This window comes from Geodermatophilus obscurus, assembly GCF_900115395.1.
Classification (GTDB): Bacteria; Actinomycetota; Actinomycetes; order Mycobacteriales; family Geodermatophilaceae; genus Geodermatophilus; species Geodermatophilus obscurus_B.
Genome location: NZ_FOWE01000011.1, coordinates 1 through 57,045, shown reverse-complemented (window position 1 = coordinate 57,045; position 57,045 = coordinate 1). Strand labels below are relative to the sequence as shown.

The window sequence follows — 57,045 nt, the reverse complement described above, 5'->3', positions numbered from 1 at the left end:
TCCATCGTCCCAGCCGGTCGCCCGCGGCCGGACCGCCGTCAGGGCAGGTGGGCGAGCACGGCGGCGTACTGCGGCGGGGTCAGGGAGGAGGGGTTGCTGCCGGCGGGCATCCGCAGCACCTCCGCGTCGCGGACGGCGGGGTCGGCCAGCAGGTCGGCCCGCGGCACGTGCGCGGGCAGCAGCGTGAACCGGACGACGACCACCGGCCCGTCCCCGTCGGAGCCGACCTCACCGGCCAGGACCCCGGTGGCGTGCACGCCCGGGCGGTCGCGCCCGCTGAGCCACAGCAGCACCGGCTGACCGGGGCGCATGAGCCCCAGCCGGTAGGAGGGCCGCAGGCAGCGGGCCACCTCGCGCTCCTCGCCGGGGCGCCAGCCCGGGACGACGGCGTCCGGCGGCCGGGCGGTCTTCACCACCCAGCAGCCGACGTCGGCGGCGTGGAGTCGCGGCACGGAGCCATCCCAGCAGTTCCCCCGGAGGGGTGTCCGGAGGGGTCCGCGAGCACCAGCGTCCGCGGGGTCGTCGGCGGCCCGGAGGTCCCCGTGCGCGTGTTCGTCACCGGTGCCACCGGCTTCGTCGGGTCCGTGGTCGTCCGCGCGCTGCTGGCGGCCGGTCACGACGTCACCGGACTGGTGCGGGACCCCGGCAGGGCGGCGGGCTCGCCGCGCTCGGGGCGGACCTGCGCCGCGGCGACGTGCTCGACCCCGGCTCCTACCGGACGGCCCCGCGGAGGCGGTCGGCCGAGCGCGGACGCTCCCGGGACGCCGTCGGGGCGGTGGTGGCCGCCACCCCCTGACCCGCCCGGCGCGGACGGTCGGGGGCGGCGGCCCCGTGCTCAGTCGGTGGCGGCGTGGAACTCCGCGCCGGCGGGGTCGGCGTCGTCGGAGCCGACGGCCTGCCGCTCCTGCTCGGTGCGGTGCTGCAGGACGTCGTCGTCGGGCCGGGGGTCGGCCTTGCCGTGGGCCTGCCGGTCCCTGGGTGCCGACTCCTCGGTGTCCATGACGTCGTCGAGGGTCGGGCGGTCGGGTGGAGTGGTCATCGCGGTGCCTCCGCTGCGTCGTCGTCGATCGGTGCTCGCTCGGTCCCCGGGGCCATAGCCCTCTCGCCCGCCCGGAAACCCCTAGCGCTGCTCCAGCGAACCGGCCGGGAACCACGCCTCGACGAGCACGGGCCCGTGCGGCCCGGGGACGGCGTAGGCCACCCGTCCCTGCCAGCCCTCGGGTCGCTGGCGCCACTCCACGAGCAGGCCCGGGACGGTGCCGGCGGTGCCGGGCGGCGCGTGCACCCAGCAGTGCCGCCCGGCGGACTCCTGCCGCGGCGGTGGGGGAGCGGGCTCCGGGAGCGGGCCGGCCGGGCGGACGCCGGAGTCGGCGGCCCGCTCCCCGAGCGACGGCCGTGAGGACCCCCGGTGCATCCCGCCTGCCACCTGCGCAGTCTGGCACGCGCGTCGAACAGGCGTTCGGACAGCGGCGCCCCCGGGGTTGCGAGAACGACTCCTCCGTCACACCCTGTTGGCCTGACAGTCACTCGCCGTCGTTTGCGTGGCGGGCGTCCCCCCTCCCTCGAAGGGCTCCCCGTGCACTCAGCTCCCCGCTCCCGGCGCCTCCTCGCGCGCCGGGCGGCACTCGGCACCGCCGCCGCGTCGCTCGCCGTCGTCGGCTTGCCCGCGGTGGCCTCGGCCGCCCCGCCCACCACGCCGTTCATCTCCGAGATCCACTACGACGACGCCGGTGCCGATGCCGGTGAGTTCGTCGAGGTCCAGCTGCCGCCGGGCACGTCCTCCGCGGGTCTGCAGGTCGTCCTCTACAACGGCAGCGGCGGCGGGACGTACGGCACGCTGACCCTGCCGGCGGTCACGGCGCCCGCGGACGCCCCCGCCGTCGTCTCGGTGGACGCCTCCGGCCTGCAGAACGGCTCGCCCGACGGCCTGGCGCTCGTGGGCCCCGACGGGGTCCTCGAGTTCCTCTCCTACGAGGGGGTCCTCGCCGCGACGAGCGGCCCCGCGAGCGGGAACAGCACCGACATCGGTGTCGCGGAGGAGAGCGTGCCGGAGGGGCAGTCGCTGTCCCGGCGCTACGATCCCGCCACCGGTGCCCTCGTGTGGCAAGGCCCCGCCCCCGCCACCCGTGGCGTGGCCAACGAGCCGCTCACGACGACGCCGACGCCGCCAGCCGCCACCTGCGACACGGCGCCGACCCACGAGATCGGTGCGGTCCAGGGCACCGGGGCCACCACGCCCCTGGCCGGCCGGCAGGTCACCGTGCGCGGCACCGTGGTCGGTGACGTCCCGGGCCTGTCCGGCTTCTACCTGCAGGACCCCGACGGTGACGGCGACGCCGCCACCTCCGACGGGGTCTTCGTCTTCAGCACGGTGGCGGTGGACCTCGGCGACACCGTCGTCGTCCGCGGAGCGGTCAGCGAGTTCGGTGGACAGACGCAGATCAGCGCGCAGACCGACGTCCTCGAGTGCGGCACCGCTGCCCTGCCGGCGCCGGCACCGCTCGACCTGCCGGCGACCGACGCCGAGCGGGAGCGGCTCGAGGGCATGCTGGTCGCCCCTGACGCCGGGCTGGTCGTCAGCGACGTCTTCCAGCTCGTGGGCGGCGCCCAGGGCGGCTTCGGCGAGCTCACGCTGGCGGCCGACCGCGTGCTCGTGCAGCCCACCGAGCTGGCCCGGCCCGGCACCCCGGACGCCGCGGCCGTCGCCGCGGACAACGCCCGCCGCCGGATCGTGCTCGACGACGCCTCCACCGGGCGCACCGGCGTGACCAACCACCCCTACCTGACGGCGGAGGACCCGATCCGGGTCGGCGAGACCGTCGTGTTCACCGCCCCGACCGTGCTGGGCTACGGGTTCGGCAACTGGCGGCTACAGCCCGCCGACGGCACCCCCGCGGGCACGATCGGCACGATCGGGGAGCGTCCGGAGGCGCCGGAGGAGGTGGGCGGTGACGTCCAGGTGGGCGCGTTCAACGTGCTCAACTACTTCACCACCCTGACCGGCCCGGACGCCCGCGGTGCCACCACCCAGCCGGAGTTCGAGGAGCAGGCGGCGAAGATCGTCAGCGCCGTCGAGGCCCTCGGCGCCGACGTCGTCACCCTCATGGAGATCGAGGACACCGACTCCACCGGCGCCAGCCCGGGGAACGCCGACGGTGCCCTCGCCGACCTCGTCGGGCGGCTGAACGCCGCGGCGGGGTACGACAAGTGGGCCTACGTGCCGCTGCCCGAGGAGCTCTACGCCGTCGACCGCGACGTGATCCGCAGCGCGATCATCTACCAGGACGACGTCGTGCAGCCGGTGGGCGACCCGGTGGGCCTGGTCGACGAGGAGGTCTGGGACAACGCCCGCGAGCCGATCGCCCAGACGTTCGTGAAGGACGGCGACGCGTTCACGGTCGTGTCCAACCACTTCAAGTCGAAGGGCGCCGGCGGCGCGACCGGTGACAACGTCGACGCCGGCGACGGCCAGGGCGCGTACAACGGCGACCGCACGCGACAGGCCGAGTCGCTGGTCGGGTTCGCGGACGACCTGCGCGCCGCCACCGGCGACGAGGACGTCGTGCTGCTGGGCGACTTCAACGCCTACACCCAGGAGGACCCGATCGTCGCACTGCGCGAGGGCGGCTACGCCGACCTGGGCGAGAAGCTCGACCCGGGCCGCTACAGCTACGTGTTCGACGGGCTGTCCGGCTCCCTCGACCACGCGCTGGCCACCGCGGCGCTGGCGGAGAAGGTCACCGGGCTGGCGCACTGGAACATCAACGCCGTCGAGTCCTCGGCCTACCAGTACGACGGCGACCCGGCGCTCTACCGGGCCGACCCCTACCGGTCCAGCGACCACGACCCGCTGGTCCTCGGGATCGACCTGGAGGAGCGCTGCCAGGGCCTGCTCCCGACCATCCGTGGCACCGACGGGGACGACACGCTGCGCGGCACCAACGGCGTCGACGTGGTCATGGGCCTGGGCGGCGACGACACGATCACCGGCGGCAACGGCGACGACGTCGTCTGCGGCGGTGCCGGGGACGACGTGCTGTCCGGGGAGAACGGGGCCGACGTGCTGCTCGGCGGCTTCGGCGACGACGACCTCGGCGGCGGCAACGGCGACGACACGCTCGTCGGCGGGCCCGGGACCGACGTCCTGACCCCGGGCCGCGGCGCCGGCAGCCAGGAGCAGGGCGGCGCCGAGTCCTAGCGGGACGGCCCCTCGCGAGGGGGCCGTCCCAGCCCATGACCGGTCCGGCGCGGCACCCCACCCGGGGTACCGCGCCGGACGCGTCTCAGGAACCGGTGCGGGCCTCCCCGCCGGCCTGCTCGCCGATCGCGTCCTCCTCGGGGCCGGTGGTCGCGGCCACGCCGTCGGCGAGGACGCGCGCGACCTTCCCGAGCAGCTCGTGCCCGGCCAACTCCTCCACCGGCACCGGCAGCGGCAGCGACCAGTTGGGCCTGTCGGTGGTGCCGGGCACGTTGGGCCGCCGCTCGACGGCGAGCGCGTCGTCGAGGGTGGCCGACAGCAGCAGCGACGGCGCCTGCGCCAGCAGCTCGTGGGCCCGCTTCACGGCCTTGTCCGGCTTCGCCTTCTTCTTCAGCCCGGGCAGACGCCCGAGCAGCGTCTCCCGTCCGCGCTCGAGCTCCTCGTCGGTCCCGGTGCCGTACTGGCGCTGCTCCTCGAGGTCGGCGCCCGTCCACAGCCCCGCCACGGTGGGCAGGTCGTGCGTGGTGACGGCGGCCATGGCCGCCTCCGGCCACTCGGCGGGGTCGTCGTCCTCGAACCACAGCAGCCGGTAACTCAGGATGCCGTGCTCGGCCAGCGCCTCGCGGACGCCCTCCTCGACGGTGCCGAGGTCCTCGCCGACGACGACGGCCTGCGCGCGGTGGCTCTCCAGCGCGACGATGTCGAGCAGGTCCTCGGCCGGGTAGCGGACGTAGGCCCCGTCGACCGCGCCGCCGCCGGCGGGCACCCACCACAGCCGGAACAGGCCCATGACGTGGTCGATGCGCAGCCCGCCGGCGCCGGCCATCGTGGCCCGGATCGACTCGACGAACGGCTCGTAGTCGGCCGCCCGCAGCCGCCAGGGGACCAGCGGCGGGGAGCCCCAGTCCTGGCCGGAGGAGTTGAACTCGTCCGGCGGTGCGCCCACGGTGGGGCCCTGCGCGAGCACCCCCTGCCAGGTCCAGGCGTCGGCGCCGCCGCCGGCCACGCCGATCGGCAGGTCCTGGATGACGGTCATGCCCTCGGTCGCGCGCTCCAGCTGGAGCGACAGGCACCACTGCAGCCACGCGTGGAAGGCGACGTCGCGCTCGTGCTCGGCGACGAAGCGGCCCACCGCCTCGCCGCGCGGGTCGCGCAGCTCGTCGGGCCAGGTGTGCCAGTCGGGCCCGTGCACGTCGGCCAAGGCGCACCAGGTGGCCCAGTCCTGCAGCTTCTGCCCCTGGTGCCACCACCAGTCGGGGAAGGCGGGCTCGTCGCGGCCGGTGGCGTCGAACACCCGGCGCAGCGCCTCGCGCTTGCGCGCCCAGACCGCGTCGCGGTCGATCAGGTCGCCGTCGGACAGGTCGGTCCCGGAGCCGACGTCGACGCGGTCGGCGCCGGGGACCTCCTCGACGCGCAGGTAGACCGGGTTGCGGAAGCGCCGGGTCGCCGGCAGGTAGGGGCTGGCCTCCTGCTGCGGGGTGGGTGCGACGGCGTGCAGCGGGTTGACGAGCACGAACCCGGCGCCCTGGCCGGCGGCCAGCTCGCGGACGGCCCGCAGGTCGGCGAGGTCGCCGATGCCCCAGCTGGCCCGGCTGCGGGTGGCGTAGAGCTGCACCGCCCAGCCCCAGGCCCGGTCCGCGGGCAGCCAGCAGCGGCCGGGTGAGACGACGAGCCGGCGGCGCGGGCCGCCGGGCGCCTGCAGCCAGTGGTAGCCGAGCGGGAAGTCCTCGGGCAGCTCGCCGTCGACGTGCCGGGTGGAGCCGTCCTCGAGGGTCACCTCCGCCTCGTCGACCTCGAGGACGTCGCCGGGCCGGGCCACGATGGGCGCGCGGTCCTCGAGGTCCTCCGGCGGCTCGCCGATCACCTCCCGCAGGCGGTCGATCGTGGCCTGGGCGACCTCGTGTTCCTCGTCGAGGGCGTCGAGCCAGGTGGCGTCGATGCCCCACCGGTCGGTGCTGGGGGTGCGTGTCACCCCTCGATCCTCCGGGGGCGCGGGGGTGATCGCAGCGCAGGAGCGGAGTGGTGCCGGTCTCTCCGTCTCGACCCTCCAGCGACTGGAGGGTGCAGGGTGCCGGTCGTGGAGGACGCCGCGCAGGTCAGGCTCACGATCGGCGAGGTGGCCGCGCGGCTCGGCGTCCCCGTCCGCACCGTGCGGTTCTGGACCGACGAGGGGCTGGTCGACCCGCCCGCCCGCTCCGCCGGCGGCTACCGGCTCTACGACGCGCCCGCCGTGGCCCGGCTGGACCTGGTCCGCACGCTGCGCGGCCTGGGGCTCGGGCTGCCCGCCGTCCGGGAGCTGCTCGCCGCCCGCCGCACGGTCGCCGACGTGGCCGCCGAGCACGTGCGGGCGATCGACGCCGAGATCCGCCTGCTGCGCCTGCGCCGGACCCTGCTGCAGGCCGTCTGCCGCGCCGGCACCACCACCGAGGAGATGAGCATCGTGTCCGATCTGGCCGCCCTGTCCGCCCGCGAACGGCAGCAGGTGATCGACGAGTTCGTCGACCGCGCCTTCGCCGGCCTGCCCGACGACGCCCCCGGCGCCGGGTTGGCCGCCCCGATGCGGGCGCTGCCCGCGGAGCTGCCCGAGGACCCCTCGCCCGAGCAGGTCGCCGCCTGGCTGGAGCTGGCCCGCCTGGTGGCCGACGACGGCTTCGCCGTCCGCGTGCGCGAGATGGCGGTGGCCGGCGCCGGTGCCACGCCGGAGGACCCCGACCCGGGGCTGGACGCCGGGCGGATGCAGGCCCTCGGCAGGCAGGCACTGGCCGACGGCGTCGTGCCCGGCAGCGCGGCCGCGGAGGCGCTGGTGGCCGAGCTGCTCGACGACGGCCGGGAGACCACGCCCGGCCGTCGCGCCGCGCTGGCGGACCGGCTGGCCACCTTCACCGACGCCCGCGTGGAGCGGTACTGGCAGCTGCTCGGCGTCCTCAACGGCTGGCCGCCCTCCGAGCCGGCCGTGCCGGCCGTCGACTGGTGGATCGTGGCGCTGCGCGCGGCATCCTGAGGCCGTGACCTGGCTCCTGGTGCACCCGCCGCTGCTCGGACCCGCCGTGCTCGGCCCGCTGGCCGCCGGGCTGCGCGCCGGCGGGGCGCGCGTGGCGGTGCCCGACCTGCGCGGGGAGGTCCAGGACCCCACGGGCACCGGCCCGTCCGCGGCCGGCTGGGACCGGCGGTGGGCGGCGGCGGTGGGCCCGGCCGACGTCGTCGTCGGCTTCTCCGGGGCCGGCATCGTGCTGCCCGCCGTCGCCGCGGCGTGCGGTGCCCGCCGGGTGGTGTGGCTCGACGCCGTCCTGCCGCCGGAGGAGGGGACGGCGCGGTGGCCGGCCGACGTCCGGGCGCGGGTGGCGCCCCTGACCGGCGACGACGGCCGGGTGGCCGACTGGACGACGTGGTGGGGCCCCGACGCGATGGCGGAGCTGCTGCCGGACCCGGACGTGCGGGCCGCCGTCCTCGCCGAGGGGCACCGCCTGCCCGCGGACCTGTGGTCGGCCGGCGTCGCGGTACCGCCGCTGACCGCCGAACCCCGGTACGTGCACCTGTCGGCGGCCTACGACGCCGACGCCGCGGCCGCACGCGCGCGCGGCTGGCCGGTCGCCGGGGACGGTCGTGGGGCGCACCTCGACGTCGCCACCGACCCCGCCCGGGTGGCCGCGCTGCTCGGCTGAGGCGGTTGCGGCACCTGCCGGTCCGCCCGGCGCCCCGGCTGCCGCTGCGGTAGGCACGACCGGTGACCGTGATCGGCTTCCACAACTCCCACGAGCAGGTGCACCCCGCCGAGCTGCTGACCGCCGTCCAGCACGCGGAGGAGGTCGGCTTCACCGCGGCCATGTGCTCCGACCACTTCGCGCCCTGGAACTCCAACCAGGGGCACTCGGGGTTCGCCTGGTCGTGGCTCGGGGCCGCGCTGGCCACCACCGGCCTGCCCTGCGGGGTGGTCAACGCCCCCGGACAGCGCTACCACCCGGCGGTCATCGCCCAGGGCGCCGCGACCCTGGCGGCGATGTTCCCCGGGCGCTTCTGGATGGCGCTGGGCAGCGGGCAGGTGATGAACGAGCGCATCACCGGCACGCCGTGGCCACCCAAGCGCGTCCGGGACGCCCGGCTGCGGGAGTGCGTCGACGTCATCCGCGCCCTGCTGGCCGGTGAGGAGGTCACCCACCGCGGGCTCGTCGACGTCGAGCGGGCCAAGATCTGGTCGCTGCCGGAGCAGCAGCCGGCGCTGATCGGGCCGGTGATGAGCGTGCCGACGGCGCGGCGGCACGCCGACTGGGCCGACGGCTTCATCACGATCAACCAGCCGCACGAGACGCTGCGCGAGCTGGTGGGCGCCTACCGGGACGCCGGCGGGCAGGGCCGGCTCGTGCTGCAGGTGCACCTGTGCTGGGACCCCGACCCCGAGCGGGCGAAGCAGGTCGCCTACGAGCAGTGGTACACCAACACCTTCCCGCCGCCGCTGTGCTGGGACCTCGACGGGCCCGAGGCGTTCGAGCTGGCCAGCGCCTACACGCCGCAGGAGGCGGTCGAGGGTGCGGTGCTGGTGAGCTCCGACCTCGGGCAGCACGCCGCCTGGCTCGCCGAGTACGCCGAGCTCGGCTTCGACGAGATCTACCTGCACCACGTGGGCAAGGAGCAGAAGCCGTTCCTCGACGCGTTCGGTGAGCACGTGCTGCCCCAGCTCGGGGTCACGCGGCCCGAGCCCGCCGTCGCCCTCGACGGGCCGGACGGGCCGCGCCGGCCGCGGCAGGAGACCGAGCCGGTGCAGCCCAGCGTGCTGCCCGAGGGTCGACCGACCCCGCCGTGACCACCGTCCGCGTGCCGAGTGGGCACCTGACGCCGTCCCCGCCAGCGTGTCCGCGCGTGTCGGAGGCAGCAACTGCCCACTCGACGTCCCGCCCATCCCGAGCCGAGGGGACCCCACCGTGAAGATCACCGACACGGCCGACGTCTGGTGGAAGACTGCGGTCGTCTACTGCCTCGACGTCGAGACCTACCTCGACTGGAACGGCGACGGGTGCGGTGACCTCGAGGGCCTGTCCCAGCGCATCGAGCACCTGGCCGACCTCGGCGTCACGTGCCTGTGGCTGATGCCCTTCTACCCGACCGCCGAGCGCGACGACGGCTACGACATCACCGACTTCTACGGCGTCGACCCGCGGCTGGGCTCGCTGGGCGACCTGGTCGAGGCGATCCGCACCGCCAACGACCGGGGCATGCGGGTGATCGCCGACCTCGTCGTCAACCACACCTCGGTCGAGCACCCGTGGTTCCAGCAGGGCCGGCGCAGCAAGGACGACCCGTTCCACGACTTCTACGTCTGGCGCGACGACGAGCCGCCGGACACCTCCGACCAGGTCGTCTTCCCCGACCAGGAGAGCTCCACCTGGACGTTCAACGAGCCGACGGGGGAGTGGTACCTGCACCGCTTCTACAAGGAGCAGCCCGACCTCGACGTCACGAACCCGCGCGTGCGCGACGAGGTCGCCAAGATCATGGGGTTCTGGCTGCAGCTGGGCCTGTCGGGCTTCCGCGTCGACGCCGTCCCGTTCTTCCTCGAGACGCAGGGCACCGACGCCGCCCTCCCCGACCCGCACGAGTACCTGCGGGCGCTGCGGTCCTTCCTCGGCCGCCGCACCGGCAGCGGCATCCTGCTCGGCGAGGTGAACCTGCCGCACGACCAGCAGCGCGACTTCTTCGGCGGCGACGACGGCGACGAGCTGACCATGCTCTTCGACTTCATCGGGATGCAGGCGATGTACCTGTCGCTGGCCCGCGCCGACGCCGGCCCGCTCGTCACCGCGCTCACCGAGCGGCCCTACGTCGACCCGGACAGCCAGTGGGCGACCTTCGTCCGCAACCACGACGAGCTCACCCTCGACAAGCTCACCGAGGACGAGCGCAAGGAGGTCTTCGCCGCCTTCGGCCCCGAGGAGCGCATGCAGGTCTACGGCCGCGGCCTGCGCCGCCGCCTGCCACCCATGCTCGACGGCGACCCGCGCCGGGTCCGCATGGTCTACAGCCTGCTGTTCTCGCTGCCCGGCACGCCGGTCCTGTTCTACGGCGAGGAGATCGGCATGGGCGAGGACCTCTCCGCCGAGGGCCGGCTCGCCGTCCGCACGCCGATGCAGTGGACCTCCGGGCCCAACGGCGGCTTCTCCACCGCCGACCCCGACCGGCTGCCCGGGCCGGTGGTCAGCGGCGGGTTCGCCCCGGAGTTCGTCAACGTCGCCGACCAGCGCCGCGACCCCGACTCGCTGCTGTCCTTCGTCAAGCTCCTCGTCCGCCGCTACCGCGAGTCCCCGGAGCTCGGCTGGGGGTCGTTCCGGGTGCTCGAGCAGCCGCACGCCGCGGTGCTCGCGCACGTCTGCGAGTGGGACGACGCCACGATGCTCGCCGTGCACAACCTCGGCCCCGAGCCGCGCACCGTGCCGCTCAGGCTCGACGGCTGCGGCGCGTCCCACCGGCTGGAGGACCTGCTGGAGACCGGGACGACGCCGCTCGGCGACGACGGCGCGGTCGAGCTCACCCTCGACGGCTACGGGTACCGCTGGCTGCGCGTGGTCGCCGAGGACAGCCGCCGCCTGCTCTGACGACGGGCGGTCATGCCGATGGCACGGGCGGTGGCCGCGCGCCGGGTCCCGCGCTCGGTGCCCGCGGCGGTGACCCGGCACGCCCGGCCACCTGTCCGGGGCCGTCGGTGGCCCCGCCTAGCGTGATCACCGATGACCGATCCCGCCGCCCCCCCGCAGTCCGCCGTCCCGTCGACCCTCCCGCCGACCGCTGCGCCCGCCACCGCCCCGCTGGGCACGCCGGGTGCGGCCGGGGCGACCGCCGCCGGGGACGCTCCCGCCGCCGCGCCCGCGGCCCGGCCGGAGGGGGCGTCACCGGCCGGCCACCTCGCCACCGGCCCGCTGCCGGGCCGCCCGCCGGCTCCTCCCGCCGCGCCCCAGGCCCCGCGGCGGCGCACCGGCCCGATGACCCGGATGGGGCCGTGGGCGCCCGTGGCGGGCGCCACGCTCGGCCTGCTGGCGGGCCTGGCGGCGGCCCTGCTGCTGGTCGGCCGCGCCGAGTCCTTCGCCGAGAGCCTGTCCCTGGTGCTGCTCGTCGTCGGGCTCACCCTGCTCGGCGCGGCGGGGGTGCTGCTGGCCGACGAGGTGCGGCTGGTCCGCCGTGGCACGCGCGAGGCCGCCGTCCGCCCGGCCTGGGTGGAGGCGACCGCCGGCCTGGTCAACGGGCTCACCCCCGCGCGGCTGCTGCTCGGCACGGCGGCCTTCGTGCTCTTCCTCGCCGCCTACACGGGCCGCTGAGCACGGCGCCCGGTGGTGACGGTCGGCACCGTGGCGGCGACGACCGATGACTGCGCTCGCGGCGAGGGGTCTGCCCTGCACGGACGTCCGGACCACCACGGAGGAGCAGCGCATGGTCGTCGTCGCGGGACACGTCGTCGTCGACCCCGGACTGCGCGAGGCCTACCTCGCCGGCTGCGTGGCCGTCGTGGAGCAGGCCCGCCGGGCACCGGGCTGCCTGGACTTCGCCCTCGCCGCCGACCTGGTGGACCCCGGCCGCATCGTCGTCCTGGAGCGCTGGGAGACGCGGTCGGCCGTCGAGGCGTTCCGCGGCAGCGGTCCCAGCGGTGAGCAGAGCGCGGCGATCCTCTCGGCCTCGGTGGCCGAGTACGACGTGGCGGACGCGCGGCCCCTGACCTGACCGGCACGCCGGCCGGGCCGGCGCGGACGTCAGCCCGACGACTCCGCGCCGGGATCGGTGTCCGGCCCGGAGGAGGACCGGGGGTCGGGGTCGCGCAGGCTGGCGGGGTCCAGCCGCCCCTCGACGATGTCGTCGGCCACGTCGTCGACCACCCGGCCGGTGGCGAAGGCGTGCGCGCGCAGCACGGTGAGCGTGTCGACGACGTCGAGGCCCAGCGCCACGGTGGCCACGCCGGTGGCCTGCCAGACCCGGCTGCGGCGGCGGGCGTCGGGGGAGTCCCACCAGCGGGCGCCCTCGTCGACCGGCTCGGAGGCCGAGGAGCGCACCAGCTCCTCGGTCAGCACGAGCAGCGCCGCCTCGACGTCGTCCCGCGGCACGGAGCTGAGGGTGTCGAGTTCGCGGGCGTACAGGTCGACGATGACCGTCGGCCCCAGCGGCGGGGCCAGCGGCAACGAGAAGACGGCCCGGTAGGGCGTCTCACCGAGCAGGGCCGAGTGCAGCTCGGGCCAGTTGCGGGCGATGTCCTCGAGGTCGAAGACGATCGCCCGGCCGGTGTCGTGGGCGCGGAGGCACGGCCCGTCGCCGGCCGTGAACTGCAGCTGCTCGGCGTGCGAGGTGGTGCGGTCGCTGGCCCCGATCGGGGTCCGCAGGCCCGCACCCTCGTGGATGCTCAGCGCGGCGCCGTCCACGCCGACCGCCTGGGCGAAGGCCCGCGCCAGCCGCGAGGGCGCCATCTCCGGACCTCCCTCGCCGTCGGACGCCGGGTCCTGCAACGCATCGAGGAACCGTCCTGCCGCGTCGTTCGTGTCCACCCTCTGCCGTCCTCTCGTCCTCCGCTGCAGGGACACCTTCGTCCCCTGGTCCCGCGCGCACCACACCGGGGTCGCTCAGCCGTAGGCGTCCACCGCCAGGACCACCGCGAGGGCCAGGCCGGCCAGCGCGATCAGGCGGCGCAGCAGCACCTGCGGGACCCGCCGGACCACCCGCGGCCCGAGCCGGCCGCCGGCCAGGCAGCCCAGGGCCAGCGGCAGCGCGGCACTCCACGCCACGGGAGCGAGCACCACGAAGCCGACGGCGGCCACCGCGTTGGCCGCGCCCAGGACGACGTTCTTCAGGGCGTTGCTGCGCGGCAGGCCCTCGCCGGTGCCGAGCAGGAACAGCGCCAGCAGCAGCACCCCGGCCGCGGCGCCGAAGTAGCCGCCGTAGACGGCCACCAGTGCCGTGCCGGCGACCAGCCACCACGGGTCCCGGCCGCGCCGGGTGCGGCGGCCCTCGGCGGCGAGCTCGCGCGGGGGGCGCTGCAGCAGGATCGCCAGCGCCGCCCCGCCGATGAGCACCGGCACCAGTCGCTCGAACGCCTCGGCGGGGGTGATCAGCAGCAGCCCCGCGCCCGCCGAGCCGCCGAGCACCCCGGCGGCCACCATCGGCAGCAGCCGGCGGCCCTGACCGGTCAGCTCCGGCCGGGAGGCGCTCACCGACCCCACGCTGGTGAGCACGAGCGCGACGGTGTTGGTGACGTTCGCCGTCACCGGCGGCAGCCCGGTCGCCAGGAGTGCGGGGTAGCTCACCAGCGAGGCGAGCCCGGCGATGCTCCCCGTGAGTCCCGCGCCCAGGCCGGCTACCACCAGCAGGGACCACTCGAGCACGCTCACCGGGCCACCAGCACCACGACGGCGACGACCCCCAGCACGACGATCGCCGCCCGCAGCACCGCGGACGACAGCCGCCGGCCGTACCGCGCGCCGAGCAGCCCGCCGGCGAGCGAGCCGGCGGCGACCAGCGCCGCCGCCGTCCAGGCGACCCGGTCGGGAGCGACGAGCACGTAGACCAGGGCCGCGACGGCGTTGACCGCCGAGGACAGCACGTTCTTCAGCGCGTTGAGGCGCTGCAGCGGCTCGGTGAGCAGCAGGCCGAACAGGCCCACCTGGAGCACGCCCTGGCTGGCGGCGAAGTAGCCGCCGTAGCTGCCGGTGCCGTACGCGGCGGCCACCAGCCCGGCCAGCCGCCACCCCCGCGGGGTCCCGTGCGGGCCGGTCCGGGGGCCGGCCAGCCGACGGGTCAGCAGCGGCTGGACCGCGACCAGCACCACGGCCAGGCCGACCAGCACCGGCACGACCGCCTCGAACGCCGCGGCGGGCAGGTGCAGCAGCAGGAAGGCGCCGGTCACCGCCCCGAGCGCCGACGCCGGCAGCAGCCGCAGCAGCAGGCCGCGCTGCCCGGTGAGCTCCCGCCGGTAGCCCACCGCGCCGCCGAGGCTGCCCGGGACCAGGCCCAGGCTGTTGGACACGCTCGCCGTCACCGGCGGCAGGCCGGTGGCGAGCAGCACCGGGAAGGTCACCAGCGTCCCCGAGCCGACGACGGCGTTGATCGCTCCCGCGGCCAGCCCGGCCACCGCGACCGCGAGCACCTCCACCGGGGTCACGCCGCCACCGCCGGCCGTCGCCTCACGCGAGCGCGGTGACCGCGGCGAGCAGGTCGTCGTCGAGCGGCCGGCCGGCCGGCACCAGCCGGACGGCGGCCGGGTCGGGGTTGCCGGCGTCCGGGCCGCGCCGGACGAGGGTCGGTCCCGCCCGCTCGGCCCGCCGGCGCGAGGCGGTGTCGTGCTCCAGCAGGCAGGCGACCGCCGGCCGCTCCGGGGCGACGGCGCGGGCGGCGTCGAGGGCGGCGGTCACGAGCTCGCCGGCCAGCCCGTGGCCCCACGCCGGCGGGGTGAACCGGTAGGAGAGGTTCCACCACCGCGTGCCCTGGCGGCGGGCACAGCCGCCGGTGCCGACGAACCGCCCGGCGGGCAGGTCCCCGACGTCCCCGCGCAGCCGCGCCGACCAGGAGCCCAGCCCGTCGGCCGTCCAGTGGCGCACCGGTGCGCCGATCCCGGCAGCCGTCCGCTCGCGCGAGGTGTGCCGGCCGGAGGGCAGGTGCTCCCACGCGCCGGGGTCGGACAGCAGCGCGTGGTGCTCGTCGAGGTCGGCGGGGACGACGGCGTCGAGCCGCAGCCGCGCGGTCGTGGCGTGCCTCAGGTCCACGCGTCGTCCCGGCGGCCGGCGCCCACGACCCGCAGCACGAGCTCGCCGGCCTCGTCGGAGGCCGCGAGGTCCACCTCGGCGTCGATGCCCCAGTCGTGGTCCCCGGCCGGGTCGTCGACGATCTGCCGCACCCGCCACACCCCGGGCGTGCCGCGGTCCCAGACCAGCAGGGCCGCCCCGCGGGCGTCGGCGCCGGTGCGCACCTCGGCGTGCTCGGCGAAGTAGGCGCGCACCACCTCGCCCCACCGCTCGGCGTCCCAGCCGGAGCCGGCGTCGAGCTCGCCGAGGTCGTACCAGCGCCGCCGGCCCCACAGCTGCACGCGGGAGAACAGGGCGTTGCGGACCATCGCGGTGAAGGCCCGCTCGTTGCCGGTCAGCGGCCGGGCCCGCGCCGGGACGGCGACCGGCGCGTCGAGCGGTGAGTCCGGGCTGGTGAGCTGCTCCCACTCGTCGAGCAGGCTCGAGTCCACCTGCCGCACGAGCTCGCCGAGCCACTCGACGAGGTCGGTGACCTCCTCCGTCCGCGCCGCGGCCGGGACGCCGGACCGCAGCGCCTTGACCGCGTCGGACAGGTAGCGCAGCACCGCGCCCTCCGACCGGGTCAGGCCGTAGGTGGAGACGAACTCCTTGAACGTCATCGCCCGCTCCCACATCTCGCGGACGACGGCCTTCGGGGAGGGGTGCGCGTCGCGGGCCCACGGGTTGCTGCGGACGTAGACCTCGAAGGCGTGCTCGAGGAGCTCCTCCAGCGGCTTCGGGTACGTGACGTCCTCGAGGAGCTCGATGCGCTCCTCGTACTCGATGCCCTCGGCCTTCATCTGCGCGACCGCCTCGCCGCGCGCCTTGTTGGCCTGCGCGGCCAGCACCTGCCGGGGGTCGTCGAGGGTGGCCTCCAGCACGCTGACGACGTCGAGGGCGTGGGTGTCGGAGTCGGGGTCGAGGAGCTCGACGGCGGCCAGCGCGAACGTCGACAGCGGGGAGTTGAGCGCGAAGTCCGGCGGCAGGTCGACCGTCAGCCGGTGGCGGCGGCCGTCGGGCTCGGGCTCGGGCAGCCGCTCGAGCACGCCGGCCTGCAGCAGCGAGCGGGCGATGCCGATGGCCTCGCGGATGTGCCGCAGCTGCCGCTTGCGGGGCTCGTGGTTGTCGGTGAGCAGCCGGCGCATCGCGGCGACCGGGTCGCCGGGCCGGTCGACGACGTCGAGCAGCATCGCCGTCGTCACGCGGAAGGAGCTGCTCAGCGGCTCGGGCTCGGCGTCGACGAGGCGCTCCATGGTCGCCTTGGACCACGGCACCATCCCGTCGGGGACCTTCTTGCGGACCAGCTTGCGGCGCTTCTTCGGGTCGTCGGCGACCTTGGCGAACTGCCGCAGGTTCTCCACCTCGTGCTCGGGCGCCTGCACGACGACGGTGCCCGCGGTGTCGTAGCCGGCGCGGCCGGCCCGCCCGGCGATCTGGTGGAACTCCCGGGCGTTGAGCAGCCGCGTGCGGGTGCCGTCGTACTTGCTCAGCGCGGAGAACAGGACGGTGCGGATCGGCACGTTGATGCCGACGCCGAGGGTGTCGGTGCCGCAGATGACCTTGAGCAGGCCGGCCTGGGCGAGGGTCTCCACCAGCCGCCGGTACTTCGGCAGCATCCCGGCGTGGTGGACGCCGATGCCGTGGCGCACCAGCCGCGACAGCGTCTGCCCGAACGCGCTCGTGAACCGGAAGCCGCCGATGGCCGCGGCGATCGCCGCCTTCTCCTCCTTCGTCGACACGTTGACGCTCATCAGCGCCTGCGCCCGCTCCAGCGCCGCGGCCTGGGTGAAGTGGACGACGTAGACCGGCGCCTGCCGGGTGTCGAGCAGCTCCTGGATCGTCTCGTGCGCCGGGGTGGTCGCGTACCAGTGGTGCAGCGGCACCGGGCGCTCGGCGGAGGCGACCAGCGCGGTGGGCCGGCCGGTGCGGCGGGTGAGGTCCTCGCGCAGCCGGGTGGTGTCGCCGAGGGTCGCGCTCATCAGCAGGAACTGGGCGCGCGGGAGCTCCAGCAGGGGCACCTGCCAGGCCCAGCCGCGGTCGGGGTCGCCGTAGAAGTGGAACTCGTCCATGACGACGAGCCCGATGTCGGCCGTGCTCGTCTCCGGTGGCCCACCCTCGCGCAGCGCCACGTTGGCCAGGATCTCCGCGGTGCAGGCGATGACCGGCGCGCCGGCGTTGACGCTCGCGTCCCCGGTGAGCATGCCGACGTTGGCCGCCCCGAACACCCCGCACAGCGCGAAGAACTTCTCGCTGACCAGCGCCTTGATCGGGGCCGTGTAGTAGCTGCGCCGTCCCGCGGCCAGCGCGGCGTACTGGGCGCCGGTGGCCACCAGCGACTTGCCCGAGCCGGTCGGCGTCGCCAGGACGACGTTGGCGCCGCTGACCAGCTCGATGAGCGCCTCCTCCTGGTGCGCGTACAGCGGCGTGCCGCCGTCCTCGGCCCAGGCGGCGAAGGAGGTGAACAGCTCGTCGGCGTCGTCGCCCCGGGCGCGCAAGGCGGTGAGGTCGCCGGGGTCGTCGAGCAGGGGGAGGGGTGCGGTGGCGGTCATCGTGGCCACCAGCGTGCCCGATGCCCCCGGCCGCCCGGCGGGTCGCCCGGAGGTCACGAAACGGCAACGACCCGTCCAGGAGCGCGTACATGGCGCCGAAGGGGTAGAAAGGTGAACAGGAAGTGAACGAGAGATGGCGGGGCAGATGCGCATCGAGGAACGACCGTTGGTCCACTGGGTGCCCGTGACCGGCCGCGACGGCCGGCGGCACATGGAGATGCGCTGGGAGATGCCGGCGCCGACGCCGGTCCGGACGACCCGCGCCGCCTGACGCCGGACGGCCGCCGGGCGGTTCCCGGCGGCAGGGTGCGGGGTAGCGGGACGGCGACGCGGTGCGGGGGAGACCACCCCGACACCGCGCGCCGCCCGACCGTGCACCGAGGAGAAACCCGTGTCGTCACCGCGCCCCGAGTCCCAGCCCGAGCAGCAGCAGTCCCCGCCCGGGACGCTCGGTGAGATGGACCCCAAGCCCGACCACGGCGAGGAGTCCTACCGCGGCTCCGGGAAGCTGACCGGCAAGCGCGCCGTCATCACCGGCGGCGACAGCGGCATCGGCCGTGCGGTCGCGATCGCCTTCGCCCGCGAGGGCGCCGACGTCCTCATCTCCTACCTGTCCGAGCACGAGGACGCCCAGGAGACGGCCCGCTACGTCGAGGAGGCCGGCCGCAGGTGCGTGCTCGTGCCCGGTGACCTGTCCGACCGGGCGCACGCCAAGACGATCATCCCCAGGGCGGTCGAGGAGCTCGGCGGCATCGACGTCCTGGTCAACAACGCCGCGTTCCAGATGTCCCACCAGACGCTCGACGAGATCAGCGACGAGGAGTGGGACCACACGGTGGCCCTCAACCTCACCGCCATGTTCGTCCTGTGCAAGGACGCCATCCCGCACATGCAGCCGGGGGCGTCGATCATCAACTCGTCGTCGGTCAACTCCGACATGCCGCGGCCCAACCTGGCGCCGTACGCGATGACCAAGGCCGGGATCGCCAACTTCACGGCGAGCCTCGCCCAGATGTACGGGGACAAGGGGATCCGGGCCAACAGCGTCGCGCCCGGGCCGGTGTGGACGCCGCTGATCCCCGCGACGATGGACGCGGAGAAGGTCGCGAGCTTCGGCTCGGAGGTCCCGCTCGGCCGCGCCGCGCAGCCCGCCGAGCTGGCACCGGTGTACGTGCTGCTGGCCAGTGACGAGGCGTCCTACGTCTCGGGTGCGCGGGTCGCCGTCACCGGGGGCAACCCGATCCTCTGAGCGCAGTCCCGCGATGATCAGGTGACCTGATCGTCGGGCGTCCTCCCTCACGTCCCACCGTGAGGGAGGACGCCGCACGATCAGGGACCCTGATCGTGGCGCAGCGTGCGGGCGATCGCGGCGATGCCGGCCGGGCCGACGCGGCAGCAGCCGCCGACCAGCCGCGCACCGGCCCGGACCCACCCGGGGACGGCGGCGGTGTCGACGTCGCCGGTGCCCCTCCACCGCCTGGCCGCGGCGTCCCAGACCTCCCCGCTGTTGGGGCAGGCCAGCAGGGGGAGCCCGGCCGCCGCGGCGGCGTCCAGGGCCGGCCCGACGGCGGCCGGGTCGGTGCAGTTGACCCCGACGGCGACCACCTCGGGCACGCCGCGGGCCATCGCGAACACGTCGGCAGCGCGTTCCCCGCGGCGGGTCCGGGCGACCCCGTCGGCGTCGACGACCGTCGTCAGCGACAGCCACACCGGCACGCCGAGCGACGTCGCCTCGGCCAGCACCGCCTCGACCTCGGCGGCGGCGGGGAGGGTCTCGCAGGCCAGGACGTCGGCACCGGCCTCGGCGAGCGCGGCCATCCGCGGCCGGTGGAACGCGCGCAGCCGGTCGACGCCGACCTCGGCCACGTAGCCGCCGGTGTACTCCGACCCGTCGGCCAGCGCGGCGCCGTAGGGCCCGACCGAGCCCGCGACCCACGACCCCGGGGCGCTGCGGCGGGCGAGCTCCACCGAGCGGGCGACCAGTGCCAGTGCCCCGGCGCGGTCGAGGCCGGCGGCGGCGAACCCCTCGACGGTCGCCTGGTAGCTCGCCGTCGTCGCCACCTGCGCGCCGGCCGCGGCGAAGGCGGCGTGGACCGCGACGACGGCGTCCGGGTCGTCGCGCAGCAGCCGCGCCGACCACAGCGAGGAGGACACGTCGTGCCCCCGCGCCTCGAGCTCGGTCGACAGCCCGCCGTCGACGACGACCGGTCCGGCGGCGAGCGCCGCGGGCAGAGAGGTGGTCACCGCACCATCGTCCGCCGGGGCGGGGGTCAGTCCAGGCAGTAGGTGGTCACCAGGGCCGTCCCGAGGGGTTCCCGCTCGTAGACGTCGACGAACTGCTGCGCCTGCTCGACGGTGGCGAAGTAGACGGCGACCCGGTGGTCGTCCGGGGCGACGCCCAGCTGCTCGGCGGCGCCCTGGTCGCAGGAGACCGAGCCGATGCCCGACCCGGCGAACCCCTGGCCGATCAGGAAGGACTCCGCCTCGCCGACCGCATGGGACTCCCCGGCATCGCCCGGGGAGCCCGCGGCCAGGTAGACGCCCCACAGCCGTGCGCCGTGGGTCGAGACGACCTCGGTGGGGTAGCCGGCGGGCCGGCCGGTGCCGGGCGGCACGTCCTGGGGCGCGTGCTCGCCGGGCGGCTCCGGCGCCGCCGTGTCCGGTGCCGCCGTGCCCGGTAGCGACGTGCCCGGTGCCGTCGCGCCCGGTGTCGTCGGCTCGGGGGTCCGCCCGGCCGGGGGCCCGTCGCCGGACGCCTGCTCGACCGCCCCCTCGGCGGGCTCGGTCGGCTCGGCCGTCGGGGTGGTCGGCTCTGCCGTCGAGGGCGCCGAGGAGCCGGTACCGGTGTCGGATGCGGTGCGGGTGACGTCGTCGCCGTCACAGGCCGTGAGCAGCAGCGCGGCCGTCAGCAGCGAGGGGACGAGGACGGAGCTGTACATCAGGGACCTCCTGGGTGGTGGGGCCCGTCAGGATCCGCAGCCCGCACCTGGCTCACCAGGCATCCCGCGCCGACGATCCGCCGAACCGTGACCGTCCCGTGGGCAACTCCTGCCACGTCGGCCGGTGTGTCGGGAGGAGCCGTTGGCAGGCCTGTCCTCACCGTGGGTGACCGATCGCGGACCGTCACCGCGACCCGACCGGCTCAGCGCGCCCGGCGGTAGTGGCTGAGCACGACACCGGTGGTGGTCGGCACCGACTCGACGAGGTCCCAGCGCAGGTGCGCGCCGGTGGGGAAGAGGGTCCGGCCGCTGCCGAGGACGACCGGTGCGACGGCGAGCCAGGCGTCGTCGACCAGGCCGGCCGGGAGCAGGGTGGCCAGCAGGTCGGGGCTGCCCAGGACGGTGAGGTCGAGGTCGGTGGCGGCCTTCAGGGCGGCCACGGTCTCGGCCGCGTCACCGGCCAGCAGTGTCGAGTTGGCCCAGGTGGGCGCGTAGCCGGCGTCGCGGGACACGACGTACTTCTGCTTCGCGTCGAGCACCGGGCCGAACGGGTTGTCCGTCGTGCCGGCCCAGGCTGCCTGCATGCTCTCGAAGGTCCGCCGGCCGAAGAGCATCGCGCCCTCCCCGGCCATGCCCCGCCCCATGACCTCGCCGAGGACGGCGTCGGGGTACGGGCCGAACCAGCCGCCGTGCGCGAACCCGCCGCGGGTGTCCTCGTCCGGCGAGCCCGGTGCCTGCGCGACGCCGTCCAGGCTGACGTTCTCCACGATCGAGATGCTGCCCATCGCTCCTCCTCGGTCGACTACCACTACAGAAGTAGTAGTAGTCGCTACCGGAGACGTAGCGCAAGGGTACGGTGGACGCCGTGCCGGACCGGCGGAGCTACGACGACCCCTGCGGCATCGCGCGCGCCCTCGACGTGGTGGGGGAGCGGTGGGCCCTGCTCGTCGTCCGGGAGCTGCTCCTGGGGCCCAAGCGCTACACCGACCTCGCCCGTGGCCTGCCCGGCAGCAGCCCGACGGTGCTGAGCCAGCGGCTGCGCGACCTGGAGGCGGCCGGCCTGGTGACCCGCTCGGCCGCCGGTCCACCGGTCGGCGGGCACGTCTACGCCCTGACCCCCCGCGGCCGCGACCTCGAGGACGTCCTGCTCGCCCTGGGCCGGTGGGGATCGCGGACGGAGCAGACCTCGGCCGGCGCGCTCGGTACCGACGCCCTCGTCCTCGCGCTGCGCACCACGGCCGACCCCGCACGGCTGGCCGGGTGGTCGGCGCGGGTGGAGCTGCGGGTGGAGGACGGCGCCGGCCCCGACCGGATCGTCCTCACCGTCGACGGCGGCCGGCTGGCCGCCGTGCGGGGAGCGGCCGACCGGCCCGACGCCGTCCTGGCGGGCCGGGCGTCGGCGCTGCGTCCCGTGGTGTTCGGCCGCCGGGCCCTCGACGACGCGCTCGCCGCCGGGGACCTGCGCGTCGAGGGGGAGGAGTCGGTGGTGCGCAGGCTGCTCGCTGCGGTCGTCCCGCCCGTGCCCGCGTGACCGGGTCCGGGAGACTGGACGGCGTGCCCGCCACCGACGACCACGCCTCCGGTGACCTGCCCGTCACCGGCTCGTTCGTGGTCCCCGCGGGGGCGCTGGCGTGGCGGTTCTCCCGCTCCTCGGGTCCCGGCGGCCAGGGGGTGAACACCGCCGACTCCCGGGTGGAGCTGTCGGTGGCGCCGCTCGAGCTGCCCGGGCTGACCGACGCCCAGCGGGCGCGGCTGCAGCAGCGCCTGGCAGGCCGGCTGACCGACGGCGGCGTGCTCACCGTCGCGGCGAGCGAGCACCGCCAGCAGCTCCGGAACCGGCAGGCCGCGCGGGAGCGGCTGGCCGCGGTCCTGCGCGCGGCCCTCGCCGCGCCGCCGCCGGCCCGGCGCCGCACCAAGCCCACCCGCGGCTCGCAGGAGCGGCGGATCGCCGAGAAGAAGCGCCGCGGCGAGCTCAAGCGCCGCCGCGGTGGCTGGGACTGACCGCTCTACAGCTCCGGCATCGGGACGCCGGGCGGCCGCACGGTCACCCACAGCGGCAGCCGGCCGTCGGCCGAGCGGGTGGCCAGCACCACCTCGAAGCCGAGGCCGCGGGCGAAGCGCACCACCGCCCACGCCGGCGCCACCAGTGCCGCCGGGACGCCGTCGCGATCGCAGCGGGCGAGCGCCGGCGCGAGCACCGCGCCGCCGAGGCCACGCCGGCGGGAGCGGGGCCGGGTGGCCAGGGCCCGCAGCCGCCAGTGCGGGCCGGCGGGCAGCGCCGCGGCGAGCTCGGCGTCGGTGGCGGCGACGTCGGCGGCGCGGTCGGCGTGCAGCCGCGGCACCTCCCGCTCGAGGGCGGCGCGGACGTCGGCCGGCACCGGGGCCGCCGCGCCGTGGGGGGCCGCCCACGAGGCGACGGCGTCGACGTCCTCGCTCACCCAGGTCGTGCCGGTGGTGACGCCGCGGTGCGCGTCGAGCTCGGCCAGCCGGGTCAGCCGCTGCGTGCGCCCGTCGACCGGCAGGGCCCAGCGCACCCAGCGCGACTCCGCGAAGGAGACGGTGAGGGTGGCCGCGACCCGGGGCACGTCGCGCGGCTCTGCGGGCCGGATGACGGGGACGCCGATGTGGACCGTCGGCCCGGGCTCGGTCATGCCGCCATGACACCACGCCGGGTCCGCCAGGGTCCGGACACGGCGAGGGCCCGGACACGGCGAGGGTCCGGACACGGCGAGGGCCCGGACACGGCGACGGGGCCGGCCCTCGATGGGCCGGCCCCGTCGTGACGAGGTGGTGCGCCCGGTCGCCCGGGCCGTGGTGCCGCTGGGGGACTAGCGGCCGATCTTGCCGTCGTTGTCGCGGTCGAGTGCGTCCTTGGCCTTGTCGGCCAGGCTGCGCTTGCCACCGGTGGTGCCGGTCGTGGTGCCGGTGACGCCGTCGGTGTCGACCTCGATCTCCTCCTTGCGCACCTGCTCGGAGACCTGCTGCTGCTCGGTCACCGTCTGGGTGTCCAGGCGCACGCGCTCGACCGGGACGGCCTCCTTGGAGACCACGGGGCGCTCGGCGTGCAGCACGACCTCGTGCTCCTCCTCCGAGATCGCCGGGCCGTCGTAGGCATTGCCCACGTTGGCGTCGGTGATCGGCTCGCGCTCGACCCGGACCTCCTCGTGCGAGACCGGCACGGTCTGCGTCACGTTCTCGGTCACCACGTACTTGCGCAGCCGCGCCCGGCCGGCCTCGACCTGCTGGGTGCCGACCTGCAGGTGCTCCTCCGAGCGGGTCATCGCGTTGTCCGTCGTCGGACCGGAGGTGTCGTGACCCACGGTCCGGCCCTGGACGTCGTCGTAGACGCCGTCGCCGTCGCGGTCGGCCCGGCCGGTGCCCATGCCGGCGGTGCCGGTCGTCGTCCCGGTGGTGGTCGTCTGCGTCATGCCCTGCTGGGCCATGCCCTGCGTCTGCGTGCCGGTGCCGGAGCCCAGGCCGTAGTAGCGGTAGAGCTCCTGCTCCTCCTGGGGGGACAGGTGGCCGCCGGCGACGTCGACGTGCGGGGCGTTCTTGACCTTGGCCTTGTCGTAGGGCACGTGCAGCTCGCTGCCCTGCACGGAGGCGTCGGCCAGGGGCACGAAGGCCTCCTTGGTGCCGAACAGCCCGGTGCGGACGGTGGCCCACTCGGGGCGGCCGGACTCGTCGTCGAGGTAGACCTCACCGACGGTGCCGTGCTTGCCGTCGGGGCCGACAGCGGTGCTGCCGATGACGCTGCTGATCTGCTGGTCCGTGATCATGTGTGCTCCTCGCTGAGGGGATGTCGTGGACGGCCCGCTGCCGCTCGCGGCCGGGGTGCCGGGGGTGGCGGGCCGCTGTCTGGCATGCCCAGCGGTTTACGACGTAAACCCGATCCCCCGGTCGGATGTGCCGTCGCCGGGGACGCGCCCCTCCGCCCGTGCCGTCTCCAGCCGGCCGAGGAGGTTCTCCAGGGCCTCCTCGAACTCGGCTGCCGTCTCGTCGCGGGACAGCAGCTCCTCGAGCTCGACCACCAGCGGGTACTCCGAGAGGTCGGTGCCGGGGTCCGGCGCCGTGTCCGGCGTGTCCTCCGCGTTGATCTGCACGCCCTTCTGGGACACCTCGAGCAGCAGGTGGCCGAGCAGGAAGCTGGAGTACGCCCGGTAGGCGCCGACCGCGGCTTCGGCGGAGAAGCCACTGTCGATCATGGCCTGCAGGAAGGACTCCACCCAGCGGAGGCTGCGCAGCGGCGGGCGCACCCAGGGCGCGGCCGGCGGCCGGGTGGCCACCAGCGGGAAGACCTCGGGGTGGGCCAGGGCGATCCGCCGGACCCCGTGCGCCAGCCGCTGCAGGAAGTCCTGCCAGCCGTGCGCGGCCCGCAGGTGGACGTCGGGGTCGCCGTACAGCTCGTCGATCACGGTCTCGACGACGCCGTCGAGCAGCTGCTCGCGGCCGGGGACGTAGCGGTAGAGGGCCATGGCCTCCACCCCCAGGTGGGCGCCCAGCCGGCGCATCGTCAGCGCCGCCAGGCCGTGCCGGTCGATGTACTCGACGGCGGCGCCGAGGATGCGCCGGCGGTCGAGACCGGCCCGTCCCGTGTGCGGGGGCCCCGCGGGGACGACGGGCGCCGCGCCTCCGCGCGCCTCCGGTGAGTCGGGGTCGGGACGCCGCATGGGGATCGTGTCGTCGCCGTCCACGTGCGCCTCCCGTCCCTGCCGTACCGGTACCGTCCGGTTCCATCGTCTTCTCGCCGTCCGCACCACGACCGGTGCCCACCGGTGAGGGATCCGGAACGCGGCATCGACCTCGTCGTGCCCGGAGGCGAGGCGTACGAGAAGGACGTCGGCGTGGTGGCGGTCGGTCGTGGTCGACGACGCCGATGGCATCTGCGCCCGTCTCGACGCGGCGCTGCAGCGCTCGAGCGACGCCCACCCCGATCCGTGGGGCCAGGACGGGAGGGCGCCGGCCACGCCGGGCCGGTTCGCCCCGTGCCTGCCGCTGGTCCCGCTACAGCAGGCGCCGGTGCGATGAGCGTCTCGACGTCTGACCCCCGTGTGCACTTCCGCGGAAGTGCACGCTCAGGGGTGCATCCGCGCGCCCTTGGTGACCTTGTCGACGGCGGTGCGCGGGCCGTGCACGGCGATCCCCACCAGAGCGAGGTCGGCGCCCCGCACCGCCCGCACGGCGGCCCGGTTGTCGGCGTCGCCGCCGGTGGCGAACAGGTCGGCGGTGAACAGCGACGTCGGCAGTCCGCGCTCCAGCGCCCGCGTCCGGGCCCGGGCCAGCACCTCGGCGGAGCCGGTGAGCACCAGCACCGGCTGCCGGAACATCGCCAGGTACCGGGTGCCGTCGGCGTCCTCGTAGGGCCGGCCGACGAGCTCCGGGACGGCCGCCGCGACCGCGCTCGCGAGGAAGGCGGTCACGTTGAGCTCCTGCCAGGGCAGCAGGCCGTCCCGGAGCACGACGGCGATCTTCGTCGTCCACGGCGGGCCGGCGGCGGTGGTGTCCTCGGCGGGGAGCGTCTCCATGCACCGCACTGTCGGGCCGGGCGGGCCGCCGGCTCTTGTACGTTCCTGGCGTGGCAGCCGAGGTGGTCGCCTGGCGGCCCCCGGTCCCGGGCCTGACCGAGGCGCTCCACGCCCGGTTCACCGACCACGTCTACCCGCCGCACACCCACGACGCCTGGACGCTGCTGCTCGTCGACGACGGCGCCGTCCGCTACGACCTCGACCGGCACGCCCACGGCGCCTCGCCGTCCGCGGTCACCCTGCTGCCCCCGGGTGTGCCGCACGACGGGCGGTCGCAGTTCCCCGGCGGCTTCCGCAAGCGGGTGCTGTACCTGGAGCCGTCGACGGTGGGGGAGCAGCGGATCGGTCCCGCCGTCGACCGGCCGGACGTCGCCGACCCCGTGCTGCGGGACCGGGTCTCGCGGCTGCACGCCGCTCTCGCGCCCCACGTGGAGGGGCTGGAGGCCGAGAGCCGGCTCGCGTTCGTGCTGGAGCGGCTCCGCCGGAACCTCGACCGGACGGTCGCCGGCGTCCCCGCCGTGCGGGACGACCCGCTCGCCGACCGGCTGCGCGACCTGCTCGACGCCCGGCTGACCGAGGGCGTCTCCCTCGAGGCGACAGCGGCCGCGTGGGCCGTCCACCCCACCCACCTGGTCCGCGCCTTCACCCGGCGGCACGGGCTGCCGCCGCACCGCTACCTGACCGGACGGCGGGTCGACCGCGCCCGGCGGCTGCTCCTCGACGGGCGGCCACCGGCCGAGGTGGCGACCGCGGTCGGCTTCTACGACCAGGCGCACCTGACCCGGCACTTCCGCCGGATGCTGGCGACGACGCCGGCGGCCTACCAGCGGTCGGCCTGAGCGCCCGGGCGCGGTCGCCGGACGGGAGCGCGCGGACCGCCCGGTCCGCGGGCCGGCCGCCCTAGGCTGCGACCGGCCGGGGAGGCAGCCCATGACGACCGTCCGGATCGGTGTCGCACCCGTGTCGGTCGACGACCTGCTCGCCGTCGTCGACGGCGCCCGGGTCGAGCTGGAGCCGGCGGCGCGCGAACGCATCGCCGCCGCACGGGCGGTGGTCGACGAGGTCCTCGCCGCCGGCACCGCGGTGTACGGCCTCACCACGCAGGTCGGCCACCTCAGGGACACCCGGCTGACCGCGGAGGAGGTCCACCGCGAGCAGCAGTTCCTCGTCCTGTCCCACGCCGGCGGGATCGGGCCGCCGCTGCCCGTGCCGGTCGTGCGGGCCGCGATCGCCGTGCGGCTGGCCGGCATCGCCCGCGGCGGGTCCGGCGCCTCGCCCGCGGTCGCCGACACGCTGGCCGCGATGCTCAACGCCGGCGTCCACCCGGTGGTGCCGGCGACCGGCTCGGTGGGCGCAGCCGACGTCGCGCAGATGGCGTGGATCGCGCAGGTCGCGGTCGGGCTGGGCCGGGCCGAGCACCGGGGGGAGGTGCTCGCCGGCGGGGAGGCGCTGCGGCGGGCCGGGATCCCGCCCCTGGTCCTCACCGGCAAGGACGGGCTGGCCCTGGTCTCGGCCAACGGGGTGTCGGTCGGGCAGGCGGCGCTGGTCGTGGCGCGGGCGGCGCGTGCCGCGGCGGCCGCCGACGTGGCCGCCGCGCTGTCGATGGAGGCGACGCGGGCCAACCCGTCGGTCCTGCACCCGGCGGTGGGCCGGGCGAAGGGCGTCCCCGGGCAGGTGGCGGCCGCCGACCACCTCCGCGACCTGCTGGCCGGGAGTGCCCTGCTGGGACCCGACGGGCCGGTGTCGGTGCAGGACGCGCTGTCCTTCCGGGTCGTCCCCCAGGTGCACGGAGCGCTGCGCGAGTACGTCGCGGCCGCACGGGCGGCGGTGCAGGCCGAGCTGGGCGCCGCGGCCGACAACCCCCTGGTGTCGGTCGAGGACCGCATGCTGCTCAGCAACGGCAACTTCCACCCGATGGTGCTCGCCCTCGCGGCCGACGCGCTCCGGATCGCCCTCGCGCACGTCGGGCAGCTCAGCGAGCGCCGCATGTCCCACCTGTGGGAGGCGTTCTTCCGGCAGATGACCGGCCCGCCCCCCACGGCCGCGTACGGCCTGGCGCTGCGCTACCCCGCGGCCGCCGTGTCCGCCGAGCTCGAACAGCTGGCTGCGCCGGCGACCCTCGACGTCCCGTCGCTCGAGTTCGGCACCGAGGACCACGCGACGGGAGCGCCGCTCGGCGTCCGCAAGGCGGACGCGGCGGTGGGGCTGCTCGAGGACGTCCTGGCCGTGGAGCTGCTGCTGGCCTCCGACGTCCTCGCCACGGCACCGGCGCCGGCCGTGCTGGGTGCCGGGACCGCCGCGGCCCTCCACCTCGTCCACGGGGCGGTGGCGGCGGCGGAGCCGTACCCGGACGCCGTGCACCGGGTGCTGCGCGCCCACCTCGCCGACCTCGAGTCCACGCACCCGGCGGAGCCGGACGCCACGTCCGCCCCGTGACGGCGGTGCGGGTACACACCGCGTCCGGGGGAGGGGCCCGGCGGCGGGCCGGGCCCCGGACGGTCAGGCCAGGTCGGCCAGGGCCTCGGTGACCGCCTCGTCGCGGACGAACTCCAGCGCCAGCAGGCGGTGCACCAGGACCCCGCGGCGGGTCAGCCGCAGGTCGGCCGGGCGCAGCCGCGGCAGCGCCGAGCCGCCGGGCCGCGGGGTGGGCGGCGGCGGGTCGAGCAGGCCGCCGCGCTGCAGCTCGCCGAGGTCCTCCAGCGCCGCCCAGGTCGTCCACCCGCGCGGGTCCTGCGGCACCGGCGCGATCGGCAGCGGGATGCGCTCCCGCCGGCCGACCGCCGCCAGCAGCACCAGCTGCCGGCCGGTCAGCGAGCCCGCCAGCCGCAGGCCGCGGGCGACGACGGCGGCGTCGAGGTCGGCGGCGACGGCGGCCTCGGCGAGCAGGTAGCCCAGGTGCCGCACCCGCCACTCCTCGGCGGTGCCGCGCGCGGCGAGGACCACCGCCTCGCCGATCTCGTCGGCCGGCGCGCGGCCGCCCGGGCCCGGGGTGAGGAAGCCGTCGGTGCGCACCGTCCGGCCCTGCGCGGCACGGGTGACCGACAGCTCGGTCGCGAAGGCCAGCGCGGCACCGGCGCGGCACCGGGCGCGCGCGGACACCGGCGACGGCGCCTCGACGTCGGCGTCGGTCGCGGTGCGGCGCAGCCACGCGGCCAGGCCGTCGTGGAGACGCACCCTCGACGAGCCCGGGTCGAACAGCAGGCCGGCGGCCGTGCGCGCCATCGTCCCGGCCACCAGCGCACCGGACTCGACCAGCGCGCGTCCCGGCGTCTCCTCCAGCTGCTCCACGGCGTCGATCATCGCCGAGCCCGACGGCGGGGGCCTCACCACAGCGGGGCAGGACCGGTGAGCGAACCGGAACACGGGTTCAGCCCGACGGCGACAGCGGGGAGACGGCGGCCCGCGACCCTGCTCGACCATGGCCGCCCCGCGCCCGCGCGTCCACAGTTCTCGGCGGACTTCGCCACCCCGCTGGCCGCGGCGTCGCCGACCTGGCTCGGTCCGCTGCTGGGCAGCCTCGTCCGCCGGCTCGGCGGCTCGCTGGCCGATCGGTACGGCGGTGCCCGCACCCACCCCTGTACCTGCGCCCGGGCGCCCGCTCGGCCGGCGTGTGACCCTCGCGCTGGCGTCGAGATCGCGCGATCTCGTACGGCGGCGCCCGCCGGACCGTGCGAGATCGCGCGATCTCGACGTCACCCCCCGAGGCGGTAGCCGCGCTCGACGACGGTCTCCACCAGGCCCGGCCCGAGGGCGGCGCGCAGCCGGGTCACGGCCATCTCCACGGCCTGCCCGTCCCCGCCGCCGGGCAGCACCCGCACCAGGTCGGCCGTGGCGACGACGGCTCCCGGCCGGGCCGCCAGTGCGCGCAGCACCGCCATCGACCCCGGCGCCAGCTCCACCAGCCGGCCGTCGACGACCGCCGCGTGCCCGCGCACCTGCAGGTCCGTGCGGCCGACCCGCAGCACCGGGTCCCGCTCGGGCAGCCGGGCCACCACCTCGCGGGCGAGCGCACCCAGCCGCGAGCGCTCGGGCTGCACGGTGGTCACGCCCGCGGCCTCCAGCGGGCCGGCGGTGACCGGGCCGACGGCGACCGGCAGCACCCCGTCGCGCAGCGCGGCCACCAGCTCCTCGCGCAGGCCCAGCTCCTCCGCGACCGACAGCAGGCTGGCCGCGGCCGGCGCGCTGGTGAACGCGACCGCGTCGACCCCGCGCGCCACGACGGTGCCGACGAGCCGGCGCAGCGGGGCGACGTCCTCGGGCAGCACCCAGCGGTAGACCGGCACCGTCAGCACCTCGGCGCCGGTGGCACGCAGCGCCTCGACGAAGTCCGGCAGCGGGTCGCCGTGCAGCTGGACGGCGACCCGGCGTCCGGCCATCGGCCCCTCGGCACCGGAGAGCAGGTGCTCCAGCACCTCCGCCGAGGACTCCGACGCCGGCGACCAGGCGTCGACCAGCCCGCCACCGCGGATCGCCCCGCGCGCCTTCGGGCCGCGGGCGAGCACCCGGGCGGTGCGCAGGTGCTCGACCAGCGGCAGGTCCCAGGCGTCGGCGGCCTCGAGCCACCCGCGGAACCCGACGCCGGTGGTGGCGACGACGAGGTCGACCGGCGCCGAGAGCACGTCCTCGGTGGCGGCCACCAGCTCGGCGTCGTCGGCCAGCGGCACGATGCGGATGGCGGGCGCGTAGACGACGCGCGCGCCCCGGCGGTCGAGCAGCGCGCCCAGCTCCTCCCGGCGCCGCGCGGCGGTGACGGCGACCGTGTACCCGGCCAGCGGTGCCGGCGCGTCGGCGGGGGCCGGTCCGGGGAGGGGAGAGGTCACCACCCCATGGTGGCCCGTCGGCGGTGCGGGGACGTGTCGGGACCCGGCCGGTCAGGACCCGTCGGCGTCCCAGCAGGCGAGCAGCACGCTGGCGTCGTCCTGCAGGAGGCCGCCCTGGTGCTCCAGCAGAGCCCGCATCAGCCGGCGGGCCGTCTCCGGGGGCGGGTGCCCGGCCGCGACGGCGCGGGTGAGGAACTCCACCAGCCGCGCCTCGCCGAACCAGGCCCCGGCGGCGTCGCGGGCCTCGGTGACGCCGTCGGTGTAGAGGGCGAGCCAGTCGCCGGGCTCGAGCACCTCCTCGCCCACGCTGAAGCCGGACGTCTCCAGGCCGAAGGGGACCCGCCGCCCTGCACCGAGCTCCTTGACCACCCGGCCGCCGCGCAGCAGCAGGGGAGCGGGGTGCCCGGCGTTGACGTAGCGCAGCCGCCCGGAGGCGGTGTCGAGCTCGGCGAGGACGCCGGTGACGAACGCGCTGCCCGGGAACGTGCCCGACACGACCGCGTCGACGCCGAGCGCCTGCTCGTAGATGCCCCGGCCGTCACGGCGGACGCTGCGGTAGGCGGCCAGCGCGCCGGAGACCATGAGCCCGGCCGGCAGCCCGTGCCCCATCGCGTCGAGCACCGCCATCGACACCGTGTCCCGGGACAGGGAGTAGTCGAAGGCGTCCCCGCCGACGTCCTGGGCCGGCTCCAGCAGCCCGGCCAGGACGAACGACTCCGAGGCCGCCGTCAGCGGTGGGAGCTGCTGCCAGACGAGCTCGGCCGACGCCGTCCGCCGCGCCGTGCGCCGGGACCGCTCGAGGGCGTCACCGTAGGGACCCATCGAGGCGACCAGGTGCCCGACGAGCGAGGCCAGCCAGTGGCACTGCGCCCGCAGCCCGGGGTCCTCGAGCTCGAGCGCGGTGTCCACCCCCACCTCCAGCACGCCCACGCGGTCGGCGCCGTCGAGCAGCGGCACCCACAGCCGCGGCCCGCCCCGTCCCTCGGACGGCAGCGTGCAGGCCGACTGGAACACCCGTCCGGGCAGCGTCCCGTCGACGGCGATCGGCCCACCGGCGTCCTCGCCGTCGCGCGGCAGCCGGCGCAGCCGCCGCTGCTCGTCGTCGACGACGTGGACGGCGACGTCCACGCCCAGCGTCCGGCCCGCCTCGGCGGCCAGCGTGGCGAGACGGTCCGGCGAGCTGCGGCGCGCGGAGTCCAGCAGCTGCAGCATCGCCGCGAGCGGGCCGGTGGTCGGCCGGTGGCGGTACTGCGGGCGGGTGTAGGGAACCCGCCGGGCGGTGACGAGCTCGTCGAGGCGCTCGTTGACCGCCAGCGCCAGCAGGTCGCCGTCGACGGCGGGCAGGGGCAGCAGACCGTCCAGGTGGGCCTCGACGGCGAGCAGGTCCGCGTCGCCGCCGAGCGAGAAGTAGCGCATCCAGAGCTGCTCGACGGTGAGCCCGGCCATCGCCAGCGCCCCCCGCAGCGCCGCCCGCTGCTCGGCAGCCGGGGCCGGGCCGGGGTGCTCCATCAGCGGCGACGTCGGACGGCGGAGTCGACCACGGCCCGCGCGACCTGCCGCATCGTGCCGCCCCCGTCGCCGCAGCGGGCCAGCAGCATCCCGAGGGCGGCCTCCTCGCCGATGCCGTGCCGGGCCATCAGCACCCCCTTGGCGGTGCTGATGAGGTCCCGGCCGGCCAGGGCCTGGCGCAGCTCGTCGCTGGTCCGGCGGGCCCGTTCGAGGGACTGCACGTTGGCCACCAGGACCGCCGCCTGGGCGGCGAACATGCTGACCACGTGCTCGGTGTGCCCGTCGAGCTCGCCGGCGGTGGTGGCGTAGACCTTGAGCGCGCCGAGCGTGCGCTCCCCGGCCGAGAGCGGGGCGCTGATGGCCGCGGCCAGGCCCAGCCGGGCGGCCGCGGCCGCCCAGCTGGGCCAGCGCTGCTCGGTGGCCAGGTCGGGCACCCGCACGACCTGGCGGCCGGCGGTCGCGGCCAGGCACGGTCCCTCCCCCAGCTCGTACTGGAGGGCGTCGGCCTCCTGCACCCGCCGGTCGGTGGACCCGGCTGAGCGGCGGCCGTGCTCGTCGATGATCGACACCCCCGCCCCGGCCGCCCGCGGGACGGTCTCCAGGGCCAGCGCCCCGACCAGGTCGAGGGAGCTCGCGACGGTCTCCTCGGACAGCAGCAGGCCGGACATGCGGGCGAAGACGACGGACAGCTCGTCGGCGAGGGGGAGGTGCCGGGAGGCGTCTGGGCGCACGGTGCACCTCGGGGGAGGACGGCCGCTCCTGGACCGTGGGCTCGATCGGGGCGACTCCCGGTCAGGCTAGCCCCGCGCAGCGTCCGCGGCAGTCGTCGTCGCGCCGGTCAGCGGACCGGTGCCGCCGTCCAGGCGGGGACCGCCCCGCCGTCGCCCACCACCAGGCCGCGGCTGGCCAGCAGCCGCAGGTGGGCGTCGGTCTCGGTGACGGCGAAGATCCGCATCCGCCGCGCGTACTGCGACCACGGCCGCGACCACGTGAGGTGCGCGGCCAGGTCCCACGGGGTGCTGCCCGGGTGCGCGCGGACGGCGGCGAGCAGCTCGGCCAGCCGGCGCTCGTGGTGCTCGCGCAGCTCCCGCGTGCGCGCGGCCAGCCCGCGGAAGCGCCACTCGTGCCCCGGCAGCACCTCCGTGGCCGGCAGCGCGGCGACCTCCTCGAGCGAGGCCAGGTAGTCGCGCAGCGGGTCGGCGTCGCCGCCGGGGTGGGTGGAGATGTTGGGGCTGATCCGGGGCAGCACGTGGTCGCCGGCGAAGAACAGGCCGGTGTCCTCCTCGGCGAAGCACAGGTGCCCCGGCGTGTGACCGGGGGTGTGCACCGCGCGCAGCGACCAGCCGGGCAGGTCGGCGCGGTCGCCGTCCTCCAGCAGCCGGTCGGGCCGGGCCAGCCGCCGCCACTGCGCCCGCTGCTCGGGCGTGCCGGCGTCGTCGCGCGCGTCGGCCTCCGGGGCGCCGAGGCCGACGAGGAAGGCGACCTCGTGCTCGGTCGAGGTCTCCGGGGAGCGCCCGGTCATCGCCGTCAGCGCCGCAGCGTCGGCCGGGTGCATGGCGATCCACGCGCCGGAGGCCTCCCGGACCCGGGCGGCCAGCCCGACGTGGTCGAGGTGCATGTGGGTGACCAGCACGCCGCGCACGTCGGCCACGTCCCCGCCCAGGCCGGCCAGTCCGGCACACAGCGCGGCCCAGCTGTCGTCGGCGTCCCAGCCGGTGTCGACCAGGGCCAGCCCGCCGCCGTCGAGCTCGAGGACGTGGGCGTTCACCCAGCGCAGCGGCCCGCCCATGGGCACCGGCACCGACCACAGTCCCGGCCGCACCCGCTCGACGGCGGGCACCGTGCGCCCGCGCCAGGCCGCCTGCTGCGCGTGTCCGGTGACCTCCACGCCGGGCACTCTGCCAGCCGCTCCGCGTGCCCGGCCTGGGAGCATGGGGACGTGCCGACGACGCCCGCCGTCCCCGCCAGCGTGACCGCCGTCCCGCGCCGCCTGCGGCTGATCTGCGGAGCGGCCGCCGCGGTCGTCGTCGTGGCGATGGCCGTCGTCGCGGCGCTGCTGACGTCGTCGTCGACCGGGGTGGTCACCTTCGGCCTCGCCGACCAGGTCGCGGTGGCCGGGCTGGGGCTGTTCGTCGGCGCCGGGATCATGGCGCTGAGCGCCTCCCGGGTCGACGCCGACGCCGACGGGGTCCGGGTGCGCAACGTGCTGGTGCGGCGCGAGCTGCCGTGGGAGCTGGTCCGCGCGGTGCGCTTCGACCGCGCCGCCTCCTGTGCCTCGCTGGAGATGACCTACGGCGACGAGGTCGTGCTGCTCGCGGTCCGGGCCGCCGACGGCGAGCGCGCGGCGACCGCCGTGGAGGGGCTGCGTGCCCTGCTCGCGTCCTGGCGGGCCGCCCACCCCGAGCCCGTGCGCGGCCCGCTCCTCTACGACGACTGACGGAGGACCCCGGTGCCCCCCACCGCTCGCAGGCTCGCGGCGGGGCCCTGCACCGGGGCCGTTCCAGCACCTCACCTGCTCGCGGCGGGCCTCTCCGGGAGGGCCGTTCCCGCACGTCACCGGGGGGAATGACCAGGACCCGCGGGACGCTGTAGCATGAGCGTGCCTCCCCGCTACACGAGGCGCGTGAACCACTCCAGCGGCCCCGCCCCGGGTCGCTGACCAAGAGGAGCCCGCTCCCACCTGGCGCCGTCGAGGCGCCCAGGTCCCGGTTCGCGGAGGACCGGCCCGCCCCGGCAGGTCCGCCCGCGACGTGCACGGCCCCGGCGACGGGTCCCGTGCCGCACCGGCGAGACGGGCCCTGTGAGCACACCGCTCACGGGGCCCGCGTCGTCTCCGGTGCCGGGTGGGCGCGGCTCCTCACCGTGAAGAAGCAGAGGAGAGGCCATCACCGAGCCCCGTATCAACGACCGTATCCGCGTCCCCGAGGTCCGCCTGGTCGGGCCCGAGGGCGAGCAGGTCGGCATCGTGCCGATCGGCGAGGCGCTGCGACTGGCGCAGGACTCCGAGCTGGACCTCGTCGAGGTCGCGCCCATGGCCCGTCCGCCGGTCGTCAAGCTGATGGACTACGGGAAGTTCAAGTACGAGTCCGCCCAGAAGGCCCGCGAGGCCCGGCGGAACCAGGCGCTCACCGTCATCAAGGAGATGCGGCTGCGCCTCAAGATCGACCCGCACGACTACGAGACCAAGAAGGGCCACGTCGAGCGCTTCCTCAAGGGCGGCGACAAGGTCAAGATCACCGTGATGTTCCGCGGTCGTGAGCAGTCGCGACCCGAGATGGGCTACCGCCTGCTGCAGCGGCTGGCCGCCGACGTCTCCGAACTGGGCGTCGTCGAGTCCAACCCGAAGCAGGACGGCCGCAACATGGTCATGGTGATCGCCCCGCACCGGAACCAGGCCGCCACCGACGGCGCCCGCCGCCAGGCCAAGGTCGACCGGGCAGCCGAAGGGCAGGCCCCGACGGTCTGAACGGCCGCACCGCAGGACCGCACCACCGAGACGGCCGGCGCCGTCGCGGCAGCCCCGCGCTGCCGCGCGGCGCCGACACACAGGACAGGACGACGAGGACATGCCGAAGCAGAAGACCCACAAGGGCACCGCCAAGCGGGTGCGCGTGACGGGCACCGGCAAGATCATGCGCGAGCAGGCCAACAACCAGCACAAGTTCGAGCACAAGTCCTCGCGGCGCAAGCGCCGGCTGGAGAAGGACCAGGTCCTCAGCCCCGCCGACACCAAGACCGCCAAGAAGCTGCTGGGCATCTGAGCCCCCGCCTCCCGTAACCAGCAAGGAGTCATCACGTGGCACGCGTGAAGCGGGCGGTCAACGCCCAGAAGAAGCGCCGGACGACCCTCGAGGCCGCCAGCGGCTACCGCGGTCAGCGTTCGCGCCTGTACCGCAAGGCCAAGGAGCAGATCCTCCACTCGGCCACCTACAACTACCGCGACCGCAAGGCGCGCAAGGGTGACTTCCGCAAGCTGTGGATCACCCGCATCAACGCCGCCGCGCGTCAGAACGACATGACGTACAACCGCTTCATGCAGGGCCTGAAGCTGGCCGGCATCGAGCTCGACCGCCGCGTGCTCGCCGAGCTCGCGGTGAACGAGCCGGCCGCCTTCGCCGCGCTGGTGGAGACCGCCCGCGCCGCCGTCGCGGCCGCTCCGGCCGGCGGCGAGCAGGCCGCCTGACGAAGGACCCCCCTGCAGGAGGGTCGATCCAGCACGCTCTGACGCCGTCGGTGTCCGGTCCGCAGTGGCCGGCGCCGGCGGCGTCGGCATGTGCGGGCGGGTTCCTCCGCCGAGATCGCGCGATCTCGGCGCCCAGGGACGCCGGACGCGTCGAGATCGCGCGATCTCGACGGGACACAGAGGGGACGACGACGTGGCTGAGCTGCTGACCGAGCGCTCCGGGCGGGTGGCCGCCGCGCGGAAGCTGACGCGCCGCGCCGGCCGCGACGACGCCGGGGCCTTCCTCGCCGAGGGCCGCCAGGCCGTGGCCGAGGCGCTGACCCTGGCCGAGGCCGACCCCTCCGCCGTCCGCGAGGTGTTCGCCACCGAGACCGCCGCGGCCGCGCACCGAGACCTGCTCGCCGGCACCGCCGTCCCCGTCCGGCTGGTCACCGAGAAGGCCGCCGGGGCACTGTCGGAGACGGTGACGCCGCAGGGCCTGCTCGCCGTCTGCGCGCTGCGTGACGTCCCCGCCGAGCGGCTGGCCGGCTCCCCACCCTCGCTCGCCGTGGGCCTGGCCGGCCTCGCCGACCCGGGCAACGCCGGCACCGTGCTGCGCACGGCCGACGCCTGCGGTGCCGGGGCCGTCGTCTTCGGGGCCGGCTCGGCCGACCCCTACGGCGGCAAGGCGGTGCGCGCCAGCGCCGGGAGCCTGTTCCACCTCGACGTCGTCCGCGGTGCGCCCCTGGGCCCACTCATCGCCGGCCTGCGCGCCCGCGGGGTCACGGTGCTGGCCGCCGACGGCGGCGGGGAGACCGCGCTCGACGACGCCGGGACGTCGGGGCTGCTGGCCGGGCCGGTGCTGTGGTTGTTCGGCAACGAGGCCCGCGGCGTGCCGCCGGAGCTGGCCGGCGCCGCCGACGCGCGGGTGCGCATCCCGATGCGCGGCCGGGCCGAGAGCCTCAACCTCGCCGCCGCCGCGGCGATCTGCCTCTACGCCACGCAGCTCGCCCAGTCGTGAGAGGGCCCTGGGCCCCCGCCCCGTGGGCGAGGAGGGCACCGGGGCCGGATCGCTGCGCTCAGCCGAAGAGGCCGCGGACGACCGAGCCGAGCAGGCGGGCGGCGTTGTCGTCGACGAGGTCGGCGGTGCCCGGGGCGGCGCCGGGCTCGAAGTTCTCGTAGTCGGGGCCCGGCTCGAAGTTCGCGTAGTCGGGACCGGGCTCGAAGCCCTGGCCCGCGCTCGCCCCGGCCGCGGCACCCGCGCCCGGCTCCTCGGCGGCGGCGACCCCGGCCCCCAGGGCCAGCGCACCGGCCGACAGCAGCATCACGCTCGCGGTTCGCATGCTCGTGCGCATGGTGTCCCTCTCCTGGTGTGGCGACTCGATCACGGGGAGATACGGGTGCGGGCCGTCCGGGGTTCAGCCCCGGCGGCCGGCGGGTCCCGTCGGCGGGCGGTGGCAGGGTGCCCGGCATGGACGACGACGCCGCGCGGGCCGTGCTGCAGCGCTACCTGACCACCACGCGCGAGACGTTCCTGTGGAAGCTCGAGGGCCTGTCGGAGTACGACGTGCGGCGGCCGCTGAGTCCGACCGGGACCAACCTGCTCGGGCTGGTGAAGCACCTCGCCTGCGGGGAGGCCGGCTACCTCGGCAACGTGATAGGCCGGCCGTTCCCCGAGCCGATGGTCTGGGACGACCCCGGCGCCGGTGACGACGACGACGACCTGTGGGTGCGGGCCGACGAGTCGCGCGCCGACGTCCTGGCGCTCCACGCCCGCGCCACCGCACACGCCGACGCCACCCTCGCCGCGCTGCCGCTCGACGCCGTCGGTGAGGTGCCGTGGTGGCCGGTCGAAGGACCTCCCTGCCCCCCGCCCCTCGCAGGCTCGCGGCGGGACCCTGCAGGGAGGCCGGGGCACACCGGCCACGCCGACGTGCTCCGCGAGGGCCTCGACGGCACGGCCGGCCTGCGCCGCGACGACGACAACCTGACCCGTGACGGCGACGCGGCCCGCGCCGCCTACCGGGAGCAGGTGGAGCGGGCCGCGCGCGCGGCCGCGGGACGGGGCTGAGCCCGCCCCGCGGCGGGGGTCAGCGCAGCACCGGTGCGGCGGACGGCGGCACCGCGGCGGCCGCGGCGTGTGCCGTCGCCGCCCGGGAGGCCGCCCCGCGGGCGGCGGCCTTGCGGTCGTACATGCGCAGGTCGGCCCGGTGCAGCAGCTCGGCGAAGACCACGCCGTCCTCCGGGGAGACGCTCACCCCGATGCTGGCGCCCACCGAGACCTCGGTGCCCAGCAGGGGCACCGGACGGCGGATCGAGGCGGCCAGCTCGTCGGCGATCCGGCCGGCCTCGGCCATCGCGGTCTCCGGCCGCAGGTCGGGCAGCGCCACGAGGAACTCGTCCCCGCCCAGCCGGGCCACCAGGTCACGACGGCGGACCCGGTCGCGCAGCCGCCCGGCCAGCACCTGCAGCAGCTCGTCGCCGGCCGCGTGGCCCAGCGCGTCGTTGACCGCCTTGAACCCGTCGAGGTCGACGAACAGCAGCCCCAGGGCGTCACCGCGGGCGCGGGCCTCCCAGATCGCGGCCTCCACCTGCTCCTCCAGGCGCCGCCGGTTGAGCAGGCCGGTGAGCGGGTCGGTGAAGGCCAGCTCCTGGATGCGGGCCAGCGCGGCGTGCGTGCGGTCGCGCTCGCGCACCAGCGCCCGCTCGGCCTCCACCCGGGCCGTGACGTCGACCTGCACGCCGATGTACTGGACGACGGTGCCGTCGGCGTCGTGCACGGGCGCCAGGTGCAGCTCGTTCCACCAGGGGGTGCGCTCGGGACCGCGCAGGTTGAGCACCGTCTCGCGGCAGGAGGTGCCGGCCGCGACCGCCGCCCGGATCCGGGCCACGGCGCCGGGGTCGGTGTCGGGGCTCTGCAGCAGGCGGCAGTTGCGGCCGAGGATGTCCTCCGACGACAGCCCGGCGAGCTGCCGGAACGCCTCGTTGGCGTAGACGATCGGCTGGTCGGGCAGCCGCATGTCGACGACGGTCACGCCGCTGGGCGTGGCCTCCAGCGCCCGGCGCAGCAGCACCTCGGCCGACGTCGTCCCCACGGCCAGGCCGCCGGCGGGGCGGCCGGCCGGCGCGGCCGGGGGAGCCGCCGGCCGGTCGCCCGCGACCTCGGCCGTCCCCGCGACGCGGGGGGCCACCCGGGACAGCAGCGACGACGCCGCGCGCGTCACCGTGTCGCGGTCGTAGGTCAGCGCGTACTCGAAGCCGCGCTCCAGCTCGGGGCCGGTGTCGCCCAGGTCGCGGGCGAGGAGGGCGGCGCTGAAGTGCGGGGAGAGGACGGCGACGTCCCACTCGCCGCGGACCGGGTCGGCCGGGTCGAGGTGGGCGCCGCGCAGCCCGGGCAGCGGCTCGACCGGTAGGTCCTCGCCGAGCGCGCACACGAAGCCGGTCCGCTCGACGAGGTCGCGGTAGCGCTGGGTGGTGGAGACGGTGAAGTGCCGTGCCTCCTGGAAGGTCGCGGCGACCACGCAGGTCTCGCCCAGGCGCATCGCCTCCCGCTCGAGCTGCTTGGAGAGCTCGATGAGCAGCGCCTTGGGGGCGGTGCGCAGCGGCGTGCCGTCGGGCAGGCAGGCGAACGGCGACACCGCGCCGAGGTCGCCGGTGGGCAGGCCGGCGCCGCGCAGCGCCAGCTCACCCACCGACAGGCCGGGGGCGGCGCCGGGCCCGGGGCGGCCGAACAGCCAGCCCTGGCCGAGGGTGGCGCCCAGCCCGCGCGCGGCGCGCAGGTGACCCTCGTCCTCGATGCCCTCGGCCAGCACCACCGCACCGCTGCGCTCGGCGTAGGAGTTGACGGCGTTCATGATCTCGGCGACCTCCGGACCCGGGCGGTCCTGCACGAGGCGGAGGTCGAGCTTGACGACGTCGGGGCGCAGCAGCGGCAGGAACGCCAGCGACATGGACTCGGCGCCGACGTCGTCGACGGCCACGGACCAGCCGAGCTCGCGGACCCGGTCCACCGTGCGCAGCAGCTCGGCCGGGCGGGCGGCGATCGCGCGCTCGGTGATCTCCATGACGACGCGGACGTGGCCGGGCGCGCGCTCGGCGATGGCCAGCAGGTCGGCCAGCGGGGCGGTGTCGAGGACCTCGGGCTCCACGTTGACGAAGAGCGTCAGCGGCGCGACGAGCGCCGCGTCGACGGCACCCCGGAACGCCGCGGCGCGGCAGGCCTCGTCGAGCTCGGCGAGGCGGCCGGCGGCGCGGGCGGCGGCGAACAGCGCGTCGGGCCGTTCGAGCGGGCCGACGGGGCCGCGCGCGAGTGCCTCGTAGGCGACCACGCGGCCGGTGTCGAGCTCCACGATCGGCTGGAACACGCTGTGCACGCCGCGGATGGCGTCGTCCAGCACCGGGTCGGGGACGGGTGCGGCTCCCGGCAGCACGGGTGCCTCCTCGTGGTGAGTCACGGGACGGTTGTCGGCAGCGGCGCGCCGGAGCACAGCGGAGCCGGGTCTCGGGCCACCCCGAGGGGGGAGGCGAGAACCCGGGGGCGGAGCGGGCGGGGTGCCGGGCAGAATGGCCTCCCGTGTCCGGCGCCAACGACCCCTACGACCCCAAGCAGGTCGCGGCCCTCTCCGCCGAGGCCCTCGACGCCGCCGTCGCCGCGGCCCGGGAGGCCGTCGCGGCGGCGGCCGACCTCGACGCGCTGGCCGCCGTCCGCCCGGCCCACCTCGGCGACCGCGCGCCCGTGCCGCTGGCCCGCCGGGAGCTCGGCGCGCTGCCGCCGGCCGCCCGCGCCGACGCCGGCAAGCGGGTCAACGCCGCCCGGGTCGCCGTCACCGAGGCCTTCGACGCCCGCCGCGCGGAGCTGGCCGCCGAGCGCGACGCGCGGGTGCTGGCCGAGGAGCGGGTCGACGTCACCCTGCCCTGGGACCGCACGCCGCGCGGCGCCCGCCACCCGATCACCACGCTCACCGAGCGGATCGCCGACGTCTTCGTCGGGATGGGCTACGAGGTCGCCGACGGCCCCGAGCTCGAGGCCGAGTGGTTCAACTTCGACGCCCTCAACATCCGGCCCGACCACCCGGCGCGGTCGATGATGGACACCCTCTTCGTCGCGCCGGAGGACTCCGGCCTGGTGCTGCGCACGCACACCAGCCCGGTGCAGGCCCGCACGCTGCTGTCGCGGACGCCGCCGGTGTACGTCGTCGCGCCCGGGCGGGTCTACCGCACCGACGAGCTCGACGCGACGCACACCCCGGTGTTCCACCAGGTCGAGGGCCTGGCCGTCGACCGCGGCCTGAGCATGGCCCACCTGCGCGGCACGCTCGACTCCCTGGCCCGCTCGCTGTTCGGCCCCGAGGCGCGCACCCGCTGGCGCCCGTCGTACTTCCCGTTCACCGAGCCGTCGGCGGAGTTCGACGTGTGGTTCCCCGAGCACCGCGACGGCCCCCGCTGGGTCGAGTGGGGCGGCTGCGGGATGGTCAACCCGCGGGTGCTGGTCGCCTGCGGCGTCGACCCCGAGGAGTACAGCGGCTTCGCCTTCGGCGTCGGCATCGAGCGGGCGCTGCAGTTCCGCTCGGGCGTCGGCGACATGCACGACATCGTCGAGGGCGACGTCCGGTTCACCACGGCGTTCGGAGTGGAGCTCTGATGCGGGTCCCCGTCGGCTGGCTGGCCGAGTACGTCGACGTCCCGGCCGGGACGTCGGTCGAGGACCTCGACGCCGCGTTCGTCCGGCTCGGCCTCGAGGTCGAGGAGGTGCACCGCCCGGCCGAGGTCACCGGCCCCCTGGTGGTCGGCCGCGTGCTGGAGATCGAGGAGCTCACCGGCTTCAAGAAGCCGATCCGCTGGTGCCGGGTCGACGTCGGCGAGGCCGAGCCGCGGGGCATCGTGTGCGGGGCGACGAACTTCGCGGCCGGCGACACCGTCGTCGTCGCGCTGCCCGGTGCCGTGCTGCCCGGCGGGTTCGAGATCGCCGCCCGGACCACCTACGGGCACGTCTCCGACGGGATGATCTGCTCGGTCCGGGAGCTCGGCATCGGCGAGGACCACGCCGGCATCCTGGTGCTCGGGGACGGGTTCGAGCCCGGCGCCGACGCGCGCCCGGTCGCGGGCCTCGACGACGTCGTCGTCGAGCTCGCCGTCACCCCCGACCGCGGCTACTGCCTGTCGATGCGCGGCATCGCGCGGGAGATGGGCACCGGCCTGGCTACCGCCTGGCGCGACCCCGGCGCGGCGGAGGACCCCGGCTGGTCCGGCCAGCCCGCCTGGCAGGTCACCGTGGCCGACGCCGACCGCTGCGACCGCTTCTCCATGGTCGCGATGGAGGGCCTCGACCCCACCGCGCCCAGCCCCTGGTGGATGCGCCGCCGGCTGGCCCAGTCCGGCATCCGCACCATCTCCCTGGCCGTCGACGTCACCAACTACGTGATGCTCGAGCTCGGGCAGCCGATGCACGCCTTCGACCGCGACGCGGTGACCGGCCCGATCGTCGTCCGCCGGGCCCGGGAGGGCGAGCGGCTGACCACCCTCGACGGCGCCGACCGGCAGCTGTCCTCCGACGACCTGCTCATCACCGACGACACGGGCCCGATCGGCCTGGCCGCGGTCATGGGCGGAGGCTCCACCGAGATCGGCGACGGCACCACCGCCGTGCTCCTGGAGGCCGCGCACTGGGAGCCCACCGGCGTGGCCCGCACCGCCCGCCGGCACCGCCTGCCCAGCGAGGCCGCCAAGCGCTTCGAGCGCGGCGTCGACCCGGAGATGACCGTCGTCGCGCTGGCGCGCGCCGCGGAGCTGCTGGCCGAGTACGGCGGCGCCCGCGTCGTCGGCGGCCCGGTCGACGTCGACACCCGCGTCCCGAGCCCGGCGATCGCGCTGGACGTCGACCGGCCCGGGCGGGTCTCGGGCGTGCCGTACCCGCCGGCGCAGGTCGTGGAGCTGCTCGGCGCCGTCGGCTGTGCGGTCGAGGCCGACGGCGGCTCGCTGACGGTCACCCCGCCGTCCTGGCGGCCGGACCTCACCGACCCCGCCGACCTCGTGGAGGAGGTCGTCCGGCTGGCCGGGTACGACGACGTCCCGTCCGTGCTGCCCACCGCGCCGCCCGGCCGCGGGCTCACCGACACCCAGCGCCGCCGCCGCACGATCGGCCGGACGCTGGCCGAGGCCGGCTACGTCGAGGCACCGGCCTACCCCTTCGTCGGCACGCCGGCCCTCGACGCGCTCGGCCTGGCCGACGACGACGAGCGCCGGCAGATCGTCCTGGTGCGCAACCCGCTGTCGGAGGAGGAGCCGGCGCTGCGCACCACGCTGCTGCCGGGCCTGCTGGCCACGCTGGCCCGCAACCTCGCCCGCGGCCGGCGCGACGTCGCCCTCTTCGAGCACGGCGCGGTCTTCCCCGGCGGCGTGCGCACCCCCGCGCCCGTGCCCGGCGTCGACTCCCGGCCCGACGACGACACCCTCGCCGCGCTGCTCGGTGCGGTGCCCGCGCAGCCGTGGCACGTCGCCGTCGCGCTGTCCGGCGCCCGCGAGCCGCGCGGCTGGTGGGGCCCGGGCCGGCCCGCCGGCTGGGCCGACGCCGTGCAGGCCGCCCGGCTGGTCGCCGAGGCCGCCGGCGTGCGGCTGTTCGTCCGCCCCGGCGAGCGCGCGCCCTGGCACCCCGGCCGGTGCGCCGAGCTCGTCGTGGGCGAGGGCGGGGACGAGCGGGTCGTCGGCCACGCCGGCGAGCTGCACCCGCGGGTGTGTGCCGCGCTGGACCTGCCGGCGCGCACCTCGGTCATGGAGCTCGACGTCGACGCGCTGCCGCCGGCGCCGGTGCCCGTCGGACCGCGGATCTCGGCGTTCCCGCCGGTGTTCCTCGACCTCGCCTTCGTCGTGCCCGACGAGGTCACCGCGGCGCACGTGGAGTCGCTGGTGCGCGGGGGAGCGGGGGAGCTGTTCGAGTCGGTGCGGCTCTTCGACGTCTACTCGGGCCCGCCGGTGCCGGCCGGGTCGCGGTCGCTGGCGTACTCGCTGGTGCTGCGGGCGCCCGACCGCACCCTGACCGCCGACGACGTCGCCCGGGTGCGCGAGGGCATCGTCGCCGTCGTCGGGATGCGGGGCATCACGCTGCGCAGCGGCGACTGATGCCGGACCTCGGCGGGCTGGTCGCCCTCGTCACCGGCGCGTCCGCGGGCATCGGCCGGCACCTCGCCGAGGGGCTGGCCGCCCGGGGCGCCGCCGTCGCCGGGCTCGCGCGCGGCGGTGACCGGCTGCGGGCGGCGATGGCCGAGGTCGCCGCGGCCACGGGCTCGCGCACGCTGGCCGTGCCCGTCGACGTCACCGACGCCGCCGCCGTCGGGGCCGCCGTCGCCGAGGTGACCGGCGAGCTCGGGCCGGTCGGGCTGCTGGTCAACAACGCCGGCCTGGTCGACGCCGCCGAGGTGCCGCTGTGGGACGCCGACCCCGACCAGTGGTGGTCGGTGGTCGAGAGCCAGGTGCGCGGGCCGTTCCTGCTCGCCCGGGCCGTCGTGCCGGGGATGGTCTCCGCCGGCGGCGGACGGGTGGTCGGGCTGGCCAGCGGGATGGGCACCCGGGGCAACCCGCTCTACAGCGCCTACTCGGCGGGCAAGACCGCGCAGATGCGGATCACCGAGTCGATCGACCTGGCCGGTGCCGCGCACGGCGTGCGGGCCTTCGACCTGGCGCCGGGCGTGGTCGACACCGCGATGACCCGGGCGATGCCGATGCACGCCGGCCGCACCGAGTGGACCCGGCCTGCGGACGTCGTCGACCTCGTCGTCGCGATCGCCGCCGGGGAGCTCGACGCGTGGTCGGGCCGGTTCTTCCGCGCCGGCGCCGACGACCTCGACACGCTCCGTGCCACGACGCCGGCCGGCGACGCCCGCAGGCTGCGGCTCGTCCCGTACGGCGACGGCGACCCGCTAGGCTGATAGGTGCTAGTCCTCATCCCCGCTGATCCACAGATGGCTTGAGGACTACGACATGGTTGCGCCTTCGCTCGATGTTGCGGAAGCTCACGGGAACATGTCATGCGGACTCGATTGGAAGTGCGCTGGAGCGCAATCCTCGCAGCGAAGCAGTTAGCACACTGTTGGTTCGTACTTCGATGACGCACTGTTGTGCACCTTCAGGTCCGCGCGGCGCGACCGTGATGTCAAAGGCGTAGCGCGACAGGTCCGTCGCTGTGTACTCGTTGGCGCGACGGCGGCAGTCCAGGCTTTCCCCTTGCAGGGGCGGTTCGCTGATCACCTCCGCAGTATGTGGTTGAGTGCAATGGACGTTCTGTGCGGACCGATCGTCGATACACCAGCGCCACTCGTCGCCTCGGCCCCCAACCCACGCGTCCCGTGCGTGCGAGGTGAGGACGAACCCGGCACCTATGCGAGCTGTGCAGACGGGGGAGTCGTCGACCCGTTCGATCGCAATTCCAGCTTCGGGTGCAAGTACGTCGACCTCCGGGACTCCTCCGAGGTAACGTACGAGCGTGCCAGTGTCGCAGTCGGACTCGGGACCGATCACCTCTGCCGTATGAGGCCCATCGCAGGGTAGGAGCGCATTTGTGGGTGACAGGCAATCTCCCACGTCAACGCTAGCGCTGGCAATCGCGGAACCTGTGGCCTCTGGTGTCCCGGTGGCCCCAGGGGTGGCGGACGATGTAGGGGCTGAACTGTTGAAGGAAGTGTCGGTAGGGCTGGCTGAGTCTTCGGACTGCAACAAGAGGGGAATGACGACACTTGCGACAGCGGCGAGAAAACCGCCGATCCCCAAGAAGGTCTTCACTCCTGGGCGTTCAATCCAAGGTGGCTGTGGAGGTGGGGATGGCTCAACTGGATCCGCGCGCTGCGAGGCTGGCGTCTCATCCCGACTGTCGGCCATGCGAGTCGAAACCTATGACACAGAAACGTCGTGTACGACGCCGATGACCGACCCTTGGCAGTCCGGGTTGTCGGGATTCAGATAGGTCTGGATCTTCAGTGCATTGACCGAGCTGACGGGGATCTCAAATTCCTGTATCTGATTGAAGGGCACCTGCCGAATCTCTACTTGCTCGTTGTTGGCGAGCACCTCCACCGTAAGCTCCTGATCCGACGACTCGGAGTCGTTTGCCTGTCCGACCTTGAACGTCAAACGTTCGAAGCTGTTGCTGAGTCGGAGTTCGAGTGTTCGTGAGTAGTACGAGCCGCCGCAGCCCTGGGACACCGCAGCCATGCCCTGTACGTCCGGCTGATCGGCGATGTCGAACCTGTTCTCCTGCCAGTGCTGCTCATTCGGCTGGAAAAAGTCCCCGAGTCCAAGTTCCGCTCCGGAACTCTCGGGCTCGAGTACACCCCCGGAGGGTGTCAATGGTGGCGGCGTGCTCGCCGAGCTGGACGGCGAAGACGACGCAGTTGTGCTCGTGGGCGCCGTGCTAGCGGAGGCTGTGCTTGTGGTGGGGGTGGATGATGTTGGTGAGGCCACATCCGTACCGCTGCTACAGGCAGCGAGCAAGGGTGCGAGGCAGAGAGTCGTCGTGACGATCGTTCGGACATGGCTCTTGAGCATCGTTGTCCCCCATACCCCACTACTGGTTTGAGCCGCATAGTCGCGTGCACTGCCGAGCCCATGTGGTTGACGCGCCGAGGAAGTGACTTGCTGGTTCCGGCGGGATGCTCATCGGGGTGGGCTGGAGGAGTCCCGCAGCTGTCCCTACAGCAGCCGTGCACTGCATCCACCTGGGGACGGAGCACAACTGCGCCTAGCCACCTCGCAGACCCCTGCCGTGGAAGGTCATGCACGACCCTGTATGGTCATGCATCGTGAGCACAGGACAGACGTGGACGGTCGGGGTCACCGGCGCCACCGGGTACGCGGGGGGTGAGGTGTGCCGGCTGCTGGCCGGGCACCCGTACCTCCGGCTGGCCGGGGTGCACGCCAACTCGAGCGCCGGCCGACGCCTGGGTGAGCTGCAGCCCCACCTGCTGCCCTACGCCGACCTCGAGGTGCAGCCCAGCGCGCCCGAGGACCTGGCCGGTTACGACGTCGTCGTCCTCGCGCTCCCGCACGGGGAGTCGGCCGCCGTCGCCGCGCAGCTGTCCCCGGACACCCTGGTCGTCGACTGCGGCGCCGACCACCGGCTCGAGGACCCTGCGGCGTGGACGCGCTGGTACGGCTCGGAGCACGCCGGCAGCTGGCCCTACGGCCTGCCCGAGCTGCCCGGCCAGCGGGAGCGGCTGGCCGGCGCGCGGCGGATCGCCGTCCCCGGCTGCTACCCGACGTCGGTCACCCTCGCCCTGGCTCCCGCGCTGGCCGCCGGGCTGGTCGGCCCCGACGTCGTCGTGGTCGCCGCCAGCGGCACCTCCGGTGCGGGCAAGGCCGCCAAGCCGCACCTGCTCGGCAGCGAGGTCATGGGCTCGGTCAGCGCCTACGGCGTGGGTGGGGTGCACCGGCACACGCCCGAGATGGTGCAGAACCTCTCCCGGGCGGCCGGGTCGCCGGTCACCGTGAGCTTCACCCCGACGCTGGTGCCGATGAGCCGGGGCATCCTCGCCACCTGCTCGGCGCCGCTGTCGGCGGGCACCGACGAGGCCGCCGTCCGGGCCGTGTACGAGAAGGCCTACGCCGACGAGCCGTTCGTGCACCTGCTGCCCGAGGGCCAGTGGCCCACCACGGCACAGGTGCTCGGCGCCAACACCGTCGCGCTGCAGGTCGCCGTCGACCCCGACGCCGGCCGGCTCGTGGTCGTCGCCGCGGTCGACAACCTCACCAAGGGCACCGGCGGCGCGGCCGTCCAGTGCGCCAACCTCGCCCTCGGCCTGCCCGAGACCACCGGTCTCCCGCTCGTGGGGGTCGCGCCGTGAGCGTCACCGCCCCGCAGGGCTTCCGGGCGGCCGGGGTGGCCGCCGGGCTCAAGAGCTCCGGCGCGGCCGACGTCGCGCTGGTCGTCAACGACGGCCCGCAGGACGCCGCGGCCGCCGTCTTCACCACCAACCGCTTCCCGGCCGCGCCGGTGCTGTGGAGCCGCCAGGTGCTGCTGGACGGGCGGCTGCGGGCGGTCGTCCTCAACTCCGGCGGCGCCAACGCCTGCACCGGCACCGCGGGCTTCGGCGACACCCACGCCACCGCCGAGCACACCGCGGCGGCCCTGGGGCTGGGCGCCATCGACGTCGCGGTGGCCTCCACCGGGCTGATCGGCGTCCGGCTGCCCATGGACAAGCTGCTGCCCGGCGTCACCGACGCCGCGAAGGCGCTGTCGGCCGACGGCGGCCCCGACGCCGCCCGGGCGATCATGACCACCGACTCGGTGCCGAAGACGACGGTCGTCGAGCGCGACGGCTGGTCGGTCGGCGGAATGGCCAAGGGCGCCGGCATGCTCGCGCCGAGCCTCGCCACGATGCTCGTCGTCCTCACCACCGACGCGCAGGTCGAGCCGGCGGTGCTGCAGGAGGCGCTGGAGACCGCCACCGGCGTCAGCCTCGAGCGGGTCGACTCCGACGGCTGCCTGTCCACCAACGACACCGTCGTCGTCATGGCGAACGGCGCGAGCGGCGTCACCCCGTCGGCCGGCGAGGTCGCCGAGGCGCTCACCGCCGCGGCCACCGACCTCGCGATGCAGCTGCTGGCCGACGCCGAGGGCTCCACCAAGGACATCGCGATCACCGTCCGCAACGCCGCCACCGTGCAGGACGCACTCACCGCCGGCCGGGCGTGCGCGCGCAACAACCTGCTCAAGACGGCGCTGTTCGGCAACGACCCCAACTGGGGGCGGGTGCTGGCCGCGATCGGCACCACCGACGCCGCCTTCGAGTCCGACCGGGTCGACGTCACCATCAACGGGGTCACCGTCTGCCGCGGCGGCGCCATCGGCGACCCCCGGGAGGGCGTCGACCTCACCGGGCGGGCGGTCACCATCGACGTCGACCTCCGCGCGGGCAGCGAGCAGGCCACGATCTGGACCAACGACCTGTCCATCGCCTACGTGCACGAGAACTCGGCGTACTCGACGTGAGCGCACCCGAGGCCCAGGACCCCACGCCGCCCGACGTCCGCGTCGCCGGGGAGCCCCCGCCGCCGCGCCGGCGGGTCGGCACCACCCGCGTCATGCGCACCCACGACCCCGAGGGCGACGCCGCCAAGGTCGCCGTCCTCACCGGTGCGCTGCCGTGGCTCAAGGAGTTCCACGGCAACGTCGTGGTGATCAAGTACGGCGGTCACGCGATGGTCGACGAGGGGTGCCGCCGCGCGTTCGCCGACGACATGGTGTTCCTGCGGACCTGCGGCATCCTGCCCGTCGTCGTCCACGGCGGAGGCCCGCAGATCACCGGGATGCTCGGCCGGCTCGGCATCGAGAGCGAGTTCCGCGGCGGCCTGCGGGTGACCACCGAGGAGACGATCGACGTCGTCCGGATGGTGCTCACCGGCCAGGTCACCCCGGAGGTGGTCGGGCTGGTCAACCAGCACGGCCCGCTGGCGGTCGGCCTGTCCGGGGAGGACGGCGGCCTGTTCACCGCCGAGCGGACGGCGGCGGTCGTCGGCGGCCGGCCGGTCGACGTCGGCCTGGTCGGTGACGTCGTCGCCGTCGACCCGACGCCGGTCACCGCCCTGCTCGAGCGCGGCAAGATCCCGGTCGTGGCCACCGTGGCGCCCGACCGCGACGGCGTGGTGCACAACGTCAACGCCGACACCGCCGCCGCGGCGCTCGCCGTGGCGCTGCGCGCGGTCAAGCTCGTCGTGCTCACCGACGTCGAGGGCCTGTACGCCGACTGGCCCGACCGCGACTCGCTGGTGCAGCAGATCGACGCCGCCGAGCTCGCCGAGATCCTGCCCACGCTCGACGCCGGGATGGTCCCGAAGATGGCCGCCTGCCTGCGGGCGGTCGAGGGCGGGGTGAAGCGGGCGACCGTCGTCGACGGCCGCACGCCGCACGCCCTGCTGCTGGAGATGTTCACCACCGAGGGCACCGGGACGATGGTCGTCCCCGCCCACACCCTCACCAGGGAGGAGCCGGCATGACCCGCACCGAGGAGCTGGCCGCCCGCTGGTCGGCCGTGATGATGGGCAACTACCGCACGCCGCCGGTCGCACTGGCCCGCGGGGAGGGGGCCACCGTCTGGGACGTCGACGGCCGCGAGTACACCGACCTGCTCGGCGGCATCGCGACGACGATCCTCGGCCACGCGCACCCGAAGGTGGTCGAGGCGATCACCCGGCAGGCGCAGACGCTGGGCCACGTCTCCAACCTGGCGATGCACGAGCCCGGTGTGCTGCTGGCCGAGCGGCTGCTGGAGCTCGTCGGCCGTCCCGGGCGGGTGTTCTTCTGCAACTCCGGTGCCGAGGCCAACGAGGCCGCCTTCAAGATCAGCCGGCTGACCGGGCGGACCGAGGTGGTCACCGCCGAGGGCTCGTTCCACGGCCGGACGATGGGCGCCCTGGCGCTCACCGGCCAGCCGGGCAAGGCCGCGGCCTTCGCCCCGCTGCCCGGCGGCGTGCGGCACGTGCCCTACGGGGACCCCGGCGCGCTGGCCGGCGTCGTGTCGGAGCGGACGGCGATGGTGCTGCTCGAGCCGGTGCTCGGGGAGGGCGGCGTGCTGCCCGCCCCGCCGGGCTACCTCGCCGCCGCGGCGCGGGAGGCCGCCGGCGCCGGCGCGCTGTTCGCCGTCGACGAGGTGCAGACCGGCACCGGCCGGACCGGCCACTGGTTCGCCTCCCAGGCCGACGGCCTGCAGCCCGACGTGATCACGCTGGCCAAGGCGGTCGGCGGCGGGCTGCCGCTGGGCGCCACGCTGGCCTTCGGCGACGCCGCCGAGCTGATGACCGCCGGCTCGCACGGGTCGACGTTCGGCGGCAACCCGGTCGCCGCCGCCGCCGCGCTCGCCGTCCTCGACACGATCCGCGACGAGGGCCTGCTCGAATGGGCCAAGGAGCTCGAGCACCGGTTCACCGCCGGGATCGAGGGCCTCGGGCACGCCGCCGTCTCCGGGGTGCGGGGGAGGGGCGCGCTGCTCGGCGTCGTCCTCACCGCGCCGGTCGCCGCGGCGCTGGAGACCGCGCTGCGCGGGGCCGGGTTCCTCACCAACGCCGTCGCGCCCGACGTGTTGCGGTTGGCGCCGTCCCTCGTCGTGACCGACGCCCAGGTCGACGCCCTCGTCGCGGCCCTCCCCGCCGCCCTCGACGCGGCGGTGCAGCAGTGACCCGCCACCTCCTCCGCGACGACGACCTCTCACCCGCCGAGCAGGCCGAGGTCCTCGCGCTGGCCGCCGAGCTCAAGGCGACCCGGCACACCGACGCCGCGCCCACGCCGCTGCGGGCGCCGAACGGCGTGCCGCGGGCGGTGGCGGTCCTGTTCGACAAGCCCTCCACGCGCACCCGGGTGTCGTTCTCCGTCGGTGTCGCCGAGCTCGGCGGGTACCCGCTGGTCATCGACGCCGGCGCCAGCCAGCTCGGCCGCGGCGAGCCGGTGGAGGACACCACCCGGGTGCTCGACCGGCAGGTCGCGGCGATCGTCTGGCGCACCTTCGGCCAGGACCGGCTGGAGACCATGGCCGCGACCAACCGGGTACCGGTGGTCAACGCGCTCACCGACGACTTCCACCCCTGCCAGGTCCTGGCCGACCTGCAGACGGTGGCCGAGCACAAGGGGTCGCTCGCCGGCCGGTCGCTGACCTACCTCGGCGACGGCGCGAACAACATGGCGCACTCCTACCTGCTCGGCTGCGCCACCGCCGGCATGCACGTGCGGATCGGCTCGCCGGAGGGCTTCGAGCCGGCGCCCGAGGTGCTCAAGCGAGCGGCGGAGATCGCCGCGGAGACCGGTGGCTCGGTGCAGTGGACGCCCGACCCGGCGGCCGCCGCCGACGGCGCCGACGTGCTCGCCACCGACACCTGGGTCTCGATGGGCCAGGAGGACGAGTACGACGCACGCGTCGCGCCGTTCCTGCCCTACGCCCTCGACGAGGCCGCGCTGGCCCGGGCCGCCGCCGACGCGGTCGTGCTGCACTGCCTGCCGGCCTACCGCGGCAAGGAGATCGCCGCCGAGGTGATCGACGGCCCGCAGAGCGTCGTCTGGGACGAGGCGGAGAACCGGCTGCACGCCCAGAAGGCGCTGCTGACCTGGCTCCTGGAGCGATCGGCGTGACCTCCGCGCTGACCCGCTCGGCGCGACAGGCGCGCATCGCCGAGCTGATCACCGCGCACCCGGTCACGTCCCAGACCCAGCTCGCGGCGCTGCTCGCCGCCGGCGGCGTCGAGGTCACCCAGGCCACGCTCTCGCGCGACCTCGAGGAGCTCGGCGCGGTCAAGCTGCGCGGCACCGACGGCGCCCCGGCGTCCTACGTGCTCCCTCCCGAGAACGCCCCGCTGCGCCCGGCCCAGGCCGCACCCGCCCGCCTCACCCGGCTGCTGGCCGACCTGCTCACCAGCGCCGACGGCAGTGCCAACCTCGCCGTCCTGCGCACCCCGCCCGGCGCCGCCCAGTTCCTCGCCTCGGCGCTGGACAAGGTCGGCCTGCCCGACGTGCTGGGCACCATCGCAGGCGACGACACCCTGCTGGTCGTCTCCCGCGACCCCGACGGCGGACCCGCGCTGGCCGAGCGGCTGCGCGCGCTGGCCGCCCGGACGCCCGCCGTCTACCCCGAGCTGCACAGCGACCTGTCCGACGACACCCCTCCCGGAGGAAGCACCCCGTGACCGACCCGACCGCCCCCGCCTCGCAGACCCGGCTCTGGGGCGGCCGCTTCGGCGGCGGGCCCTCCCCGGCGATGGCGGCGCTGTCGAAGTCCACCGACGTCGACTGGCGGCTCGCCCCCTACGACCTCGCCGGCTCCCGCGCCCACGCCCGGGTGCTGCACCGCGCCGGCCTGCTCGCCGACGACGAGCTCGAGCAGGTGCTCCGCGCGCTCACCGAGCTGTCGGCCGAGGTCGCCGCGGGCACCTTCGCGCCGGTCGAGTCCGACGAGGACGTGCACGAGGCGCTCGAGCGCGGGCTCACCGAGAAGCTGGGCGCGCTCGGCGGCAAGCTGCGGGCCGGCCGGTCGCGCAACGACCAGGTCGCCACCGACCTGCGCCTGTACCTGCGGCACAACGTCCGCGCGCTGGTCGGCGAGCTCTCCTCGCTCGAGTTCGCGTTGCTGGGGCTGGCCGAGCGGTACCTCGACGTGCCCGCACCCGGCATGACGCACCTGCAGCACGCCCAGCCGGTGCTCGTCGCCCACCAGCTGCTGGCCCACGCGCACGCCTTCGCCCGGGACGTCGACCGGCTGCAGGACTGGGACCGCCGCGCCGCCGTCAGCCCGCTGGGCTCCGGCGCGCTCGCCGGGTCCTCGCTGCCGCTGGACCCCGACGCCGTCGCCGCCGAGCTCGGCTTCGACCGCGCGGCCGACAACTCCATCGACGCCGTCAGCGACCGCGACTTCGCCGCGGAGTTCTGCTTCGCCGCCGCCCTCATCGGGGTGCACCTGTCCCGGCTGGGGGAGGAGGTCGTGCTCTGGACGTCGACCGAGTTCGGCTGGGCCCGCCTCGACGACGCCTGGGCCACCGGGTCCTCGATCATGCCGCAGAAGAAGAACCCCGACATCGCCGAGCTCGCCCGCGGCAAGTCCGGCCGGTTCGTCGGCAACCTCACCGGCCTGCTCACCGTGCTCAAGGGCCTGCCGCTGGCCTACGACCGCGACCTGCAGGAGGACAAGGAGCCGGTCTTCGACTCCCTCGAGCAGCTGCTGCTCCTGCTGCCCGCGGTCACCGGCATGGTCGCCACGCTCACCCTGCGCCCCGAGGTGCTGGAGGCCGCGGCGCCGCAGGGCTTCGCGCTGGCCACCGACGTCGCCGAGTGGCTGGTGCGCACCGGGGTCCCGTTCCGCTCGGCGCACGAGATCGCAGGCAGCATGGTGTCCTTCTGCGAAGGGGCCGGCCTCGAACTCGACGAGCTCGACGACGACCAGCTCGCCGGCATCGACGAGCGGCTCACCCCCGAGGTGCGCTCGGTGCTGTCGGTCCGCGGCGCCCTCGAGGCTCGCAGCACCCGTGGGGGGACGGCGCCCGAGCGGGTCGCCGGCCAGCTCGCCGCGCTCAAGGACGTCACCGCCGCGCACGGCCGCTGGTCGGCCGGCTCGCCCGTGGCGGCCGCGCTCTGAGCACCCCGGGCCGCCTGGTCACCGCCGACGAGCTGCTCGGGCCGGTCGACGCCGTCGCGCCCGCGCTGCTCGGCTGCTGGGTGGTCACCGACCAACCCGAGGGCACCGTCGCCGTCCGCCTCACCGAGGTGGAGGCGTACTCGGGGGAGGGGGAGGACCCGGCCTCGCACGCCCACCGCGGCCCCACCCCGCGGGCGGCGATCATGTTCGGCCCACCCGGGCGGCTCTACGTGTACTTCAGCTACGGCGTGCACTGGTGCGCCAACGTCGTCGTCGGGCCGGAGGGGCGGGGCTCGGCGGTGCTGCTGCGGGCCGGCGAGGTGGTGGCGGGGGAGGACCTCGCCGCCGTCCGCCGGCCGTCGGCCCGCGTCGCCCGGGACCTCGCCCGCGGACCGGCCCGGCTCACCCAGGCCCTCGCCATAGGCCCCGACGACGGCGGCGCCGACGTCCTCGACCCGGCGTCGTCCGTGCGGCTGCACGTCGGTGGGCCGCCGGCGGCCGTCTCGGCCGGACCGCGGGTCGGGATCACCCGTGCCACGGAGCTGCCCTGGCGGTTCTGGGAGACGGGTGCGGTGTCGGTGAGCGCCTTCCGCCCGGGTGGGAAGCCGCGCCGTCGCCCCGCCGGGCAGACTGGGACCCCGTGACCGACGTCCTCCCCGAGCTGAAGCGCCGCGGGCTCATCGCCCAGACCACCGACGAGGAGGCGCTGCGCGCGCACCTCGCCGCCGGACCGGTCACCTACTACTGCGGCTTCGACCCCACGGCGCCGAGCCTGCACGTCGGCCACTTGGTGCAGGTGATGGTCCTGCGGGCGCTGCAGCGCGCCGGCCACCATCCCGTCGTGCTCGTCGGCGGCGCCACCGGGCTCATCGGCGACCCGCGCCCCACTGCCGAGCGGCAGCTCAACGACCGGTCGACGGTGGCCGGCTGGGTGGACGCCATCCGGCGGCAACTGGCGCCCTTCCTCGACCGCCCCGCCGAGCGCGACGGCCTGCCCGCGCCCGTCTACGTCGACAACCTGACCTGGACCGAGCCGCTGTCGGCCATCGACCTGCTGCGCGACCTCGGCAAGCACTTCCGGGTGGGCCGGATGCTGGCCAAGGAGGCGGTCGCTGCCCGGCTCAACTCCGAGGCCGGCATCAGCTACACCGAGTTCAGCTACCAGATCCTGCAGGCGCACGACTTCCTGCAGCTCTTCGGCCGATACGGCGTCACGCTGCAGACCGGCGGCTCCGACCAGTGGGGGAACCTGACCGCGGGCATCGACCTGGTCCGCCGCGTCGAGGGCGCGACCGTGCACGCCCTGTCCACCGTGCTGGTCACCAAGTCCGACGGGCAGAAGTTCGGCAAGAGCGAGGGCGGCAGCGTCTGGCTGGACCCGGCGCTCACCTCGCCCTACGCCTTCTTCCAGTTCTGGCTCAACGCCGACGACGCCGACGCCCTCACGTGGCTGCCGCTGTTCTCCGAGCGGCCCGCCGAGGAGGTCGAGGCCGTCATCGCCGAGAGCACCGAGCGCCCGGCCTCCCGCGCGGCGCAGCGGGCGCTGGCCGAGGAGCTGACGACGCTGGTGCACGGCCCCGAGGAGGTGCGCCAGGCCGAGGCGGCCGGGCGCGCGCTCTTCGGCCGGGACGACCTGGCCGCGCTGGGGGAGGAGACGCTCGGTGCCGCGCTGCGGGAGGCGGGCAGCGTGACCGTCGACGGGGACGTCCCGACGGTCGCCTCGCTGTTCGTCCGCGCCGGCCTGGTCTCGAGCCTCTCGGAGGCCCGCCGGACGGTGAAGGAGGGCGGCGCCTACCTCAACAACGAGCGGGTCACCGACGCCGACGCCGTCCCGGGGGAGGAGGCCTGGCTGCCCGGCGGCTGGATGGTCCTGCGCCGCGGCAAGCGGTCCGTGGCGGGGGTCCGGCGGGCGTCCGCCGACCACTGACGCCGACGCCGGCGGCGTGTGAACACCAGGTGACACGCCGGTTCCGGAACGGTGTCCGTCGTCACGGGCGCAGCGGTTTGACACGCTCCCGACAGCCACGTAACTTCATCTCTGCGCGCCGCACGGCCCGGGAGGGCGGAGCGGGGAGGCCCCGGTAGGAGCCACCCGCTTGCGGGCGTAGAGTTGGACAAGCAGCCGCCGAGGATGCCCGTGAGGGTCGAGTTGGTGTGCGTCCGCTCCTTGAGAACTCAACAGCGTGCCGAAAGTCAGTGCCAAGTAGTATCCCCGTCCCGGGCTTGATGTCTGGGTGGGATTCCTTTGGTTGATTGATCGAGATCTGTCAGGTCTCGGTTCTCGGCTGGTTTCAAGCATCTACGGAGAGTTTGATCCTGGCTCAGGACGAACGCTGGCGGCGTGCTTAACACATGCAAGTCGAACGCTGATCCATCTTCGGGTGGTGATGAGTGGCGAACGGGTGAGTAACACGTGGGCAACCTGCCCCCGGCTCTGGGATAACTCCAAGAAATTGGGGCTAATACCGGATGTTCACTGCTTCCCGCATGGGTGGTGGTGGAAAGG

Annotated in this window: 57 protein-coding genes, 1 rRNA gene and 1 pseudogene (1 of these 59 only partly in view); 34 read left to right on the top strand and 25 right to left on the bottom strand. The window is 75.7% G+C overall.

Annotation, left to right across the window (positions count from 1 at the left end; all coding sequences use genetic code 11):
- Both BM165_RS20330 and BM165_RS20325 read right to left on the bottom strand, forming a co-directional pair.
- Positions 1-5, bottom strand: the start of a protein-coding gene (locus tag BM165_RS20330) for a DUF998 domain-containing protein (protein WP_075015365.1). The gene continues 874 nt to the left of window position 1, outside the view; only the first 5 of its 879 coding nucleotides appear in the window; it begins with the start codon at positions 3-5; its stop codon lies off the left edge, out of view.
- Positions 6-38: 33 nt separating this feature from the next.
- Positions 39-452 (bottom strand): hypothetical protein, encoded by a 414-nt coding sequence (locus BM165_RS20325; RefSeq protein WP_075015509.1) that lies wholly within the window; start codon positions 450-452, stop codon positions 39-41.
- Here BM165_RS20325 and BM165_RS26355 point away from each other — a divergent pair.
- A pseudogene (locus tag BM165_RS26355) lies at positions 438-602 on the top strand (hypothetical protein); the annotation flags it as partial. The gene BM165_RS20325 and the pseudogene BM165_RS26355 overlap by 15 nt on opposite strands.
- Positions 603-835: 233 nt before the next feature.
- On the opposite strand, the gene BM165_RS20315 reads toward BM165_RS26355, so the two are convergent.
- Complete coding sequence (locus BM165_RS20315) at positions 836-1,039, bottom strand: hypothetical protein (RefSeq protein WP_075015364.1); 204 nt, start codon at positions 1,037-1,039, stop codon at positions 836-838.
- 81 nt (positions 1,040-1,120) lie between these two features.
- On the bottom strand, positions 1,121-1,426 hold the full coding sequence (locus tag BM165_RS20310) for a hypothetical protein (RefSeq protein WP_244274360.1): 306 nt from the start codon (positions 1,424-1,426) through the stop codon (positions 1,121-1,123).
- Between the two features lie 150 nt (positions 1,427-1,576).
- Here BM165_RS20310 and BM165_RS20305 point away from each other — a divergent pair, with 150 nt between their 5' ends.
- A complete protein-coding gene (locus BM165_RS20305) occupies positions 1,577-4,198 on the top strand; it encodes an ExeM/NucH family extracellular endonuclease (RefSeq protein WP_075015362.1) in 2,622 nt (873 codons plus the stop codon).
- An 85-nt stretch (positions 4,199-4,283) separates the two neighbouring features.
- Here the strand turns inward: BM165_RS20305 and malQ are convergent, their stop codons facing one another.
- Positions 4,284-6,170, bottom strand: coding sequence for a 4-alpha-glucanotransferase (gene malQ / locus BM165_RS20300; RefSeq protein ID WP_075015361.1), 1,887 nt, complete (start codon positions 6,168-6,170; stop codon positions 4,284-4,286).
- 96 nt (positions 6,171-6,266) lie between these two features.
- Here malQ and BM165_RS20295 point away from each other — a divergent pair, with 96 nt between their 5' ends.
- The 6 genes from BM165_RS20295 (at position 6,267) to BM165_RS20270 (ending at position 11,899) form a co-directional block, all read left to right on the top strand.
- On the top strand, positions 6,267-7,199 hold the full coding sequence (locus BM165_RS20295; RefSeq protein ID WP_208976822.1) for a MerR family transcriptional regulator: 933 nt from the start codon (positions 6,267-6,269) through the stop codon (positions 7,197-7,199).
- 4 nt (positions 7,200-7,203) lie between these two features.
- Entirely contained in the window at positions 7,204-7,860 is a 657-nt protein-coding gene (locus tag BM165_RS20290) for a hypothetical protein (RefSeq protein WP_075015360.1), read from the top strand.
- Positions 7,861-7,922: 62 nt separating this feature from the next.
- On the top strand, positions 7,923-8,996 hold the full coding sequence (locus BM165_RS20285) for a TIGR03885 family FMN-dependent LLM class oxidoreductase (RefSeq protein ID WP_075015359.1): 1,074 nt from the start codon (positions 7,923-7,925) through the stop codon (positions 8,994-8,996).
- A 118-nt stretch (positions 8,997-9,114) separates the two neighbouring features.
- Positions 9,115-10,782: an alpha-amylase family protein gene (locus tag BM165_RS20280; RefSeq protein ID WP_075015358.1), complete on the top strand. Its 1,668-nt coding sequence runs from the start codon at positions 9,115-9,117 to the stop codon at positions 10,780-10,782.
- Positions 10,783-10,914: 132 nt separating this feature from the next.
- Positions 10,915-11,499, top strand: coding sequence for a hypothetical protein (locus tag BM165_RS20275; protein ID WP_075015357.1), 585 nt, complete (start codon positions 10,915-10,917; stop codon positions 11,497-11,499).
- A gap of 112 nt (positions 11,500-11,611) precedes the next feature.
- Complete coding sequence (locus BM165_RS20270; RefSeq protein ID WP_075015356.1) at positions 11,612-11,899, top strand: putative quinol monooxygenase; 288 nt, start codon at positions 11,612-11,614, stop codon at positions 11,897-11,899.
- A gap of 29 nt (positions 11,900-11,928) precedes the next feature.
- On the opposite strand, the gene BM165_RS20265 is transcribed toward BM165_RS20270, so the two are convergent.
- The 5 genes from BM165_RS20265 to BM165_RS20245 form a co-directional block, all read right to left on the bottom strand.
- Positions 11,929-12,711 carry a hypothetical protein gene (locus BM165_RS20265; protein ID WP_075015355.1) on the bottom strand — a complete coding sequence of 261 codons (783 nt, stop codon included), beginning with the start codon at positions 12,709-12,711 and terminating at the stop codon, positions 11,929-11,931.
- A gap of 75 nt (positions 12,712-12,786) precedes the next feature.
- A complete protein-coding gene (locus BM165_RS20260) occupies positions 12,787-13,551 on the bottom strand; it encodes a sulfite exporter TauE/SafE family protein (protein ID WP_075015354.1) in 765 nt (254 codons plus the stop codon).
- Entirely contained in the window at positions 13,548-14,321 is a 774-nt protein-coding gene (locus BM165_RS20255; protein ID WP_075015353.1) for a sulfite exporter TauE/SafE family protein, read from the bottom strand. The genes BM165_RS20260 and BM165_RS20255 overlap by 4 nt, the downstream gene beginning before the upstream one ends.
- A gap of 22 nt (positions 14,322-14,343) precedes the next feature.
- On the bottom strand, positions 14,344-14,922 hold the full coding sequence (locus tag BM165_RS20250; RefSeq protein WP_075015352.1) for a GNAT family N-acetyltransferase: 579 nt from the start codon (positions 14,920-14,922) through the stop codon (positions 14,344-14,346).
- Positions 14,913-17,489 carry a DEAD/DEAH box helicase gene (locus BM165_RS20245; RefSeq protein WP_075015507.1) on the bottom strand — a complete coding sequence of 859 codons (2,577 nt, stop codon included), beginning with the start codon at positions 17,487-17,489 and terminating at the stop codon, positions 14,913-14,915. Before BM165_RS20245 ends, BM165_RS20250 begins: the two co-directional genes overlap by 10 nt.
- Positions 17,490-17,622: 133 nt before the next feature.
- On the opposite strand from BM165_RS20245, the gene BM165_RS24965 reads away from it, so the two are divergent.
- Both BM165_RS24965 and BM165_RS20240 read left to right on the top strand, forming a co-directional pair.
- The gene (locus tag BM165_RS24965) at positions 17,623-17,760 is read left to right on the top strand and encodes a hypothetical protein (protein WP_177225263.1); all 138 of its coding nucleotides are present in this window, start codon (positions 17,623-17,625) and stop codon (positions 17,758-17,760) included.
- 120 nt (positions 17,761-17,880) lie between these two features.
- Positions 17,881-18,738, top strand: coding sequence for an SDR family oxidoreductase (locus tag BM165_RS20240; RefSeq protein WP_143108253.1), 858 nt, complete (start codon positions 17,881-17,883; stop codon positions 18,736-18,738).
- A gap of 80 nt (positions 18,739-18,818) precedes the next feature.
- Here BM165_RS20240 and mmuM read toward each other — a convergent pair whose 3' ends face one another.
- From mmuM to BM165_RS20225, 3 genes are all read right to left on the bottom strand, one after another.
- Positions 18,819-19,733, bottom strand: coding sequence for a homocysteine S-methyltransferase (mmuM, locus tag BM165_RS20235; RefSeq protein WP_075015351.1), 915 nt, complete (start codon positions 19,731-19,733; stop codon positions 18,819-18,821).
- A gap of 26 nt (positions 19,734-19,759) precedes the next feature.
- Entirely contained in the window at positions 19,760-20,428 is a 669-nt protein-coding gene (locus tag BM165_RS24435) for a hypothetical protein (RefSeq protein WP_075015350.1), read from the bottom strand.
- A gap of 203 nt (positions 20,429-20,631) precedes the next feature.
- Entirely contained in the window at positions 20,632-21,213 is a 582-nt protein-coding gene (locus tag BM165_RS20225) for a dihydrofolate reductase family protein (protein WP_075015349.1), read from the bottom strand.
- Positions 21,214-21,293: 80 nt separating this feature from the next.
- On the opposite strand from BM165_RS20225, the gene BM165_RS20220 reads away from it, so the two are divergent.
- Complete coding sequence (locus BM165_RS20220; RefSeq protein WP_075015505.1) at positions 21,294-21,959, top strand: winged helix-turn-helix transcriptional regulator; 666 nt, start codon at positions 21,294-21,296, stop codon at positions 21,957-21,959.
- A 23-nt stretch (positions 21,960-21,982) separates the two neighbouring features.
- Positions 21,983-22,429: an alternative ribosome rescue aminoacyl-tRNA hydrolase ArfB gene (gene arfB / locus BM165_RS20215; RefSeq protein ID WP_075015348.1), complete on the top strand. Its 447-nt coding sequence runs from the start codon at positions 21,983-21,985 to the stop codon at positions 22,427-22,429.
- Between the two features lie 5 nt (positions 22,430-22,434).
- Here the strand turns inward: arfB and BM165_RS20210 are convergent, their stop codons facing one another.
- The 4 genes from BM165_RS20210 to BM165_RS20195 form a co-directional block, all read right to left on the bottom strand.
- A complete protein-coding gene (locus BM165_RS20210; protein ID WP_075015347.1) occupies positions 22,435-23,079 on the bottom strand; it encodes a GNAT family protein in 645 nt (214 codons plus the stop codon).
- Positions 23,080-23,256: 177 nt separating this feature from the next.
- Positions 23,257-24,207 (bottom strand): PRC and DUF2382 domain-containing protein, encoded by a 951-nt coding sequence (locus BM165_RS20205; protein ID WP_075015346.1) that lies wholly within the window; start codon positions 24,205-24,207, stop codon positions 23,257-23,259.
- Between the two features lie 96 nt (positions 24,208-24,303).
- The gene (locus tag BM165_RS20200; RefSeq protein WP_244274359.1) at positions 24,304-25,122 is read right to left on the bottom strand and encodes a TetR/AcrR family transcriptional regulator C-terminal domain-containing protein; all 819 of its coding nucleotides are present in this window, start codon (positions 25,120-25,122) and stop codon (positions 24,304-24,306) included.
- A gap of 381 nt (positions 25,123-25,503) precedes the next feature.
- On the bottom strand, positions 25,504-25,953 hold the full coding sequence (locus BM165_RS20195; protein WP_075015504.1) for a DUF2000 domain-containing protein: 450 nt from the start codon (positions 25,951-25,953) through the stop codon (positions 25,504-25,506).
- Between the two features lie 50 nt (positions 25,954-26,003).
- Here BM165_RS20195 and BM165_RS20190 point away from each other — a divergent pair, with 50 nt between their 5' ends.
- Together BM165_RS20190 and BM165_RS20185 are read left to right on the top strand one after the other, a co-directional pair.
- On the top strand, positions 26,004-26,792 hold the full coding sequence (locus tag BM165_RS20190) for an AraC family transcriptional regulator (protein WP_075015345.1): 789 nt from the start codon (positions 26,004-26,006) through the stop codon (positions 26,790-26,792).
- Positions 26,793-26,883: 91 nt separating this feature from the next.
- Positions 26,884-28,389 (top strand): aromatic amino acid ammonia-lyase, encoded by a 1,506-nt coding sequence (locus tag BM165_RS20185; RefSeq protein WP_075015344.1) that lies wholly within the window; start codon positions 26,884-26,886, stop codon positions 28,387-28,389.
- A gap of 63 nt (positions 28,390-28,452) precedes the next feature.
- Here the strand turns inward: BM165_RS20185 and BM165_RS20180 are convergent, their stop codons facing one another.
- The 5 genes from BM165_RS20180 to BM165_RS20155 form a co-directional block, all read right to left on the bottom strand.
- Entirely contained in the window at positions 28,453-29,280 is an 828-nt protein-coding gene (locus BM165_RS20180; RefSeq protein ID WP_244274358.1) for a hypothetical protein, read from the bottom strand.
- 365 nt (positions 29,281-29,645) lie between these two features.
- The gene (locus tag BM165_RS20170; protein WP_075015503.1) at positions 29,646-30,773 is read right to left on the bottom strand and encodes a uroporphyrinogen-III synthase; all 1,128 of its coding nucleotides are present in this window, start codon (positions 30,771-30,773) and stop codon (positions 29,646-29,648) included.
- 51 nt (positions 30,774-30,824) lie between these two features.
- Positions 30,825-32,282 (bottom strand): PP2C family protein-serine/threonine phosphatase, encoded by a 1,458-nt coding sequence (locus tag BM165_RS20165; protein ID WP_083427550.1) that lies wholly within the window; start codon positions 32,280-32,282, stop codon positions 30,825-30,827.
- Positions 32,282-33,013: a GAF and ANTAR domain-containing protein gene (locus tag BM165_RS20160; RefSeq protein WP_083427549.1), complete on the bottom strand. Its 732-nt coding sequence runs from the start codon at positions 33,011-33,013 to the stop codon at positions 32,282-32,284. The genes BM165_RS20165 and BM165_RS20160 overlap by 1 nt, the downstream gene beginning before the upstream one ends.
- Before the next feature lie 107 nt (positions 33,014-33,120).
- Entirely contained in the window at positions 33,121-34,170 is a 1,050-nt protein-coding gene (locus tag BM165_RS20155; protein ID WP_208976821.1) for an MBL fold metallo-hydrolase, read from the bottom strand.
- Positions 34,171-34,221: 51 nt separating this feature from the next.
- On the opposite strand from BM165_RS20155, the gene BM165_RS20150 reads away from it, so the two are divergent.
- From BM165_RS20150 to BM165_RS20130, 5 genes are all read left to right on the top strand, one after another.
- A complete protein-coding gene (locus BM165_RS20150) occupies positions 34,222-34,719 on the top strand; it encodes a PH domain-containing protein (RefSeq protein WP_075015340.1) in 498 nt (165 codons plus the stop codon).
- 447 nt (positions 34,720-35,166) lie between these two features.
- Positions 35,167-35,748 carry a translation initiation factor IF-3 gene (infC, locus tag BM165_RS20145; RefSeq protein ID WP_075015339.1) on the top strand — a complete coding sequence of 194 codons (582 nt, stop codon included), beginning with the start codon at positions 35,167-35,169 and terminating at the stop codon, positions 35,746-35,748.
- Between the two features lie 100 nt (positions 35,749-35,848).
- Positions 35,849-36,043, top strand: coding sequence for a 50S ribosomal protein L35 (gene rpmI / locus BM165_RS20140; protein ID WP_075015338.1), 195 nt, complete (start codon positions 35,849-35,851; stop codon positions 36,041-36,043).
- A gap of 35 nt (positions 36,044-36,078) precedes the next feature.
- On the top strand, positions 36,079-36,465 hold the full coding sequence (gene rplT / locus BM165_RS20135) for a 50S ribosomal protein L20 (RefSeq protein ID WP_075015337.1): 387 nt from the start codon (positions 36,079-36,081) through the stop codon (positions 36,463-36,465).
- A gap of 193 nt (positions 36,466-36,658) precedes the next feature.
- Entirely contained in the window at positions 36,659-37,465 is an 807-nt protein-coding gene (locus tag BM165_RS20130; protein ID WP_244274357.1) for a TrmH family RNA methyltransferase, read from the top strand.
- 58 nt (positions 37,466-37,523) lie between these two features.
- Here BM165_RS20130 and BM165_RS20125 read toward each other — a convergent pair whose 3' ends face one another.
- Complete coding sequence (locus BM165_RS20125; protein WP_143108251.1) at positions 37,524-37,787, bottom strand: hypothetical protein; 264 nt, start codon at positions 37,785-37,787, stop codon at positions 37,524-37,526.
- A gap of 128 nt (positions 37,788-37,915) precedes the next feature.
- On the opposite strand from BM165_RS20125, the gene BM165_RS20120 reads away from it, so the two are divergent.
- A complete protein-coding gene (locus BM165_RS20120; protein ID WP_075015499.1) occupies positions 37,916-38,515 on the top strand; it encodes a DinB family protein in 600 nt (199 codons plus the stop codon).
- Positions 38,516-38,534: 19 nt separating this feature from the next.
- Here the strand turns inward: BM165_RS20120 and BM165_RS20115 are convergent, their stop codons facing one another.
- Positions 38,535-40,874, bottom strand: coding sequence for a diguanylate cyclase domain-containing protein (locus tag BM165_RS20115; protein WP_244274356.1), 2,340 nt, complete (start codon positions 40,872-40,874; stop codon positions 38,535-38,537).
- 143 nt (positions 40,875-41,017) lie between these two features.
- Here BM165_RS20115 and pheS point away from each other — a divergent pair, with 143 nt between their 5' ends.
- The 3 genes from pheS to BM165_RS20100 are packed head-to-tail and all read left to right on the top strand — an operon-like array spanning position 41,018 to position 45,365.
- Positions 41,018-42,085 (top strand): phenylalanine--tRNA ligase subunit alpha, encoded by a 1,068-nt coding sequence (gene pheS, locus BM165_RS20110; RefSeq protein ID WP_075015335.1) that lies wholly within the window; start codon positions 41,018-41,020, stop codon positions 42,083-42,085.
- On the top strand, positions 42,085-44,559 hold the full coding sequence (pheT, locus tag BM165_RS20105; RefSeq protein WP_075015334.1) for a phenylalanine--tRNA ligase subunit beta: 2,475 nt from the start codon (positions 42,085-42,087) through the stop codon (positions 44,557-44,559). The genes pheS and pheT overlap by 1 nt, the downstream gene beginning before the upstream one ends.
- Positions 44,559-45,365 carry an SDR family NAD(P)-dependent oxidoreductase gene (locus tag BM165_RS20100; protein WP_075015333.1) on the top strand — a complete coding sequence of 269 codons (807 nt, stop codon included), beginning with the start codon at positions 44,559-44,561 and terminating at the stop codon, positions 45,363-45,365. Before pheT ends, BM165_RS20100 begins: the two co-directional genes overlap by 1 nt.
- Positions 45,366-46,323: 958 nt before the next feature.
- Here BM165_RS20100 and BM165_RS20095 read toward each other — a convergent pair.
- Entirely contained in the window at positions 46,324-46,779 is a 456-nt protein-coding gene (locus tag BM165_RS20095) for a hypothetical protein (protein WP_075015332.1), read from the bottom strand.
- A 10-nt stretch (positions 46,780-46,789) separates the two neighbouring features.
- Here BM165_RS20095 and BM165_RS20090 point away from each other — a divergent pair, with 10 nt between their 5' ends.
- From BM165_RS20090 to BM165_RS20040, 11 genes are all read left to right on the top strand, one after another.
- Entirely contained in the window at positions 46,790-47,008 is a 219-nt protein-coding gene (locus BM165_RS20090) for a hypothetical protein (RefSeq protein WP_075015331.1), read from the top strand.
- 223 nt (positions 47,009-47,231) lie between these two features.
- A complete protein-coding gene (argC, locus tag BM165_RS20085; protein ID WP_244274355.1) occupies positions 47,232-48,272 on the top strand; it encodes an N-acetyl-gamma-glutamyl-phosphate reductase in 1,041 nt (346 codons plus the stop codon).
- Positions 48,269-49,420, top strand: a complete 1,152-nt coding sequence (gene argJ / locus BM165_RS20080; protein WP_075015329.1) for a bifunctional glutamate N-acetyltransferase/amino-acid acetyltransferase ArgJ — start codon at positions 48,269-48,271, stop codon at positions 49,418-49,420. The genes argC and argJ overlap by 4 nt, the downstream gene beginning before the upstream one ends.
- On the top strand, positions 49,417-50,424 hold the full coding sequence (gene argB / locus BM165_RS20075) for an acetylglutamate kinase (RefSeq protein WP_208976820.1): 1,008 nt from the start codon (positions 49,417-49,419) through the stop codon (positions 50,422-50,424). The genes argJ and argB overlap by 4 nt, the downstream gene beginning before the upstream one ends.
- Positions 50,421-51,602, top strand: a complete 1,182-nt coding sequence (locus BM165_RS20070) for an acetylornithine transaminase (protein WP_075015328.1) — start codon at positions 50,421-50,423, stop codon at positions 51,600-51,602. Before argB ends, BM165_RS20070 begins: the two co-directional genes overlap by 4 nt.
- Entirely contained in the window at positions 51,599-52,546 is a 948-nt protein-coding gene (gene argF / locus BM165_RS20065) for an ornithine carbamoyltransferase (protein WP_075015327.1), read from the top strand. Before BM165_RS20070 ends, argF begins: the two co-directional genes overlap by 4 nt.
- Entirely contained in the window at positions 52,543-53,097 is a 555-nt protein-coding gene (locus BM165_RS20060; RefSeq protein ID WP_075015326.1) for an arginine repressor, read from the top strand. Before argF ends, BM165_RS20060 begins: the two co-directional genes overlap by 4 nt.
- Complete coding sequence (gene argH, locus BM165_RS20055; protein WP_075015325.1) at positions 53,094-54,539, top strand: argininosuccinate lyase; 1,446 nt, start codon at positions 53,094-53,096, stop codon at positions 54,537-54,539. Before BM165_RS20060 ends, argH begins: the two co-directional genes overlap by 4 nt.
- On the top strand, positions 54,503-55,183 hold the full coding sequence (locus tag BM165_RS20050; RefSeq protein ID WP_244274379.1) for a DNA-3-methyladenine glycosylase: 681 nt from the start codon (positions 54,503-54,505) through the stop codon (positions 55,181-55,183). The genes argH and BM165_RS20050 overlap by 37 nt, the downstream gene beginning before the upstream one ends.
- Positions 55,180-56,466: a tyrosine--tRNA ligase gene (tyrS, locus tag BM165_RS20045; RefSeq protein WP_075015324.1), complete on the top strand. Its 1,287-nt coding sequence runs from the start codon at positions 55,180-55,182 to the stop codon at positions 56,464-56,466. Before BM165_RS20050 ends, tyrS begins: the two co-directional genes overlap by 4 nt.
- Before the next feature lie 371 nt (positions 56,467-56,837).
- Positions 56,838-57,045, top strand: a 16S ribosomal RNA gene (locus tag BM165_RS20040); the annotation flags it as partial.

Excerpts from the sequence above, each read along its gene's own strand:
- pheT (WP_075015334.1), top strand. The coding sequence starts at position 42,085 with ATGCGGGTCCCCGTCGGCTGGCTGGCCGAGTACGTCGACGTCCCGGCC.
- BM165_RS20245 (WP_075015507.1), bottom strand. The coding sequence starts at position 17,489 with ATGACCGCCACCGCACCCCTCCCCCTGCTCGACGACCCCGGCGACCTC.
- BM165_RS20165 (WP_083427550.1), bottom strand. The coding sequence starts at position 32,282 with ATGGAGCACCCCGGCCCGGCCCCGGCTGCCGAGCAGCGGGCGGCGCTG.
- BM165_RS24435 (WP_075015350.1), bottom strand. The coding sequence starts at position 20,428 with ATGTACAGCTCCGTCCTCGTCCCCTCGCTGCTGACGGCCGCGCTGCTG.
- BM165_RS20195 (WP_075015504.1), bottom strand. The coding sequence starts at position 25,953 with ATGGAGACGCTCCCCGCCGAGGACACCACCGCCGCCGGCCCGCCGTGG.
- rpmI (WP_075015338.1), top strand. The coding sequence starts at position 35,849 with ATGCCGAAGCAGAAGACCCACAAGGGCACCGCCAAGCGGGTGCGCGTG.
- BM165_RS20125 (WP_143108251.1), bottom strand. The coding sequence starts at position 37,787 with ATGCGAACCGCGAGCGTGATGCTGCTGTCGGCCGGTGCGCTGGCCCTG.
- BM165_RS20100 (WP_075015333.1), top strand. The coding sequence starts at position 44,559 with ATGCCGGACCTCGGCGGGCTGGTCGCCCTCGTCACCGGCGCGTCCGCG.
- BM165_RS20210 (WP_075015347.1), bottom strand. The coding sequence starts at position 23,079 with ATGACCGAGCCCGGGCCGACGGTCCACATCGGCGTCCCCGTCATCCGG.
- BM165_RS20225 (WP_075015349.1), bottom strand. The coding sequence starts at position 21,213 with ATGGGCAGCATCTCGATCGTGGAGAACGTCAGCCTGGACGGCGTCGCG.
- BM165_RS20070 (WP_075015328.1), top strand. The coding sequence starts at position 50,421 with ATGACCCGCACCGAGGAGCTGGCCGCCCGCTGGTCGGCCGTGATGATG.
- BM165_RS20205 (WP_075015346.1), bottom strand. The coding sequence starts at position 24,207 with ATGATCACGGACCAGCAGATCAGCAGCGTCATCGGCAGCACCGCTGTC.
- BM165_RS20275 (WP_075015357.1), top strand. The coding sequence starts at position 10,915 with ATGACCGATCCCGCCGCCCCCCCGCAGTCCGCCGTCCCGTCGACCCTC.
- BM165_RS20185 (WP_075015344.1), top strand. The coding sequence starts at position 26,884 with ATGACGACCGTCCGGATCGGTGTCGCACCCGTGTCGGTCGACGACCTG.
- BM165_RS20270 (WP_075015356.1), top strand. The coding sequence starts at position 11,612 with ATGGTCGTCGTCGCGGGACACGTCGTCGTCGACCCCGGACTGCGCGAG.
- BM165_RS20120 (WP_075015499.1), top strand. The coding sequence starts at position 37,916 with ATGGACGACGACGCCGCGCGGGCCGTGCTGCAGCGCTACCTGACCACC.
- BM165_RS24965 (WP_177225263.1), top strand. The coding sequence starts at position 17,623 with ATGGCGGGGCAGATGCGCATCGAGGAACGACCGTTGGTCCACTGGGTG.
- BM165_RS20315 (WP_075015364.1), bottom strand. The coding sequence starts at position 1,039 with ATGACCACTCCACCCGACCGCCCGACCCTCGACGACGTCATGGACACC.